43 protein-coding genes and 2 pseudogenes (2 of these 45 running past the window's edge) are annotated in these 57,671 nt (G+C 62.7%); 20 read left to right on the top strand and 25 right to left on the bottom strand.

The genetic code is table 11. The features are described 5' to 3' along the window. From K8U03_02100 to K8U03_02110, 3 genes and pseudogenes are all read right to left on the bottom strand, one after another. Window positions 1-527, bottom strand: partial view of a helicase gene (locus K8U03_02100; GenBank protein MCE9603676.1) — the start only. It extends 1,453 nt beyond the left edge of the window; only the first 527 of its 1,980 coding nucleotides appear in the window; its start codon is at window positions 525-527; the stop codon falls past the left edge of the window. Between the two features lie 236 nt (window positions 528-763). After that, window positions 764-1,873, bottom strand: a pseudogene (thiS, locus tag K8U03_02105) (sulfur carrier protein ThiS). A 135-nt stretch (window positions 1,874-2,008) separates the two neighbouring features. Continuing rightward, entirely contained in the window at window positions 2,009-2,515 is a 507-nt protein-coding gene (locus tag K8U03_02110; GenBank protein ID MCE9603677.1) for a hypothetical protein, read from the bottom strand. Window positions 2,516-2,827: 312 nt separating this feature from the next. On the opposite strand from K8U03_02110, the pseudogene K8U03_02115 reads away from it, so the two are divergent. Continuing rightward, window positions 2,828-3,863 (top strand): annotated as a pseudogene (locus K8U03_02115) (Gfo/Idh/MocA family oxidoreductase). 31 nt (window positions 3,864-3,894) lie between these two features. Here K8U03_02115 and K8U03_02120 read toward each other — a convergent pair. From K8U03_02120 to K8U03_02160, 9 genes are all read right to left on the bottom strand, one after another. Continuing rightward, window positions 3,895-4,413 (bottom strand): biopolymer transporter ExbD, encoded by a 519-nt coding sequence (locus K8U03_02120; GenBank protein ID MCE9603678.1) that lies wholly within the window; start codon window positions 4,411-4,413, stop codon window positions 3,895-3,897. Between the two features lie 100 nt (window positions 4,414-4,513). Further along, entirely contained in the window at window positions 4,514-5,011 is a 498-nt protein-coding gene (locus tag K8U03_02125) for a biopolymer transporter ExbD (GenBank protein MCE9603679.1), read from the bottom strand. A gap of 84 nt (window positions 5,012-5,095) precedes the next feature. Further along, a complete protein-coding gene (locus K8U03_02130) occupies window positions 5,096-5,539 on the bottom strand; it encodes a biopolymer transporter ExbD (GenBank protein MCE9603680.1) in 444 nt (147 codons plus the stop codon). A gap of 206 nt (window positions 5,540-5,745) precedes the next feature. Beyond that, complete coding sequence (locus tag K8U03_02135; GenBank protein MCE9603681.1) at window positions 5,746-6,654, bottom strand: MotA/TolQ/ExbB proton channel family protein; 909 nt, start codon at window positions 6,652-6,654, stop codon at window positions 5,746-5,748. 240 nt (window positions 6,655-6,894) lie between these two features. Then, a complete protein-coding gene (locus tag K8U03_02140) occupies window positions 6,895-7,971 on the bottom strand; it encodes a tetratricopeptide repeat protein (GenBank protein ID MCE9603682.1) in 1,077 nt (358 codons plus the stop codon). A 90-nt stretch (window positions 7,972-8,061) separates the two neighbouring features. Continuing rightward, entirely contained in the window at window positions 8,062-11,310 is a 3,249-nt protein-coding gene (locus K8U03_02145) for a hypothetical protein (protein ID MCE9603683.1), read from the bottom strand. 539 nt (window positions 11,311-11,849) lie between these two features. After that, window positions 11,850-12,959: a hypothetical protein gene (locus K8U03_02150; GenBank protein MCE9603684.1), complete on the bottom strand. Its 1,110-nt coding sequence runs from the start codon at window positions 12,957-12,959 to the stop codon at window positions 11,850-11,852. Window positions 12,960-12,998: 39 nt separating this feature from the next. Further along, window positions 12,999-15,233: a VWA domain-containing protein gene (locus K8U03_02155; protein MCE9603685.1), complete on the bottom strand. Its 2,235-nt coding sequence runs from the start codon at window positions 15,231-15,233 to the stop codon at window positions 12,999-13,001. Window positions 15,234-15,275: 42 nt separating this feature from the next. Then, window positions 15,276-15,782 carry an RNA polymerase sigma factor gene (locus K8U03_02160; GenBank protein ID MCE9603686.1) on the bottom strand — a complete coding sequence of 169 codons (507 nt, stop codon included), beginning with the start codon at window positions 15,780-15,782 and terminating at the stop codon, window positions 15,276-15,278. 350 nt (window positions 15,783-16,132) lie between these two features. On the opposite strand from K8U03_02160, the gene K8U03_02165 reads away from it, so the two are divergent. From K8U03_02165 to K8U03_02180, 4 genes are all read left to right on the top strand, one after another. After that, a complete protein-coding gene (locus tag K8U03_02165) occupies window positions 16,133-17,197 on the top strand; it encodes a hypothetical protein (GenBank protein MCE9603687.1) in 1,065 nt (354 codons plus the stop codon). Beyond that, the gene (locus K8U03_02170; GenBank protein MCE9603688.1) at window positions 17,194-18,894 is read left to right on the top strand and encodes a hypothetical protein; all 1,701 of its coding nucleotides are present in this window, start codon (window positions 17,194-17,196) and stop codon (window positions 18,892-18,894) included. Before K8U03_02165 ends, K8U03_02170 begins: the two co-directional genes overlap by 4 nt. Window positions 18,895-19,113: 219 nt before the next feature. After that, window positions 19,114-21,645: a redoxin domain-containing protein gene (locus K8U03_02175; protein ID MCE9603689.1), complete on the top strand. Its 2,532-nt coding sequence runs from the start codon at window positions 19,114-19,116 to the stop codon at window positions 21,643-21,645. A gap of 84 nt (window positions 21,646-21,729) precedes the next feature. Further along, window positions 21,730-23,412: a Type 1 glutamine amidotransferase-like domain-containing protein gene (locus K8U03_02180; GenBank protein MCE9603690.1), complete on the top strand. Its 1,683-nt coding sequence runs from the start codon at window positions 21,730-21,732 to the stop codon at window positions 23,410-23,412. A 665-nt stretch (window positions 23,413-24,077) separates the two neighbouring features. On the opposite strand, the gene K8U03_02185 is transcribed toward K8U03_02180, so the two are convergent. Next, window positions 24,078-26,003, bottom strand: a complete 1,926-nt coding sequence (locus tag K8U03_02185) for a sigma-54-dependent Fis family transcriptional regulator (protein ID MCE9603691.1) — start codon at window positions 26,001-26,003, stop codon at window positions 24,078-24,080. 205 nt (window positions 26,004-26,208) lie between these two features. Here K8U03_02185 and metG point away from each other — a divergent pair, with 205 nt between their 5' ends. After that, window positions 26,209-28,359, top strand: a complete 2,151-nt coding sequence (gene metG / locus K8U03_02190) for a methionine--tRNA ligase (protein MCE9603692.1) — start codon at window positions 26,209-26,211, stop codon at window positions 28,357-28,359. A 13-nt stretch (window positions 28,360-28,372) separates the two neighbouring features. On the opposite strand, the gene K8U03_02195 is transcribed toward metG, so the two are convergent. Both K8U03_02195 and K8U03_02200 read right to left on the bottom strand, forming a co-directional pair. Next, window positions 28,373-29,293 carry a peptidyl-alpha-hydroxyglycine alpha-amidating lyase family protein gene (locus tag K8U03_02195; protein ID MCE9603693.1) on the bottom strand — a complete coding sequence of 307 codons (921 nt, stop codon included), beginning with the start codon at window positions 29,291-29,293 and terminating at the stop codon, window positions 28,373-28,375. Window positions 29,294-29,319: 26 nt separating this feature from the next. Beyond that, entirely contained in the window at window positions 29,320-30,783 is a 1,464-nt protein-coding gene (locus K8U03_02200; GenBank protein ID MCE9603694.1) for a Gfo/Idh/MocA family oxidoreductase, read from the bottom strand. A gap of 217 nt (window positions 30,784-31,000) precedes the next feature. Here K8U03_02200 and K8U03_02205 point away from each other — a divergent pair, with 217 nt between their 5' ends. The 8 genes from K8U03_02205 to K8U03_02240 all read left to right on the top strand — a co-directional run bounded on the left by K8U03_02205 (window position 31,001) and on the right by K8U03_02240 (window position 39,614). Further along, a complete protein-coding gene (locus tag K8U03_02205; GenBank protein MCE9603695.1) occupies window positions 31,001-32,173 on the top strand; it encodes a Gfo/Idh/MocA family oxidoreductase in 1,173 nt (390 codons plus the stop codon). Continuing rightward, window positions 32,170-33,099: a sugar phosphate isomerase/epimerase gene (locus tag K8U03_02210; protein ID MCE9603696.1), complete on the top strand. Its 930-nt coding sequence runs from the start codon at window positions 32,170-32,172 to the stop codon at window positions 33,097-33,099. The genes K8U03_02205 and K8U03_02210 overlap by 4 nt, the downstream gene beginning before the upstream one ends. Continuing rightward, on the top strand, window positions 33,096-34,073 hold the full coding sequence (locus tag K8U03_02215) for an ROK family protein (protein MCE9603697.1): 978 nt from the start codon (window positions 33,096-33,098) through the stop codon (window positions 34,071-34,073). The genes K8U03_02210 and K8U03_02215 overlap by 4 nt, the downstream gene beginning before the upstream one ends. A gap of 63 nt (window positions 34,074-34,136) precedes the next feature. Then, window positions 34,137-34,919: a deoxyribose-phosphate aldolase gene (deoC, locus tag K8U03_02220; protein MCE9603698.1), complete on the top strand. Its 783-nt coding sequence runs from the start codon at window positions 34,137-34,139 to the stop codon at window positions 34,917-34,919. A 52-nt stretch (window positions 34,920-34,971) separates the two neighbouring features. Beyond that, window positions 34,972-35,373, top strand: coding sequence for a hypothetical protein (locus tag K8U03_02225; protein MCE9603699.1), 402 nt, complete (start codon window positions 34,972-34,974; stop codon window positions 35,371-35,373). A gap of 121 nt (window positions 35,374-35,494) precedes the next feature. Further along, window positions 35,495-37,360 carry a redoxin domain-containing protein gene (locus tag K8U03_02230; protein MCE9603700.1) on the top strand — a complete coding sequence of 622 codons (1,866 nt, stop codon included), beginning with the start codon at window positions 35,495-35,497 and terminating at the stop codon, window positions 37,358-37,360. Between the two features lie 261 nt (window positions 37,361-37,621). Next, window positions 37,622-37,954 carry a hypothetical protein gene (locus tag K8U03_02235; protein MCE9603701.1) on the top strand — a complete coding sequence of 111 codons (333 nt, stop codon included), beginning with the start codon at window positions 37,622-37,624 and terminating at the stop codon, window positions 37,952-37,954. A 142-nt stretch (window positions 37,955-38,096) separates the two neighbouring features. Beyond that, complete coding sequence (locus tag K8U03_02240) at window positions 38,097-39,614, top strand: sulfatase (protein MCE9603702.1); 1,518 nt, start codon at window positions 38,097-38,099, stop codon at window positions 39,612-39,614. 52 nt (window positions 39,615-39,666) lie between these two features. Here K8U03_02240 and K8U03_02245 read toward each other — a convergent pair whose 3' ends face one another. Together K8U03_02245 and K8U03_02250 are read right to left on the bottom strand one after the other, a co-directional pair. Beyond that, window positions 39,667-40,011, bottom strand: coding sequence for a hypothetical protein (locus K8U03_02245; GenBank protein MCE9603703.1), 345 nt, complete (start codon window positions 40,009-40,011; stop codon window positions 39,667-39,669). Between the two features lie 22 nt (window positions 40,012-40,033). Beyond that, window positions 40,034-41,101, bottom strand: coding sequence for a class I fructose-bisphosphate aldolase (locus tag K8U03_02250; GenBank protein MCE9603704.1), 1,068 nt, complete (start codon window positions 41,099-41,101; stop codon window positions 40,034-40,036). Window positions 41,102-41,237: 136 nt separating this feature from the next. Here K8U03_02250 and K8U03_02255 point away from each other — a divergent pair, with 136 nt between their 5' ends. Beyond that, window positions 41,238-42,509, top strand: a complete 1,272-nt coding sequence (locus tag K8U03_02255) for a hypothetical protein (protein ID MCE9603705.1) — start codon at window positions 41,238-41,240, stop codon at window positions 42,507-42,509. A gap of 36 nt (window positions 42,510-42,545) precedes the next feature. Here the strand turns inward: K8U03_02255 and chrA are convergent, their stop codons facing one another. After that, window positions 42,546-43,949 carry a chromate efflux transporter gene (gene chrA / locus K8U03_02260; GenBank protein ID MCE9603706.1) on the bottom strand — a complete coding sequence of 468 codons (1,404 nt, stop codon included), beginning with the start codon at window positions 43,947-43,949 and terminating at the stop codon, window positions 42,546-42,548. Window positions 43,950-44,195: 246 nt separating this feature from the next. Between chrA and K8U03_02265 the strand changes: the two genes are divergently transcribed. Continuing rightward, on the top strand, window positions 44,196-45,458 hold the full coding sequence (locus K8U03_02265) for a PDZ domain-containing protein (GenBank protein MCE9603707.1): 1,263 nt from the start codon (window positions 44,196-44,198) through the stop codon (window positions 45,456-45,458). 73 nt (window positions 45,459-45,531) lie between these two features. On the opposite strand, the gene K8U03_02270 is transcribed toward K8U03_02265, so the two are convergent. Next, window positions 45,532-46,485 (bottom strand): D-glycerate dehydrogenase, encoded by a 954-nt coding sequence (locus K8U03_02270; GenBank protein ID MCE9603708.1) that lies wholly within the window; start codon window positions 46,483-46,485, stop codon window positions 45,532-45,534. After that, window positions 46,482-47,945, bottom strand: coding sequence for a PQQ-binding-like beta-propeller repeat protein (locus tag K8U03_02275; GenBank protein MCE9603709.1), 1,464 nt, complete (start codon window positions 47,943-47,945; stop codon window positions 46,482-46,484). The genes K8U03_02270 and K8U03_02275 overlap by 4 nt, the downstream gene beginning before the upstream one ends. 277 nt (window positions 47,946-48,222) lie before the next feature. On the opposite strand from K8U03_02275, the gene K8U03_02280 reads away from it, so the two are divergent. Beyond that, complete coding sequence (locus tag K8U03_02280; GenBank protein MCE9603710.1) at window positions 48,223-48,654, top strand: OsmC family protein; 432 nt, start codon at window positions 48,223-48,225, stop codon at window positions 48,652-48,654. On the opposite strand, the gene K8U03_02285 is transcribed toward K8U03_02280, so the two are convergent. The 3 genes from K8U03_02285 to K8U03_02295 all read right to left on the bottom strand — a co-directional run bounded on the left by K8U03_02285 (window position 48,626) and on the right by K8U03_02295 (window position 50,812). After that, entirely contained in the window at window positions 48,626-49,132 is a 507-nt protein-coding gene (locus K8U03_02285; protein ID MCE9603711.1) for a gamma-glutamylcyclotransferase, read from the bottom strand. The two genes, K8U03_02280 and K8U03_02285, sit on opposite strands and share 29 nt — an antisense overlap. Window positions 49,133-49,152: 20 nt before the next feature. After that, complete coding sequence (locus K8U03_02290; protein MCE9603712.1) at window positions 49,153-49,962, bottom strand: transglutaminase family protein; 810 nt, start codon at window positions 49,960-49,962, stop codon at window positions 49,153-49,155. A 142-nt stretch (window positions 49,963-50,104) separates the two neighbouring features. Beyond that, the gene (locus tag K8U03_02295; protein ID MCE9603713.1) at window positions 50,105-50,812 is read right to left on the bottom strand and encodes a DUF1361 domain-containing protein; all 708 of its coding nucleotides are present in this window, start codon (window positions 50,810-50,812) and stop codon (window positions 50,105-50,107) included. Window positions 50,813-51,004: 192 nt separating this feature from the next. Here K8U03_02295 and K8U03_02300 point away from each other — a divergent pair, with 192 nt between their 5' ends. The 3 genes from K8U03_02300 (at window position 51,005) to K8U03_02310 (ending at window position 55,645) form a co-directional block, all read left to right on the top strand. Then, complete coding sequence (locus K8U03_02300) at window positions 51,005-52,996, top strand: DUF1592 domain-containing protein (GenBank protein MCE9603714.1); 1,992 nt, start codon at window positions 51,005-51,007, stop codon at window positions 52,994-52,996. A gap of 190 nt (window positions 52,997-53,186) precedes the next feature. Next, window positions 53,187-54,683, top strand: a complete 1,497-nt coding sequence (locus K8U03_02305; protein MCE9603715.1) for a DUF1552 domain-containing protein — start codon at window positions 53,187-53,189, stop codon at window positions 54,681-54,683. Between the two features lie 50 nt (window positions 54,684-54,733). Beyond that, on the top strand, window positions 54,734-55,645 hold the full coding sequence (locus K8U03_02310) for a hypothetical protein (GenBank protein ID MCE9603716.1): 912 nt from the start codon (window positions 54,734-54,736) through the stop codon (window positions 55,643-55,645). Between the two features lie 135 nt (window positions 55,646-55,780). Here K8U03_02310 and K8U03_02315 read toward each other — a convergent pair whose 3' ends face one another. Together K8U03_02315 and K8U03_02320 are read right to left on the bottom strand one after the other, a co-directional pair. Further along, a complete protein-coding gene (locus K8U03_02315) occupies window positions 55,781-56,884 on the bottom strand; it encodes a formylglycine-generating enzyme family protein (GenBank protein MCE9603717.1) in 1,104 nt (367 codons plus the stop codon). After that, window positions 56,877-57,671 carry the 3' portion of a DUF1552 domain-containing protein gene (locus K8U03_02320; protein ID MCE9603718.1) on the bottom strand. The gene runs 525 nt beyond the window's last position, so the window shows 795 of its 1,320 coding nt (coding positions 526-1,320); the start codon falls outside the window, past its right edge; its stop codon occupies window positions 56,877-56,879. The genes K8U03_02315 and K8U03_02320 overlap by 8 nt, the downstream gene beginning before the upstream one ends.

Here is a 57,671-nt window from a genome sequence, read left to right on the forward strand (position 1 = left end):
AAGCAGTTGTCGTACGTCGGGCAGCCGCGGCCCATGCAGTTGGTATGTTCGCTTTGAGCTTCGTCCCAGACTTGCGAGAGCGGTTTGAAATCGAGATCGGAAAGAGAGCCGTCGCCGGTGGCTTGCGACCAGGAGGAGAGAGCCCGAAGCTGGTCGAACTCGTTGTCGTCGTGAAAGAGCGAGCTCGCGCGCTTGATCGCGTTTTGCATCCGCCGCAGGCTCAGGTAGTTGCTCCGTCCTTTCACGAGCACGGCCGAGAACTCGAGCGGGATCACGGCATTCAAGAACGGAATGTCCTTCTCGATCAGCTGTTCTTGCAGGCTGATCGTATGCGTGCTGACGACGATGCGCCGGTGCCGCGGCTCGCCGTCGGAAGGCTCGTTGTTGGCTTCGCCGCCGCTCTGCTCTCCTTGTGCGACGGCGAGAATCGCCGGGACCAAGTAAGCGAAGCTCTTGCCGACGCCCGTGCCCGCTTCGACGACGAGATGCCGGCGCTTCGTGATCGCCCGCTCGACCGCTTCGGCCATCGCCGACTGCTCGGGCCGATGCTCGTAGTGCTTCAGTCGCGCGGCGATCCGGCCGTCGGGACCGAGAATGGAAGCAGGGGTGAGCATGAGGGGCGGTGGTCAGTGGTCGGTTGTCAGTGGTCAGAGAAGACAGTTAAAAACCGGAGCGACCGCTTACGACCCGGCGCCGGTGCCGTCGCGTCGCTTGCGGGTTCGCGAACGCTCGATGCCTTACCGAGTCTCCCCTCTCGGCGACGCTAGCGCGCTTTCGACGGCGCAATGATTCCTTCATCCGGGCTCGAGGCCGTGGCGTAAAGCTTCTTCGGGATCCGGCCGGCTTGCGCCGCCCAGCGGCCGGCTTCCGTCGCCGCTCGCATCGCGCGGGCCATCAGGTGCGGATCGCGGGCATGGGCCACGGCCGTGTTCAAGAGCACGCCGTCGACGCCGAGCTCCATCGCAAACGCCACGTCGCTCGCCGTGCCGACCCCCGCATCGACGATCACCGGATAGTCCGGATCGCCGTCCTTCAAGTATTCCAAGCAGATGCGAATGTTGTTGGCGTTGAGCACCCCTTGGCCGGAGCCGATCGGGCTGCCGGCCGGCATCACGCTCGTGGCGCCGGCTTGCTTCAAGCGTTTCGCGGTGATCGGATCGTCGGTCGTGTAGCAAAGGACTTGGAACCCTTCGGCGACGAGCCGCTCCGTGGCTTCGAGCGTCGCGATCGGGTCGGGCAGCAGCGTCTTCGTATCGCCGAGGACTTCCAGCTTCACCCAATCGGCGCCGGGGTTCTCGAGCCCGAGCAAGATCTCGCGCCCCATGCGGGCCGTGCGAATCGCGTCGTCGGCGGTGAAGCAGCCGGCGGTGTTCGGCAGGAGCGTATAACGCGCGAGGTCGATGTGATCGAGGATGTTGCGGCCTTGCGAGTCGATCAGGCGCTCGCGGCGCACGGCGACCGTGATGCAATCGGTGCCGGAGAGTTCGAGGCATTCGGCCATCACGGCGTAGCTGGAATACTTGCCGGTGCCGACGATGAGCCGACTCTTGAGCAGATGCGTGCCGATGCGCAGTCCGGCTTCGTGCGCGGCCGGTTGCGAAGAGGGGGGCGGAGTCGGAGCGATACTCATACTGTTTCCCTTGCCGATTGATGCGAGCGTCTAGCCGCCGCCGACCAGCGTGACGATTTCCAAGCGATCTCCCGCGGCGAGCCGACGCTCGGCGTGCCGCGCGCGCGGAACGAGCTCGAGGTTGACTTCGACGGCGCAGTGCCGCGGCTCGACCTTCAACTCGGCGAGCAGTTCGGCCACGGTCGTTTCCGCGGCGACCGCTTTCGTTTCGCCGTTGACGACGATCGTGCAACTCGCAGCCATGTCGTCCTTTCGTCAGGTCGGCCCGTGCGCCGAAGATAAAGAGCAATCGCCGCTAAAAAAAGAGCCTAGCGTCGGAGGCCGAATGCCGCCGACGCCAGGCATTTTACAGTCGTAAGCTTGCGCCGCCGAATGGGTTTAGCGAACGATCGGTTGGCGGAACGGGCCGACGAACAACGGCACGAACTCCAGCTCGATTCCGCCGTTGCTGTTGGTCAGCGCGCCGCGGTTGAACGGCAGCACGTAGCAAGCCATCCGGCCGCTATTCACTTCCGCGATATACACCACGCACTGGGCATACTGCATGCTCCCTTGCGGACGAACTTCCATATCGCCGGTCACCATGAGGAACTTCATGGCCTTCGAGGCGTCGAGCTCGAGGTGCTTGAGCACGTTGATCGCGTAGGTGAAACCGATCCCGCGCTTATACGGATTGACGACGGCACCCTTGAGGTCGCCGGTCAACATATCGAGAAAGAAGACTCCTTCGATCTCGGCATCGACGTGTCCGGTGGCGATGGCGTAGTTATCCTGACGATCGGTTGCCACGGCATGTAGCGGCGCGTGCGGCAAGAAGCCGCCGATGACCAATCCGACGATCAGCCCGGCGCTGATCCAAATCCACTTCCGGCTCGACATGAACATAAGAGGGGCTCCTGTCCTGACGTGAATGCGAAGGCAACGTCGTTCATGGTAACGTTTTTTTCGCAGGTGAACAGCTTCGGGCCGCGCGAAGTTCGCCCCACGGTCGGCGGCTCGGCGAAAGCTTTGCGCCGCGCACCGGGCGCCGACTTGAGTTCGCCCGCGAGCGTGCTAAAACAGTGCCGTCGCTCGACCGACATCGCCTCGACGCACGGTCGAGCGACCGAGCCCCTCAAACCGACCACCGCCCCGGACTTCAGCGCAGGAATACGAACCCTTATGGCGACCAACGGCAATTTGAATCGAAAACTTCGCATGGCTTTGGTCGGCGGCGGCCAGGGCTCGTTCATCGGGCGCGTCCATTGCACGGCCGCGGTGCTCGACAATCGCGCAGCGCTCGTCGCCGGGGCGCTGTCGAGCGATCCGGCCCGAGCCAAGGCTTCGGCCGAAGACTACGATATCGCCGCGGATCGCGCTTATGGGTCGTATCGCGAGCTGATCGAGAAGGAACTCAAGCTGCCGGCCGACAAGCGAATCGACTTCATCTCGGTGGCGACCCCCAATCATACGCATTTCGAGATCGCCAAGGCCGCGGTCGAATCCGTTGGTGCGGCAGATGCGCGAGATGATCCTCGGCGGCGAACTCGGCGAGATCAACGCGATTCGCTCGAACTATATTCAAGGCTGGCTCCGGACGCGGCTCGAAAGCGAATCGCAGAAGCAAGCCGCTTGGCGAACCGACCCGACCAAGAGCGGCGCGGCCGGCTGCTTCGGCGACATCGGCACGCACGCCTACAACTTGGCCCGCTACACGACCGGCCTGCTCCCCGACTCGATCAGCTGCCGGCTCAGCACCTTCGCCGAAGGACGCAAGCTCGACGACTACGGGCACGCCGTCATTCGCTTCGAGAACGGCGCCATGGGCACCGTGACCGCTTCGCAGATCAGCCACGGCCGCGAGAACGATCTGGCGATCGAGATCGACGGCACGAAGGGGGCCTTGCAGTGGCGGCAAGAAGAGCCGAACCAACTCGTCTTCCGCCGCAACGGCCATGCCCATCAGATCTACACCCGCGCCGGCGGCCCTTACATTCACGGGCTCGCCGCGGCATCGTCGCGATTGCCGTCGGGGCATCCGGAAGCCTTCTTCGAGGCGTTCGCCAACGTCTATCGCTTCGCTTACGACGCGATGGCCGATCGGGCCGGCGGAAACAAAGTCGAGCAGATCAACACGATCTACCCGAACGTCAACGACGGGGTCGAAGGGATGTACTTCATCCAACAATCGGTCGACAGCAGCAAGCAAAACGGCGCATGGCTCCCGCTGAAGCACGAACGGGCCCGCCGCTAGAACTCGCCGGAAGCAGTGTTTCGGGTGGCGTTTACTTGGCGCGAGGCGCGAAGCTCACTTGTTTGACGAGCCGGCGGTAGTTGCCGTCGGCGTCGGTGGTTGCGGAGACCGCTGCGACGGCGTCGAGCACGTATTCGTAACACAAGAGATCGTCGGCGTGGATGAGCACCGCAGGTTCCGCTTGGCCCGCCGCGTGGGCTTGCGCGACTCTCCGTGCGACGAACTCGCTCAGCCGGCGGAACGATGCGGCCGATGGTTTACCGCCGGCCTGCGCGTCGCTTGAAGCGCCGGCCTGCGCATCGCTCGCGTAACGTAATTCGGCGAGGTTGCCGGCCGGGTCGGCGCGGAGCCGAAGATCGATGACGTCGGGCCGTTCGTGAAGCGACGGTGTGCGGTCTGCGGCCGGGAGCTTCAGTCGGAAGTCGCCTTCGACCGCGGCGACTTTGAACGTCATCAAGAAGAACGCCATCAGTTGGAACACGATGTCGATCAGCGGCGTCATCTGGACGTCGACTTTTTCCGGCGCGGCTACGCTACGACGTTCGGCCATGAGACCCTCGCTGGATGCAGGAGGGGCCGCGCTCCGACGAAGAAGGTCGAAGCGAAACGGAAGAGCGGCCCGAGAGATAAGTCGGGCCGGGGGGCGGAAGTTATTCCGCGCGGGGGGCGAACTTCACCTTCTTGGCGAGCTGCTGGTAGTTGCCGGCGGCGTCGCTCGTCGCACTCACGGCTTCGACCGTGGCGATGATGTTTTCGTAGCGCAACAGATCGTCGGCGTCGATTTGAATTTCCGGCTCTTCTTGACCGGCGTTGCGGGCATGGCTCACTTTGATTTCGATGAACTCGCGGAGCTTGCGGAACGGCGAAGGGATCGCCTTGCCGTTGATCGGCGCGCCGGCGTCGATCCGCAGATCGGCGAGCTCGCCGTTGGCGGTCGAGCGGAGCCGAACCGTGATCATTTCCGTTTGCGTGTTGGCCGCGCCCGCGCTCCGCTCGGCCTTCGGGAGCTTCATGTTGAAGTCTCCTTCGGTCGTCGCGACTTTGAACGTCATCAAGAAGAACGCCATCAGCTGAAACACGATGTCGATCATCGGCGTCATCTGGATATCGACTTTTTCGGGAGCTTTGACGTCGCGACGTTGAGGCATGGAACGCTCGATCGGAAAGGAAAGAAATCAGCGGACGGACACGAACACAAGCACCCGAGACGCAAGCAATCGAGATGAACGTCGTCAGTCGTTGACGGAGGCGGCTCTAAACGCGAACTTCTCGAATTCGAGATCCTGACACATTTCCAGCATTTCGCGGACGTACTTCGTCGCGCAGTTGCGGTCGGCGCGGATGATCACCGTGGCGTCTTGCGCCTTTACCCCGCTCTTGAGCAGAAACGACTTCTTCACGTTCAAGCGCTTGCGGATGACGGGCAAGCTCGTGAAGCCGTCGCCCGAATAGAGCACTTGGCCGAACGAGTCCATCTGGAGAACGATCGGATCTTCCGGCGGCGACTCCGGCGGAATCGCCAGGCGGCTCGCGGGGAGCTTGATCTCTTGGTTCGCCGAGTCGTCGGAGAAGTTGATCAGAATCATGAAGAACGCGATCAACTGAAACGTCATGTCGATCATCGACGTCATGTCCCCTTCGGCCGAGACGTCGACACCGCTTTTGATCTTAGGCATGCTGCGATCCTCTAAGGCCGGCGCTAGACGCTGCGCGGCGAGACGAAACCGAACGGGGAAACAATCAACCGAGGAAACCGAATCGACCGAGGGCCGGGCATCGTCGTTCGCTCGGAACGACGACGCCTGCCGATAGCCTGAAGGCTAAAGAGGACAACTTCCGACTTACTTCTCCGCCTTCACTCGGCGGCTTACTTCTCGACGGCTTACTTCTTCACCGTCTGGAAGCGGCTCATGAGCCCTTCGGAAATCGCACCGACGTCGTACAAGAACCGCGCGAGGCGATTCTTATAGATGCCGAACATGCAGATGGCCGGAATAGCGAGCCAGAGCCCGACGATCGTCGTGATGAGAGCCGTCGAAATACCGCCGGCGAGGCTCGCCGGATCGGGCGTCGTACCGGATTGTTCGATGACGCGGAAAGACGCGATCATCCCGTCGACCGTGCCGAGCAGCCCGACCATCGGCGCGATCGAGCCGATGAGCGCGATGTAGCTGAGGCGGTGTTCGAGCTTCATGGCTTCGTCGCTACCGGCTTCGTTCATCGCTTCTTCGGCGGCATCGTAACCGGATTGCAGCTTCGACATGCCGGCGGCGAGCAACGCGCCGAGGAACGACTCGTCGGCCTTCGCCATTTCGTAGGCCCCTTGGTAGTTCTTCTCGTTGAGCGCGGCTTCGAAGTTCTGCGACAACGCTTCCGGCATGATCGCGCTGCGGCGCAAGGCCAAGCCGTTGAGAATGACGAGCGCCACGAACGTAAACGACAGAGCCAAGAAGATCACGGTGTACAGGATCCCGAGCGAACGGTAGTAGTACGCCAAGAGGGACTCGTTCTTGAGTTCTTCGATCTTCTTCTCCTTCGCGAGTTGCTCGGGCGTCTTACCGGCGGCCGACGAAGTCGACGGCGCAGCCGGAGCGGCCGGGGCGGCGGCTTCCGCGTCGGGAGCCGGAGCCGCTGCGGGAGCGGCGGCCGGAGCGGCTGCGGCATCGGGATCCGCGGCCGGAGCTTGAGCCGAGGCCGATTGCACGCTCAACCACGCGCCGCACACGGCGACCAACATCGCCGAAACGACTAACCGACATAACGACCAACGAGAAACGACGCGAACGAGCATGACGACGGCCTCCGCAATAAAGCGAATGTAGGGGATCGGAGCGGGGGGAAAATGATTCTGCGAACGGTTCGCTGCGAGCCCCGGCGGGGAGCGAAGACGAAGCGTCTTAAATGCCGAATGAAGGCGAAAAGTTCAGTCTAATTGCAGTTCTTCGTACTGTAAAGGAAGCGAAGCGAGGCAAACCGGGGTTTCCTGCCGCAGCGGGCGCTCGGGCCGATACAACCGGCCCGAGCCCAGGCCTTAGGCAGGCTTTTTCTTCGTCAACCAAGGGGTGCCGGGATAGAGCCGATTGAGCCGGGTGAGGCATTCTTGGCCCCGTTCGTTCTTCCCGATTTCGGTCCAGAGGTTCGAGAGGTTCCAGAGCGCTTCGGCATGGGCCGACGGCACGCTCGCGTAGAGGACATCGACGTGCAGGAAGGCCAGCAGGGCCGCCTTCTTGCCGTCCGGCTTGGCGTTGTAGCAGTTGCCGAGCGTCACGTAGGCCAAGGCCTGCAATTCCGATTCTTCCGGGTTCAGGTTCGCGATGACCGTTCCTTCGAGTTCCTTGATCGCTTCGTCGTACTGGCCGACCGCCGACTGGCATTGCGTGCGACCGAGCACCGCGGCGAAGCGTTGGCTTTCGGCCGAGCTCCCCTTTTGCGTCATCGGGTTGAACGGAATCTTCAACACTCCCTCGAACGCCGCTTGCGCTTGAGGGAAATTCTTCTGCGTCACCAGGGCTCGTCCGCGGGCCACGCCGGCGCGCATCTTCATGTCGTCGAACGGCGAGGCTTCCAACTCGGCGTAGCACTTCAAAGCGTCGTCGACTTTATTCAACGCGACGAGCAAGTCCCCCATCACTTCCTGACCTTGCAGATAGTGGTAGCTGTCCTTCTGGCCGTTGACGAACGTATACATCGCCGTGCCGGCGGCATCGACCTTACCGGCTCCGCGCAGCGCCATGCGGGCCTGAGCGAGCGCCGCGTAGAACTCGTAGTCTTGCTTGATTTCCTTGCGCGTGATCGTTTCCCGCTTGACCCTGCCGAGTTGCGTGAGGGCGCTTTGATCGCCGCCGTTCTTCAGGGCGCTACGCGCGAGGTTGATTTCCGTCGGCTCCCCCTCGAACTGAATCGAATCGATTTCGTTCGTGGGGACCTTCGTCAGAACTCCTTGTACGTCGATCGTCACTTCCGTCGCGTTCACGGTCTTCACCGCGCCGGCCACGCGCGGCACGTTGCCCATCTTGCGAATCGAATCGAGAGCCGAGGCATCGTCGACGAGGCCGAGACAGAACAGAGAGAAGCAGACCACCGAGGCCGCACAGCGAACGAACTTCATAACACGACTCCTAGCAAAACGTATGTTGATATTTTCGGTTGTGATCGAGAGTTTTATTTCCGGCGAACTCAAGGCGCTTCGCGCACCGCGCTATTGCGTGAGTGCCTTCGTCGCCTTGTCGTTCAGGTCCTTATACTTCGGCTTCCACTCGACGCCCCCCATGTCGGGATCGTAGTCTTTCGTGTTTTCGATCGAATACGTCACGCTGTTGAGCAGCTTCGAGCGTTCGGCCGGCGTGGCGGCTACGAGGGCGTTTTGGTAGTAGCACAACGCCATGTTGTAGCGGCCGACATGGAAGAGCCGGCGGTAAGCCGTGTGTTGCTGCTTCGCTTCCTCGAAAGCCGCTAGGTCTTTTTGGTACTTCGCTTTGACGTCGGCGGCGGCTGCATCCGCGGGGGCCTTCGGTGCCACCGGCGGTTGGAATTGCGGGATGCGCCGCATGGTGTCGGCGATGCGCTTCCAACCCCAGATGATGTTCTCTTTCGTTTTCGGATCCGGCCGCGAGCCTTCGATGGCCCGGGCGAACATCAGCGGCTCTTTGTTGTTGACGGCGCGAGCCACGAGCGTCTCGGCCGCTTCGACCTGGGCTTCCATCAGATTGCGGCGACCGAGCAGCACGTCGGCCAAGGCGTTGACCGATTCGACGTAGTTCGACGCGCGACGCATGGCGCGAGCCTTGCGCAGCTTGACGATGAGTTGCGCGTCGGAGTTCGCTTCGGTCAGAGGTGCGAGCTGGTCGTCGATCTCGCTGGAGCGTTTGAGCAAGTCGACGGCCGTCGTACGATCTTCGGCCGAGACTTCTTTTTGATCCAGCAGATCGCTGCCGAGCTTATACAAGTTCTCGGAGGCCCAATTCGCGTTCTGGAAGTACATCGTCTTCTTGTCGGTCGGCAATTGGTTGTATTGCTCGACCGCCGGGAGATACGCTTTTTTCACCTCGCCGAGGAAGAAGGCGAAACCCTTCGACGACTTCTTGATCCCCTCGATGTTCTTCGTCGAGCGATTTTGCTCGATCTGCTTTTCGAGCCGCAGCGCGAGGTTCAGATAGGTGCCCGCGAGTTGTTCCTTCGTGTCGCCGCCGGCTCCGGCTTTCGCCATCAACGCGTCGAGCTCCGGAGTCAGCTTTTGCGCTTCGTCCACTTTGTCGTTGAGGATGTAGGCCTGCAGCGCGAGCTTATACGCTTCGATCGGAATCGGGGCGACCGTCGCGGCGGGGTTCTTCGCCGCGTTGCGCACCAAGGTGAGCAAGCCCAGCTTCGGGTCTTCGAGAATCTCAAGCGCCTTGGCGTTTTGCCCCAGTGCGATGCGCGTCTCGCACAAGAAACGCAGCGCATCGGCATGCTGCACGGTGAGCTTCTCGACGGCGTCGAGCTTCGGGCGTTCCCGTTCGATCGCCTTTTCCAAGATCGCGTTGGTCTGCACGGCTAGGTTTTGCATATCGGCGGCCGGCATCTTCGTCGGCGCACCGTCGTCGATCCCCAGTTGCTCGCTGTAGAGCCCCCAGAGGGTACCGGCGGCTCGCATTTCCGCATCGGAACGGATCGCCGCGGTTTCTTGAATGCTCCCTAGAGCCAGCAAGATGTCGGGCAGGTTCTTTTCGTTGATCGCGATGGCGAGCAGGATATTCCAGGCGTCGTCGGCCTCTTTCTCTCCCTTCCAGCGCTTCGTGATCTCCGAAGCGATCGAGTACATCTTCTTCCGATCGAAGGCCGCATCGAATGGCTTCTTGTTTTCCAGCAACAACTGTTGGTTGTTTTGATATTCGTTGACGTAGCCGGCCAACGCGATTTGCGCCGCCGAACGGGCACCGCCGCTATTCGGGTAGAACTTCAACAAGAACTCGCCCATCACGGCCGGCTCGTACGTCTTCCCCTGCGTATACATGAGATAGCAGATGTAGTAGCGGACGATGTTGCGATCGTCGAAGCTCGTATTTTCGTCGGCCAGCGTAACGGCCTTCGCGAACATCGTCAGCGCGCCGTCGCGAGCCGTGTTAGCTTCCTTCTGCTTCGCCGCTTGGATCGCCGGATCGGTCGCCTTCTGCGCTTCAGCCACGGCGGCGGAGAACTTCGTCATCTCCTCCGTGCCGCGGTTTTGAGCTTCGAGAAACGTCCGGGGTTCGCGGTTCGGGTCGACGTTCGAGCCGATCTCTTTCAACAACGCGCGGGCCAAGTCTTGATACTCGCCCGTCGCACTCGCCACGACTTCCGCATAGTCGGCCGCATGGTCGAGGGCCCGTTGCTTCTTCGTCGCTTCTTCTCCCTTGGCACCGGCCGGAAACGTGCCGGACCACAACTTATTGGCGACCGCGCCGTAGTAGCGCACGGCGAGCCATTCGGGACGCGAGAGCTCTTCGTTGCTCGAGCCCCGGATGAATTCTTCGGCCTGGATGGCCGCGAGCTCGTACAGCTTTTCCGTTTCGGCGGTCCAGCATTGCAGCGACAAGTACAAGGCGCTGGCCTTATACGGACGGAGCGACTTGAGATCGTCGGGCTGGCCCAAGAGATCGTTGTACAGGCCGAGAGCGCGCTTCGTATCCTTCAACTCTTGGTAGCACTGGCCTTCTTGCAAGCGCGCTGCGAGGCCGGCGATGAGCGTGCGATAGTCTTTGTAGATCGAGCCGTATTTCTCGGCCGCCGTGAGGAGGGCTTTCTTCCATTCGGGCGATTGATCGACGAATGTGCGCGACTTCTCGTACAGCCCCTTGGCGTGGAACATGTGGGCCTGGATCAAGTCTCCTTTGGCCCGTTCGCGCAGAGCGACGCGCGGATCGTCCGGCGTCATGAATTTCGGAAACGTCTGTAAGAGCTTGGCGAACTTCTCTTCGGCTTGGAGGAAGACCTTTTCCGATTCGTCGAAGAACTTGCGGGCTTCTTCCATCAGCGCCGGTTTTTGCTTCTCGAACTCCGGTCGCACCGCTTGTTCGACTTTGGCCCGACCTCGCTCGACGAGCACGGCCCCCATTTGCGTCTCGGCGCCCGGAGCTTGCGGGTGCGACGGGTTCGCGGCGACGAACTCTTGGAACTTCGCCTTCGCGCCGTCGAGCAGCTTCTCGCGCACGACGTTGTCGCGCTCGCTGCGCGAAGCTTCGAGGTTCGTGCGCGCCGCTTCGAAGGGGATCATCTGTCGCTGCGTCTCGGTGAGCAGCGGGCTCTTGACCATCGCATCGAGATAGTCGATCGCGACGTCGTAGTAGCCCTTCTGCCGCAGCCCTTGGAGGAAGTTTTCGTATTCCTCGACGGCATAGAGCGTCGGCGCTTGCGTTAGGCCGAGCGCGAGAGCCACCGGAGCGCCGCGGAACATTCTCAAACCGAGCATTCTAAAACCGATTCGTTTCATCCGTATCTTCCTTCCGTAGCTTCCATTCCTCGTTGCCACGCAGTGGGCTCCGTTCGTGCTTCGACCGAAGCGACGAACAACACCGAGCGTGGCGAACGACGAGAGAACTATGTGAATGCTGGAACAGTTAATTCGGAACTAAAAGCAAGTCGTGAGCGTCGAACCTCTTCGATGACTCCTGCGTCGGATCGATGCGCTCGAAGGGCCGATGCCGTCCGAACGAAACGAGCTGCGAGGGTGTTACCGAACAGGGGTAGAATCGTGCAAGAAAAGGGAGCGGGCGGAAGCGGAATTTCAGACGAGTGAACACCGAGAAAGAACTTCGACGAGATGGGTCGCGTGCGACGCCGGAACAGCGGTCCCGAGCGGCGCGACGAGAATCACACATCAGCTTATAAGCCGTTTTTCACGTAATCAAGCAGGAGCCTTCGTAATTCATGATTTCGTCGCTAGGGGCCGCCGCACGCGGGCGACTTCGAGCTCGCCACGGCCGGCGCCGATGCGTCGGCCGCTTCAGGTTGCGGCAGTGTTCATTGCTGCTAGTTGCTTTTGCCGCCGGCCCCGTCGAGGTCGATCAGAAGTTGGTCGGCCGCGGCTTGGTAAGGGCCCGGCTTTTTCGTCAGCGGCTCGGCATGCGTCCGAGCTTTGACGAGCCACGCCCCCCGATCCGCCGGCGAAGGCTTCTTCTTTTTGTCCATCGCAGCCAACAAGTAGCCTCGGGCGGTGAAGTACCGCACGGCTTGCCACTCGGGCCACGACTCTTCTTCGTGCGGGAGGTGGGTTAAATATTCCTCCCCCTGAGAAAAAGCCAATTCGTACAGCTTTTCCTGTTCGGTCGTCCAGCATTCGAGCGACAAATACATCGCCGCGACCCGCATCCGATGCAGAGGCTTGATCTCGTCGGGCTGCGTTAACAGATCGTTATACAGCCCGAGAGCGCGGCGCGGCTCGCCGAGGTTCTTGTAGCACATCCCTTGCTTCAGGCGAGCCATGAGCCCGGCGATGAGCGTGCGATAGTCTTTGTAGATCTGCTCGTACCGATCGGCGGCGGCTTGATAGTTCTCGCGCGCTTCCGACGATTCCAGGGGGTACGTCCCGGCGAGTTCTTCGAGCACGCCGGCTTGATACATCAGCGCTTGCATCAGGTCTCCGCGCAACCGATCGCGGCGGCGCGTCTCGGCTTCCGACATCCCCTCCTTCGGAAACTTCGAGAACGACCGGAGCCGATTTTGAAACTGATCGATCACGGTCGTGAAGAGTTTCTCGGCGGCGCGAAACCGCTGCCGGGCAAGATCCAACAGCGCATCCCGATCGGCCGGAGCTTCCACTTGCCGAGCGTCCGAGGCATCGGCTTTGCCGGCGGTCGTTAGGACGACCCCCAACTGCATCTCGGCATACGGCGCATTGATGTGGGTCGGGTTCTCTTTCAGGAATTCTTCGAGCAGCGTTTGCGCTTTGAGCAACAGTTTCTCACGCTGCGCTGTTTCCAGCGCGGTCATCGAGGAATGCACCAGCGCTCGAGCTTCCGTCACGACTTGCGGCACGGCATCGGGAACGTTTCTCGATTCCGCGGTGTCGCCCGCTTCGCCGGCGGCGCGCAGCGCTACTAAGTCGAACACGCCGGTACCGCCGATTACGACGACGAGCATCGCAAACTTCCGAACGAAGCTTCCCACCAACTTGTGCATCTAACGAATTCCCCGTGTCGGAGCGCGTCGGGCCGGTAAGCGTTGCATCTGGAGAACCAGTTCGCGCCACGGAGCGGCTCCGCGCACGATTCCCGTTCTTTCCAAACGAACGGCCCATTGTAGCACCTCGTCCGGCGCGACGTTATCGCCCCACGGCGAGTTTCGCAGGCGGGCCGCGACGGCCGTGGCGATCGTCGCCAGTTGCAATTGCGGCGGGGATTTATCGAACGTTCCCCCGAGCATCGCGCGGGTGATTTTCTGGGTCGCCTCTTGCGCCGAGCCGTCCGCGGGGTCTTGCCAGCGCAGCACGGCGGTCGCCGCCAACGGATCTTTCCCCCCGTTGAATTGCACCTCATAGAGCAAGGTTCCCGTCTGACCGGCGTTCAGATCGATCTCGACGGGATGGGGGGCGAGCCCCGTCACGGCCGTCGGTTCGTGCCCGACCAAGCGATAGGCGACGACGGTTTGCGGGTTGAAGGTCACCGTGAGCGAGGCCCGTTTGGCGACCGTCTGGCTCCGGCCTCCGAGGGCTTCGAGCAAGGCGCTCCGCATCCGTTCGCCGGTGTCGGCCGCAAAGACCCGACCGCTTCGCCGCCGGACGAGCCCGTCCCAGGCCGTGGCCTCGGGCTCATTGCGCACGTCGATCAGATCGAAGCCGAGCTGCCGCGCAGCCGAAGTCTTGAGGAGTTGCTCGACGAGATAAATTCCGTCGGCGTTGGTCTCGTCCAAGGCGTCGCTCACGACGACGACGCGCCGCTCCATGTTCTTCGGCGGCTCTCGTCGTCCGGCGACGGCGATCGTCTGGAGAACTCCTTCCGCGAGGTTTCCTCCGCCGTCGGCGTGCAGCCAATCGACTGCCGCCAATAGTTGCTCGAGCTCGGCTCGGCCGGCATCTTCGACGACGACGGGATTCGCTCCCCCCAGCGCGACGAGCGTCAACCGATCCGTAGCGCTCAGGCTTTCGATGAGCGTCTTCAACGCCCGCTTCGCCATCGCCAGCTTGCCGCCGACGCGCATACTTTCGGTCACGTCGATGCCGATCGTCAGGTGCATCGGCTTGCGCGCCGCAGCCGGCAACTCGCGGGCCTGCACCGACAGTTGCAACAGCCGACTGATCCGTTCCGGGTCGGCCGGGTTCACCGGCATCGGGTTCGGAGTCGCCGGAGCTTGTGCCGCCGCACCGGTCGGGCTCCAAGGAGCGATGGCGCCGGCGACGTATAACCGCGCGGACTTATCGCTGGGTCGACCGTAGCCGAAGTCGACCGCTGCGAGGAAGTCTTCCGGTCGCGCTTGATCGAACGTCGGCCATTCGCCGGCGGCGAGCGCAGCGCGGACCGCTTCGTAGCCGGCCGTGTCGTGCGACAGCGGCACGATCGAAGTCGGGAACTCGCGCGTCGACACCGACGGGAAGATGCCGTAGTCGAGCAAGAACTTTCGGTCGCCGGCATTGAGCCGCGCATCGATCCCGCGCGGTTTGCGCAGGGCAGGGCGGGCCAAGTCGGGGAGCGTGTCCGCAGGGCGCGCGCCGCGCACATCGCCGGCGTCGGGCAAGGTCCCCATCGCCCAAGCGACCGATTGAAAGATATCGGCCCGACCCGAGCGGGCGGCCGAAAGTCGACGCCGATCGGCATCGCGAATCCGGGTGTATTCCGTTTCGATCGGCTCGGCGGCGGTCGCCGTCAGCGGGCTCGACGCAGCGATCGCAACGGGGGAAATATCCCGATATTCGTTCGGAGTCGCACGCTTCGGCACATGCAACTCTTCGACCCCTTGCTCTCGCGGCGAGACGTCGACCACGCTCGAAGCGATGAACGGAGCAGGGCCGAGCCGAGTGCCGAACAGGCTCCCGTAGTGGGCGACGAAGAGAGCCGCTTCCCAAGTAGCCAACAACAGAAACAGCGCCGCCATCGTGAGCATGCGCCGCACGGCGATCGGCCGGCGCGCGGCGATCGACCGCAAGCGATAGTGCAAGCCCCAAGGGATCGTCACGGCGCGCAGACGAGCGTCGAACGCAGCCTCGCCGGCTTGCGCTGCCGCAGTCGCCGCTTGCTCTTCGGCGACGACGGCCCCGAGCCGCGCGTGCAGCCCGCCCGGCACGGGCACGGCGAGCAGTTGCCGTTCGAGCGGGTCGACCTCATCGACGATGCTCGACAACCGCGCGTGCCACGCACGCGGCACGCGCACTTGGCGCAGCAGCGCGTCGAGTTGGTCGTCGGATCGAGGTTCGGCCGGCATGATAATTCGGTTTACTGAAGAATCGAGGTACGAAGGAAGCGGTTAAACGGAGTGCTTGTGCGCGGCTTGCAGCAACTCGCGCAAGCGGTTGCGGGCCCGACTGACGCGCGACAGAACCGTGCCGATCGGAATGCCCAGCAGGTCGGCGGTCTCTTGATGCGTCAGTTCGCCGACGACGACGAGGAGCAACGTCTCGCGCAAGTCGGCATGGAGTCGTTCGAGCGCATGTTGCATGTCGTCGGTGTATTGGTCGTCGATCGGATCGGCATCGTGAACGGCGAGCGTGTCCAGTTCGTCGCCGCCGGTTCGTTCGCCCGAGTCGCGACGTCGCCAGCGATCGACGGCCCGTCGGCGGAGGATCGACATCAGCCAGGCGCGGTCGCCACGGTCGGCTTCGTAGCGCTCGCGGCTTTTCCAGACCGAACGAAACGTTTCCTGCACGACATCCTCGGCGGCATGCGCGTCCCCCATCAGCCGATAGGCGGTGCGATACAATGCATCGCCGTGCTCGCCGATCAGCCGATTGAACTCCGCCTGTGCTAGTGCCAAGTCGCGATTCTCCGGTCGGTCGAGCCGTCGGGCTTGCGGAAGTCGGGCTCGAAGCGGGGGATGCGTGCGTCGATCGTATGGGGGCAGCGGGCTATTCGGGCCGGGGGGCGAAGTTTATTCCCCGCCGGACAATTCGCCCGCGGCGGGAATAAACCGGCCCGGCCTGCCGCGAACCGGCTCTTACCGTAAGCGCCCGCACGATTTAGGCGCCTGCCGTACCGTTTTCGCGTTTCCTCCTCCAGGTCGTCCTATAGAATAACACTGATTCCTCGCAAGATTGCCGGCCGAGTCGCAGTTTTGACAGGGAGCGTGTTCTTTCGCCCAAGGACTGTTTTCCCAAAGGGACCGTCGTGCTTAATTTCCGTACGAAAGAAGGCCGAGCCGCCAGCCGACCCACGAACTATCTCGGGCACAAGTTTCAACGCCCCTGGATCATCGGGTTGTTCGTGCTCGCCGGCGGGTTGTGGTTGGTGCGCGGCGGCGATCCGGCGAAGTTTTCCCGCATGTTCGGGCAACGGGGCGAGGTGCAGGTCGCCTTGGCCGACGGCAACTTCAAAGACAACGCCGTCGAAAAGCCGGCGGCCGTCGTGCGGCCGGGGGAAGTGAAAGCGGTCGGTCCGCGCCCGGAGAACCCGGTCGAAGGGAAGCGGCTGTTTCACAACGTCGACCCTAAGCTGTTCACTACGCTCGAAGACGACGCGGTGCATCGCTTCGAAGAACAGAAGAGTTTCTTCACGTTGTTGAAGACGCTCGAAGGGGCCGACGAGCGCGATATCGACTTAGCCTCGTCCGGTCGACGCAACTTCCGCCAACTCTTCGAGCAAACGGACGACTACCGCGGCGAGATCGTGACCGTGGCCGGTATCGTGCGGAGGATCGTGCCGCAGCCGGCGAACGAGAACCCGCAAGGAATTAAGAAGTTCTACGAGGTCTGGATCGAACCGACCGGCGGGCGGCTGCCGATCGCGATCGATTGCCTGGAGATGCCGCGAGATTATCCCGTCGGCGGCAACTCTGCCCAGTATGTCGAGGCGACCGGTTTCTATTACAAGCGCCTCGGCTACCCGGGCGAGCCGGATGCGCGCACGAAGAAAGAGGTGTTTCGCTCGGCGCCGCTGGTGTTGGCGAAGACTTTGCGCTGGACTCCGCAAGCCGCTCCGCAGGAGCAGATCGCGCAAGCCGGCGATGCCGCGATGGCCGATATCCCCGGCTTGCCGAAAGGGCTGCCGGTCAAATGGATGATGCCGCTGCTCGGCCTAGGAATCGTGTTGATGATCGTGTTGGCCGTCTGGTCGTTTCGTTTGTCGCGCAGTTCGGTCTTGGATCGCAACGGTCCGATCGTCGGCCGCGCACGTCGTGCCGCCGAAGCGGCTCAAGCTCCGCAGAATCTCAACAAGCTAAAGATCGACCCATGATTCGCCTTCATCGTTGGTTCTCTCGGTCGCAGATCGTCGTACGAAACAGTTCCGGCCCGGCACGGCTTAGCATGACGCTGCTTGGTGCGATGCTGGTCGTCGTGGCGTGTGATTCCTTACCGATCGCAAAGGGGCAGGAGCCCGCGAAGCCGGCCCCTACGGCTACCGCGCCGACTCCTTCAGCTACGGCTCCTGCAACGCCGGCCCCGTCGGCAACGAAGCCTGAAGCCGCGAAGCCCGAAGCGACGAAGCCGGCCGCTACGACCAATGAACCGGTGCCGACCGTCGAGTTGAAGCTTCCATCGCTCGGGGGCCCGATGGCGGCGCCGCCGAAAGCGAAAGAGCCGGCCGCCGACGACGAGCTTGGGCAATTGCTTTTCAGCACGGGCATCGACGACATTCTGCTCGGCAAATTCCTCGACGGCCGCCCACTCGCCGGGGTCGAACGGCAACCGCTCGTCGGGCTGTTTTCTTCGATCCGGCAATTCAAACCCGCGGACATCGAAGACCTGAAAGCGAAGGCGAAGCAGCCGAGCGCGTTCGCGGCCGGACCCGCGCGCGGCAAGCTGTGGGAACTCGAAGGACGTTTGAAATCGATCACGGTCGACGAATTCACCGACGCCGAAATCGAACGAGTCTATGCCGACGTCATCGCGCGCCTCAAAGAAGAGCCGCCGAAGCTGCCGGCCAACGATATCCGCCGCTTCTTCTATCGCTGCACGATCGAATTCGGCGAAGCCCATGCTCCGGTCACGGTCGTGGCGCTGCGCATGCCCGAGGCGTTGCTCGCGCTGCATCGCAATCTCGCGGAGCAGCCGTTGAAGGTCGGCGAGGTGCTTAAGGTCGACGAGCGCGTGACCGTCGCCGGGCTCTTCCTCAAGAGCCTCGGCGAGAAGCCGGGCGAGCAACCGCTCCTCGTGACGTATCGCCCGGCGTGGCATCCCGACACGCCGCTCGGCAAGCTCGGCATGGACTATGGTCTATTCGATGACGTCCGACTCACCGCTTCCGACTTAGCGAACGAGCGCGAATGCTTTTTTCAACTCATGGCCGCGATGAAGCGCGCGGAGTTCGGCGAACTGTTGGACCTCACGACGGAAAACTATTCCGTCGTGCCGTTGTTCAACAGCGCCAAGTCGATGCACGGCAAACTCACGGCGCTCACCGGCACCGCGCGGCGTGCCACGCTCGTTCGCGTCCCCTATCCGGATATCCATCGCCGCTTCGGGATCGACCACTACTACGAAGTCGCGATCTTCACGGCCGACTCGCGCGACAACCCGTTGATCTTCGATCTCTTGGAGCTTCCTCCCGGATTCCCCGAAGGAGACGATATCCATGTCGAGGTGCGCATTCCCGGCACCTTCCTCACCGGCTTCGTCTACGATCGCGATGCGACCGACAAAGAGCAATCGAAGGGGATCAAGCCGCTCGCGCAGAAAGCGCCGCTGCTGATCGGCAAGACCCTCTATCGCTATCAAGCGAAGGACGAGAAGGCCGGCTCGTTCGATTGGTACGTCAGTGGCCTGATCTTGCTCGGCGCTTTAGCGCTCGGGGCGGTCGGCTGGGCCACGATGCGCGGCGACCGCAAAACGCGCAAGATCATGGAGCACACGAATGCCCCACCGACGGGTACTTCGCTCAACGACCTCAAGGGCGACTTCCGCAACGGGCCCGACTTCAGCAACCTAGAGTGAGCCCCAGGAAAAGCGTCGCACGGCGGCACGACAAGCAACTGCACGACCGGCAGCGGCAAGGTCTGCCCAACCCGTACTTTTGCCTTTCCGCTCCTTCTCCGAAAACCATTTGACGCGACTCTTCGCGCGGTCGAAGATGTTGGATGCCTTCGGTTCGGCTGCCCACCTGCTTACCGCCCGCCCTATCCGCCGTCGCCCGTCGCGTCGCGAGGAGCCTCCATGCTGCGTCCGTCGTTCCCGTTTCTGTTTGCCTCGCTGACGGCTCTTTGCGCAGACTCATTCGGCGAAGCCGCCCGCAGCGCCGCTCCGCCCGTAGCGAAGGGGACTGCATCTAACGGAACAGCCTCGAGCGTCGCCGCACCCAAACCGAACCAGCCTACGCCGAGCGCGACGAAGCCCGCCGCTGCACCGAACAAAACTCCCGCACCAAATAAAACTCCGGCACCGAACGGCACCGCTGTACCGCCGACACCCGCCGCGCCCGACAAAGCCGCTCCGCAAGAGCCGGCTCCGCTCCTGCCCGGCCATTCCTACCACGGCGATGCCTTCGACGAAGGTCCGCGCCAGGCCGCGTACCTGATGGACGGCATGGGGAACGTCTCGTTTCCGATCACGACGAAAGATCCGCAAGCGCAGAAGTTCTTCAACCAAGGGATCGCCCAACTCCACGGCTTCTGGTATTTCGAGGCCGAGCGCTCGTTCCGCCAAGTCGCCGCGCTCGATCCCGATTGCGGGATGGCCTACTGGGGTATGGCGATGGCGAACATCAACACGCTGAAGCGGGCCGAGAAGTTCATCGCCGAAGCAGTCAAGCGCCGCGAGAAAGCAAGTCCGCGCGAACGAACGTGGATCGATGCCTGGAGCGCTTACTACAAGGCCGACCCGAAGCAAGACAAGCCCCGTCGGCAAGCGCTCATCCGCGCGCTCGAAGGGCTCGTGCAAGACTTCCCGGACGATGCCGAGGCCAAGGCGTTCCTCGTCCTCCAGATTTGGTACAACCGCGGGCCGATGCCGATCTCGAGCCATCAAGCGGTCGACGCGCTAATCGATCAGATCCTCGTGCTGAACCCCATGCATCCGGTGCATCACTACCGCATCCATCTGTGGGACGACGAGAAGGCGAGCCGCGCTTTGAAGTCGGCGGCTCTCGGCGGGCAAGCCACTCCCGGCATCGCCCACATGTGGCACATGCCGGGCCATACGTTCTCGAAGCTCGAGCGCTATGCCGATGCCGCGTGGCAACAAGAAGCCGCCTCGCGCACCGACCATGCCTACATGATGCGCGACTTCGTCTTGCCCGACCAAATTCACAACTACGCGCACAACCACGAATGGCTCATTCGCGATCTCAGCCTCTCCGGTCGCCCGCGCTACGGCGTCGAGCTGGCGAAGAACCTGAGCGAGATGCCCCGTCATCCGAAGTACAACACGATCGGCCGAGGGGGCTCGTCGCAGTATGGGCGGGCCCGCGTGATGGACGTGCTGCAGCGCTACGAACTTTGGACCGATCTCATTGCGCTGGCCGACACGCCGTATCTGGAAGCGACCGACGTCCCGCGCGAGCAAGTGAAGCGGCTCCGGACGTTGGGAGTCGCCGCGAACGAAACCGGCGACATCACGCGCGGCAAGAAATACGCCGCCGAGCTCGATGCTATGCTCGTCCGCGATCAAAAAGCGCAACAGGAAGCTGGCGACAAAGCCGAGGCCGCGGCGAAGCAAAAGAAAGAGCCGCAAGACAAGATCACGAAGGCCCGCAACGATGCGATGAACCCGCTCCGCGCACAAATCTCGCTGGTGGAAGCGGCGCTCGCCGACATGCGGGCCCATGCCGCGATCCGCGACGAGCGCTACCCCGACGCGATCGAGCAACTCAAGAAAGCCGGCACCACGGGGGGCGAGCTGCTCTCGCGCGTCAACCTCGCGGCAGGGAAGAAAGACGAAGCCGAGAAGCTGGCCCGCAGCGCAGCCGCTTCGGGCAAAGCCCAGGTCGTGCCGGAGGCGAATTTGGTTTACGTGTTATGGAAGTGCGGCAAAGCGGACGAGGCGAAGAAGCTGTTCGCCGAACTGCGCACGCTCGCCGGCAAGGCCGATCTCGACACGCCGCCGCTCGAACGCTTGAAGCCGCTGGCGGCGGAATTGAAATGGCCGGCCGATTGGCGCACCCCGGCGCCGCCCGGCAAGGACATCGGTGTGCGACCCGCGCTCGACTCGCTCGGGCCGATCCATTGGGAAGCGCCGGCCGCGCCGCAGTTCGCCCTGACGACGCTCGACGGGAAGTCGATCTCGCTCGAAAGCGTGCGGGGGCGGAACGTCGTGCTGTTGTTCTATCTCGGCACCGGTTGCCTCCACTGCACCGAGCAACTGAAAGCCTTTGCGGCGATCCATAAAGACTACGAAAGCGCAGGGATCGAAGTCGTCGCCGTCAGCACCGACACGCCGGCCGTGTTGCGTGCCGCGCAAACGGCGCTCAAGCCGGCCGAGCGCTATCCGTTCGCCCTCACGTCGAACGAAGACCTCGCGCTCTTCAAAAAGTATCGCGCCTACGACGACTTCGAAAAGCAACCGCTTCACGCCACGGTGTTCATCGACCGCGCCGGCGCGCTGCGCTGGCGCGATGCCGGAGCCGATCCGTTTATGGACGCGAAGTTCCTCTTGGAGGAAGCGAAGCGTCTGACGTCGTTCGCGTCTCCTACCAACGCGCCGAGCAAAGCCGCGCCGACGACCACGACCGCGGCCCGCGCCGCCGAGTAGCTCGACCCGCCGACGTTCTCACCGTTCTGAATGATCACTACCGAATTTATTAACACCGAATTTATTAACACTGAGACGCGCAGCATGCATGCCATCCGAGGTTCGTTTGCGGCCGTGGTGTTCGTGATCGGTTGCGCGACGCAGGTGCAGGCCGAGCTGCGCGTCGAGTCGCAAGCGGTCGCGGTGCCCGATCGCGCGGTGCCGAAATATCCGGCCGGTCCGATTCGCGGCACCCTCTTTCTCGGCCGGGGCTGCGGCGACTCGAAAGAAATCGTCGAAGCGTTTCTCGCCCTCGCCGGCGGTGAGAAGGCGAACATCGTCGTGCCGACCTTCGTCGACCCGGCCGGAGCCGCCGCGCATCCGAATGCCTGGTGGCGCAAACACGATTGGGCCAAGGTGCGGATTCTCACGGCCCGCAATCGGGCCGATGCCGAAAGCGCCGACTTCCTGGAAAAAATGCGCAAGGCGACCGGCGTTTGGTTCGACGACGATTCGGTGCGCGAGCTGATCGCGATCTACGGCGCGCCGCTGTTTCTGCAAGAGCTGAAGGCGCTGCTCGATCGCGACGGCGTCGTCGGCGGCGACTTGCGCGGCGCGCAAGCCTTGTCGCAGATCGTCGGCGTGCGGGATGCAGAGAAGACGAGTGCAGAAAAGACGCCGGCCGAGAAGACGAAGACCGGGATCGATATCGTCGGCGGCTTCGGCTTGCTGCCGAATTGCATCGTCGGAATCGGCGACGACGTCTCCGCCCGCAAAGCCGATCTCGCCGAGGTCATGAACCGATATCCGGGCCGTGTCGGTTTCGATCTCGACGACGACACGGCACTCGTCGTCCGCGGCCGGATGCTCGGCGCCGTCGGCACGGGAAGCGTGAATATCGTCCTCGCGGCGTCGACCGATCGGCCGGTGAATACGATTCGCCTCCGTCAACACATGCGCGACGACCTCACGGCGCTCACCCGCGCCGCGATCGCGCGCACGCAGCCGTCGTTCCCGTTGGAGAAGCCCGCGGCGCCGCTCGTGCCGAAAGGTTCGCTCTTGGTCGTCGGCGGGGGTGGGATGTCGGAAAGCTTGCGGAAGAAATTCGTCGAGCTCTCCGGTGGCGCCGACAAAGCCGTGATCGCCGTCATCCCGACGGCGAGCGAGAACCCGGCGGCCGACGAAGGGGATATCGGCTGGCTGATGAAGGCCGGCGCGAAGAAGGTCGTGATCGTGCATGCGCGCACGCGGGCCGAAGCGAACTCGCCGGAGTTGATCGCGAAGTTGCGCGAATGCGGCGGCGTCTGGTTCGGCGGCGGCCGGCAATGGCGGTTCGTCGATGCCTACGAAGGGACCGCCTGCTACGACGAGTTCCATGCCGTGCTCGCGCGCGGCGGAGCCATCGGCGGCAGTTCGGCCGGAGCCACGATCCAAGGGGAATATTTGGTACGCGGCAGCCCGATCGTCAACACGATCATGATGGCCGAGGGTTACGAGCGGGGCTTCAACTTCATGCCGGGCACGGCCATCGATCAGCACTTCACGCAGCGCAACCGGAAGCCCGACATGGAAGGGGTGAAGCGAACGTTTCCGCAATTGCTCGGCCTCGGGATCGACGAAGGAACCGCGATCGTCGTCCAAGGCTCGCAGTTCGAAGTGGTCGGCCAAAACGAAGTCTCGGTCTTCCCGCCATCGGCCAAACTCGCCGCCGACGCCGAACCGCCGGCCCCGCAAGTCCTCAAGCCCGGCGACATCTACGACCTGAAGAAATTCAAGCGCAAAGATTAGTCCGCACGGTTCGCTGGAAATCTTCTTTGGCCTAGTTCTTCGCGTTGAAATCCTGGCGCGCAAGTGCGATGTTCTGGTTCGTGACGGAGACAGGACTCCGACCTCTGCGAGGTTTCGACGCGTCGCTTCATTGCGACGACGAATCGCGATGGGAAGCTTTCGGTCGAGGCCGCGCCGCTTGTCGCCGCCGTCGGCCGGAAGGAATCGACTTAGCTGTCGGTCCCTCGCGACGCCGGTCGGCCGGGCGGCGTAATAACCGCGCGGCGTCTTCTTCTTCTCGCGAGCCAGTCTCGCGGAAGCCGGCCGGGTGCAATGCTCTGCGCAGAGAACGTTTGACAAGAAGCCCGACCGAACCCGGGCGACGACGCACGAACTTTTTTGAAGTCGCCAGTGAGGCGATCACGGCCGTGCTTTGAATTAAAGTAGCAGGCACGTTCCACGTGCCGTAGCCACGAGGTCCTCTCAAGCGCGAACCACGCTCGCAACGCAATCAGCCTCCGTTCAATAGCCCGGGATGTATATCCCGGGGAGCCGGCCTGTTCGTAGCGCTAAGCCATCCGTGGCGGACGGCACGTGGAACGTGCCTGCTACGTTAGCAACCGCGGGTATTCACCGCGCGGCTATCGATTCAACTGACCCCCGACCTCTGACCCCCGACCCCTCTCCTACGTCGGCATCCCGAGCTGTCGCATCTTCCGATACAAGTTCGAGCGATGCAGGCCGAGGCGTTCGGCCGCTTCGCTCATGTTGCCCCCCGTCCGATCGATCGAGCGTTTGATATAGGTCTTCTGAAATTCATCGGTCGCCTCCGCCAACGAGAGATCGTCGGGCACCGGCGGCGCCACTTCCCCCGCCGCGGCGAGGATAAATGCCAAATCTTCCGGTTCGATCCGATCGCTCGAACACAAGTAGGCGAGCCGTTCCATGGCGTTTCGCAGCTCGCGAATGTTGCCGGGCCAAGCATGCGCTTCGAGTCGCTTCTTCGCCGCTGCCGAAAGCGCCGGCAGCTTGCGTCGGGCCTTCTTGGCGAAGTCGTGCAGAAAGTGCTCGGCCAAGAGGGTGATGTCGCCGGGCCGATCGCGCAGCGCCGGCAAGTTGATCGAAACCACGTTGAGTCGAAAGAACAAATCTTGGCGAAACTTTTTGGCCCGCACCATTTCCGCGAGGTTCTGATTCGTCGCGGCGATGACGCGCGCATCGGTATGAATGCTCTTCGATCCGCCGACGCGGACGACCACCTTCTCTTCCAACACGCGGAGCAGTTTCGCTTGTCCGCCGAGGCTCAAGTCGCCGATTTCGTCGAGGAACAGCGTGCCGCCGTCGGCCAGCTCGAACTTGCCGGGCCGCGCCTCATGCGCATCGGTGAAGGCTCCTTTTTCATGACCGAACAGTTCGCTTTCCAGCAACGTCTCGGTGATCGCCGCGCAGTTGACGGCGATGAACGGCTGATCGCGGCGCGGGCTCAAGTAGTGGATCGTCCGCGCCACGACTTCCTTCCCGGTGCCGTTCTCGCCGAGGATCAACACCGCGAGCTCTGTATCGGCGACGCGGCCGGTCGTCGAACGGAGCGCTTCGATCGCCGGCGACTCGCCGACGATCTGCACGCCCGAGGCCGCTTCGTCGGCCAGGTGTCGGCGCGACTGCATGAGTCGCGCCCGCTCTTGCGTGTTCTCGAGCGCCGTGGCGGCATGCGCGGCGAACTCCGTCAGCGCGGTTTCGTCTTCTTCGGTGAAGTCTCCTTCGAGCTTGTTGATCACCTCGAACGCGCCGAGGATTTCTCCCCGCCGCGAAACGAGCGGCACGCAAATCAGCGTGCGGGTCTTGTAGCCGAGCTTCGCGTCGACGTCGCGCGCAATCTGCTCTTGGCCGAACCGCAGGTCGACGCGCCGCGGCTGCTTCATCCGAATCACTTCGCCGACGACTCCCTTGTCGTCCGGTATCCGCAGTTCGTTCCCTTCGACGCCGAGCGCCGGCCGGCCGATGAGGAGCTTATTGGGTTTGTCCCAGAGAAAGATGCTGGCCCGATCGGCTGCGAGCATCTTCGTCGCGGCCTCGGCCATCTGCACCAAGAGCGGCTCCATCTCCTGGGTCTGATTCCATTGCCCGGAGATCGTGAGGAGCGCTTCGAGACGGCGCCGGCGGCGATGTTCGCGACCGGCCGACCGGACCGAGCCGGCGGCTTGCGCGAACGAGGGCAGAACCTGTTCGACGGACCCTCGCATCCGTTCGGCCTGCGCCATGTCGGCGGCATGCACGATGAGGACTTCGCCGGCCGCGGCCCGGCGATCGACCGACGCGGCGATCCAGCCTTCGTTTTTCACCGGCGACTCGGAGTCGAGCGCATCGGCGAGGAACGCGGCGGTCAGCTCGCCCGAGGCCAGCGAGGCATTGCCGACCGAGGCGACGGTCGACCAACGGCCGTCGATGTTGCGCATGACCCCTGCAAAGTCGGCGGCGAGCCCGGAGGCGAGCGCTTGTAAAGCATTGTCCAAAAACGACTTATCGGACTCATGCGAGCGTAAGCCGAGTTCTAGGATCGTTTTGTTTAGAACCGCGAGAGATCCGGCGTTGTCTTTAGAGACGGAAGCCATGATTTAACGATCCGATCGAGTGGTTATGCCTGTCAAAGCGGTAATGTGTCCTAAATGAGACACAATTAAATGTATCATAAAATGGACACAATGGAAGTCGGATGGAATCGATTTTACGTCGTTCGTGTCTGCGGCTCGTTCGGTTTCGCACCCGAGGTCGCTCCGCTACAATCCTGTTTTGCCCCCATTTCGGCTCGAAAATCGTATGGCATCCCGTCGCATTCTCGTTACCGCTGCGCTCCCTTACGCCAACGGTCACATCCATATCGGCCACTTGGTCGAGTACATTCAGACCGACATTTGGGTCCGTTTCCAGCGCCTCATCGGCAATCGGGCCGTGTTCGTCTGTGCCGACGATACGCACGGCACCGCGATCATGCTGCGGGCCCGGCAAGAGAAGCGGAGCGAAGACGCGGTGATCGCCGATATGCGCGAGGCCCACATTAAGGACTTCGCCGGTTTCGACGTCGCGTTCGACAACTACGGCAGCACGCATTGCGACGAGAATCGCGCGCTGTGCGCCGAGTTTTGGAGTGCGTTCCGCAAGTCGGGCCTCGTCGACGAGCGAAACATCGACCAGTTGTACGATCCCATCGAGCAGACGTTTCTTGCCGATCGGTTCGTGAAAGGAAAGTGCCCGAAGTGTAAGTCGCCCGATCAATACGGCGACAACTGCGAGAAGTGCGGCGAGACGTATAGCGCGACGGAGTTGCTCGAGCCGTACAGCGTCTTCAGCGGCGCGAAGCCGGAGCTGCGTCCTTCGACCCATTGGTTCATCCGCACCGAAGACGAACATGCGTTCATCGACGAGTGGACGAAGCGGCCCGACAGTCTGCACAAAGACGTGGCCGATTGGCTCGCCTCGGCGTTTCTTTCCGGTCCGTTGCACGACTGGGACGTCTCGCGGCCGGCGAAATACTTCGGCTTCGAGATACCCGACGCGCCGGGCAACTATTGGTACGTCTGGTTCGATGCCCCGATCGGCTACATCGCGAGCACGGAGCAATGGTGCAAGCAGCAGACTGCGCAAGGAAAGAGTGAGCAGCTCGCCGATTGGTGGAAGAATAAGGATGTTGAGATCCACCACTTCATCGGCAAAGACATCACGCGGTTCCACACGTTGTTTTGGCCGGTGATGCTGAAGACCGCCGGTTATACGTTGCCGCACCGCGTCCATATCCACGGCTTCCTCACCGTCGACGGCGAGAAGATGTCGAAGGCGCGAGGCACGTTTATTCGTGCTGCTGCGTACCTCAATCATCTCGACCCGGCCTGGCTCCGCTACTACTATGCCTCGAAGCTCACGCCGAAGCTCGACAACCTCGACCTAAACCTCGACGAGTTCGTCGCCAAGGTGAATGGCGACTTGGTCGGCAAGATCGTGAACCTTGCGAGCCGCACGGCGCGGTTCGTCGAAACGGTCGGCTTGTCCCCCACGTATCCCGACGACGGCGGCTTGTTCACGGCGGCCGCGGCGGCAGGTGCCGAGATCGCCGAAGCGTATGAAGCGTGCGACTACAATCGCGCGATGCGCACGATCATGGCCTTGGCCGACAAGGCCAACGGCTACGTCAACGAGCAAGCTCCGTGGAAGGCGAAAGACGATCCGGCGCAAACCCGCCGCGTGCAAGACGTTTGCACGGTGTCGCTGAATCTCTATCGTCAGCTCGTCGTGTATTTGGAGCCCGTCTTGCCGCGGCTTGCCGCCGCGACGAGCGAACTATTGAACGATAAGCTCGAGAGCTGGCAACAATCGCAGCAGCCGCTCGTGGGCACGCCGCTCGGCAAATTCAAACATCTCATGAACCGCATCGACCCGAAACAGGTACAAGCCATGATCGAAGAAAGTAAGCACGAAGCCGAAGCCGCGAAAGCCTCGGCCGAACCGAAGACCACGGCCGCCGCTCCGGCTTCGGCCGGCGAAGCGGCCCCGCTGACGGGCAACGTCGTCGCTGCTTCGGCTAGCGACGCCGGATGGAACGACGGGCCGGAATCGCTCGCCGCCGAGCCGCTGGCGGCGACTTGCACGATCGACGACTTCGTGAAGGTCGACTTGCGCGTGGCGCGGATCGTCGCGGCGGAGCATGTGCCCGAGGCGAAGAAGTTGTTGCGACTCACGCTGAGCCTCGGCGGCGACGACAAACGCAACGTCTTCGCAGGCATCAAGAGCGCATACAAGCCGGAAGACCTCGTCGGCCGGCTCGTGATCTGCGTGGCGAACCTGCAACCGCGGCAAATGAAGTTCGGCTTGAGCGAAGGGATGGTCGCGGCGGCCGGCGGCGGCGGGCCGGAAGGAAAAGAAATCTTCCTGCTCTCGCCCGACAGCGGAGCGAAGCCGGGCATGCGCGTGCATTGATGCGCGCAGCGCGTCAGCGGCGGACGAACTTCTGCACGCGGCGGCCGTTGATTTCCGTGACGAAGAGATTCCCTGCGGCGTCGAAGGCGAGCATGTGCGGCATGTCGAATTCACCGGCGGCGCGGCCTTTGCGGCCGAAGCGTTCGACGACTCGGCCTGCTTCGTCGAGACGCAGGACTTCGTTCGCGCGACCATCGGCGACGTAGGTGCGGCCTTCGCGATCGAGTGCGAGCCCGTAGGGTGCGAAGCCGGACCAGACCTCGAGCAGCTTGCCGTCTTCGTCGAAAACCTGGATGCGATCGTTCTCGCGGTCGCCGACGAGCAGCCGACCTTTTCGATCGCGCACGATGGCATGTGGAATACGGAACTCACCGCGCTGCGAGCCGAGCGCGCCCCAAGTATGCAGCAGAGCACCGCTCGGTGAGAACTTCAGCACGCGGCTGTTGCCGTAACCATCGGCGACGTAGAACTCGCCGCGCGAGCCGAACGCCACATCGGTCGGCTTGTTGAATGCGTCGGCGCCGTCGCCGGCTTTCCCGGTGCCGAGCGATAAGAGGAGTTTGCCGTGACCGTCGAACTTCAGCACGCGATGATTCCCGATGTCGGTCAGCCAAACATCGTCGTTTGCGTCGATGCGCAGACCGTGGGCGCTGCCGATCGCACCGTCGCCCCAAGAGCGGACGATTTTTCCTGCGGCATCGCACACGATGACCGGATGCTCGCCGCGGTGGAAAAGAAAGATCTCGCCGCGGCTATCGATCGCCACGGCCGAGCAAGCGCCGAGCGTCCAACCTTCCGGAAGCTGCAAGAAAGGAACCGGCTGCCACGCAGCAGCTTCGGCGGCTCGCGCCGAGCCGACCTCGCAGAACAGCGCTACCGCACACGCAGCGAATATGCCGAGTGCGAAGCGCATCAGCCGGGAAACGGTTCGCATCTCGTTGCTGCCTCAAGGTAAAAAATTTACAGTTCGCTCTCGCTCGGCAAGGCGAACCCACGGCGATATTCGCGCTTCAACAGTGCATCGGCGGCCGAGTTGTCGACGAACTTCTCTTTCGCCGAGTCGATCTTGAGCGCCGTGCCGAGCGTGAGTTGCGTCTTCTCCGCATCGACGCCGTTGTCGCGCAGGTGCTCGAGCATCCGCCCGAACGTCGCGCGCGTTTCCGGGTCGAATTCCTTGCCGCCGAGATACGCTTCGATCTCCTTCGCCGCAACCGCTTGGCCGGTGCGATGCGAGATGTTCGCGACGTGGCAGAGTGCCGTCGATTGGTGTCCTTCGAGAATCTCGGCGTTCAAGTCGGTCGGCTTGCGGCTCCGGACCGCGCGCGTGAAGTTCGCGAAATGGTTCTCCCCTTTCCCTTCGAACTTCCGGACGAGGTTGCCGGCCGGATCGAAGAGAGTCGCATCGGCGATGAAACCTTCGGTGCCGTAGAGGACATAGCCGGATTTGAACTTCTCGCTGAACGGCTTCGACTTGAGCCCACGCACTTCCTGGATGATCGTCGTCGGGCCGTAGCGATGCACGGTCATCTGTGTGTTGGGGGTTTCGCCGGCATCTTCGTAGCCGAGGCGTCCGCCGATGCTCAGCGCGGAGTCGCCGATGCCGTCGAGCTTCAGGAGCCAGCGGCAAATGTCGACCATGTGGATGTTGTTGTTGCCGAGCTCGCCGTTGCCGGTGTCCCACACCCAATGCCAATCGTAGTGCAGCTTCGGCCGCGAGGGCTTCTCTACCAAGGCCGGGCCGAGCCAGAGGTTCATGTCGAGCTTCGGAGGAACTTCGCACGCGCCGCGCGGGCCGATCGAACCGCGTTGCCCGTAGATGATCGTGCGCGCGAGCTTCACGTCGCCGAGCTTCCCGGCTTGCACGTATTCATGCGCCGCTTTCAACGGACCGGAAGAGCGGTTTTGCGTTCCACCTTGGCAGATCCGGTTCAGCTTTCGCGCGGCCTGCACCATGCGTCGCCCTTCGACGACGTTATGGCAAACCGGCTTCTCGACATAGACATCCTTGCCGGCTTGCATCGCCCAGATGGCTCCCAGCGCATGCCAATGATTCGGAGCGGCGATCGAGACCGTATCGACGAGCTTGTCGTCGAAGATGCGGCGCAAGTCTTGCACGACTTGCGGCCGGTAACCCTGCTTTGCTTCGATCGCGGCGGCCAGTTCCTCGGCGAGCGCAAGATCGGGATCGCAAACATAGGCGAGCCGCACGCCCGACTGCCCGCCGAATTCCGCGGCATGCACTTTGCCCCGAATGCGGCAGCCGATCACGGCATGCTGCAACACATCGCTCGGAGAAGTTTTATCCGTCGCCGTTTTCGCGGCGGTCGTCTCGGGTGCGGCTTGCGCGCTCGAAGCGGCCGTGGCGGCAGCTGCGGCGGCAAACAAAGATTCTTCGAAAAAGCGACGGCGCGTGACGTGCGGCATGAATACCTCGAGGCGGGAGAGCAGGGCGGCAGGGAACGTATTCTGACCCATCTTCGCGGCGCGTACCACTCTTTTTCGCCGGCACAGTCGGGCCGGTTGACAATCGAACCGCAGACCGGCACAACGGAAGCAACACGACCGATCCGCTTCCGCTCCGACGGAATTCTCGTCGAGCGGCTTCCGAACAATCTTCCAAGCAACGCCCGAGCCAGCAACGATGAAACAACATACGGCGGTCGTCGTCGGGGCGGGGTTCATCGGGCCGGTGCATGTCGAAGCCTTGCGCCGCGCGGGGGTCCACGTCGCCGGCATCTTGGGCTCATCGCCGGAGAAGTCGCAAGCCGTCGCCGAGCGCTTGGGGTTGCCGCAGGGTTATCGCGACTTCGCCGCCGTGCTTGCCGATCGCGAAGTCGACGTCGTGCATCTCACGACCCCCAATCGCTTCCACTTCGAGCAAGCTTCGGCTGTGCTACGGGCCGGCAAACATGTGTTGTGCGAAAAGCCGTTGGCGATGAACTCGCGCGAGACCGCCGAGCTCGTCGCGCTCGCGCAGCAGAGTGGCCTCGCGGCGGGCGTGGCCTACAACATTCGCTTCTATCCCCTTTGCCACGAAGCGGCGGCCCGCATCTCGGGTCAGGTCGCCGGCAGCGGCACCGGGCGGGTGTTTCATGTGACCGGCAGCTACGTGCAAGACTGGTTGCTCAACGACACCGATTTCAACTGGCGGGTCCTTGCGGCCGACGGCGGCGAACTGCGTGCCGTGGCCGATATCGGCACCCACTGGCTCGACCTCGTGCAGTTCATCTTGCAGCAGAAGGTCGTCGCCGTCTGTGCCGATCTCCATACGGTTCACCCGGTTCGACAAGCCCCGCTCGGCAGCGTCGAAACATTCACCGGCGGCGGACAACCCCCGAGTGCGGTTCGTTCGGTTCCGATCACGACCGACGACTACGGCAGCATCCTGCTCCGCTTTGCCGACGGAGCTCGCGGCGTCGTATCGGTGTCGCAAGTCGCGGCGGGGCGCAAGAATTGTTTGCGCTTCGAGATCGCCTCGGCCGCAGAGTCGCTCGCGTGGGACAGTGAGCGTCCGAACGAACTGTGGATCGGCCGGCGTGATCGACCGAACGAGCTTTTGCTGCGCGATCCCGCGCTGCTGAGCGCCGCGGCGCGAGGCATCACCGATTATCCGGGCGGACACAACGAAGGGTTTCCCGATACGTTTAAGCAACTCTTCAAAGCTTTTTACGGCTACCTCGACGCGGGCGATTTCTCGTTGCCGCCGCCGTTTCCTACGTTCGCCGATGGGCATCACGAAGTCGTGTTGTGCGAGGCGGTGTTGCGCAGTCATCGCGAGCGCCGCTGGGTCGCCTTAGAGGAGATCGAGAAATGAAGCTGGGATTCGTCAGCGCGATTCTGCCGGAGCTCTCGCTGGAAGAAGTCATCGACTTCGCCGCGGCGACGGGCTTCGAGTGTGTCGAGGTGATGTGCTGGCCGCCGGGTAAGGCCGATCGGCGTTACGCCGGCATAACGCACATCGACGTCACCACGCTCGACGCCGCGCGCGCGAAATCGATTCGCGCTCTGTGTGCCGCGAAGCAAGTCGAAATCAGCGCGCTCGGCTATTATCCGAACGTCCTCTCGCCCGACACGGCGGAAGCCGGCCTCACGCGCCGCCATTTGGAGCAAGTGATCCGCGCCGCAGCGACACTGGGCTTGGATCGCGTGAACACGTTCGTCGGCCGCGACTGGACCCGTTCGGTCGAGCAAAACTGGCCGCTGTTTCTCGAGGTGTGGAAGCCGCTCATTCGCTTGGCCGAGGAATGCGGAGTGCGCATCGGCATCGAGAACTGCCCGATGTCGTTCACCGCCGACGAGTGGCCCGGCGGCAAGAACCTCGCCGTGTCGCCGGCGATCTGGCGCCGGATGTTCGCCGATATTCCGAGCCCGATGTTCGGCCTGAACTTCGATCCGTCGCACTTCATCTGGCAGCAGATGGACTACTTGGCGCCGCTCGCCGAGTTCGCCGAGCGATTATTTCACGTCCATGCGAAAGATGTCCGCGTCGATCGCCGCAAGTTGAACGACGTCGGCATCATGGCGACGCCGCTGGAGTATCACAGCCCGAAATTGCCGGGGCTCGGCGACGTTCAGTGGGGGCCGTTCTTCGCGGTGCTTGGCGAAGTCGGCTATCGTGGGCCGGTCTGCATCGAGGTCGAAGACCGAAGCTACGAGCATTCGCTCGCCGCGCGCAAGGCGGCGCTCCGGCAGTCGGCGACCTTCCTGCGCAACTTCATTCCGCAAGGCGGCTTGCCATGAAGCCGCTCTATGCGGGGATCGATCTCGGCGGGACGACGATCGGCGGAATCCTGGCCGACGCTTCCGGCCGGATCGTCGAGCAAGCGAGCATCACCACCGAGTCGCATGCCGGACCGGCGGCGGTGCTCGAGCGGATCGCGCAACTCGTCGAACGAATGATTCACGCCGCGAAGGTTCGAGTTTCGGCGCGCGTCGAAGCGGTCGGCATCGGTTGCCCGGGCCTGGTGGATGTAGCGCACGGCGTGACGAAATTCTTTCCGAATCTTCCCACGCAATGGCGCGACGTGCCGGTCGCCGAGATCCTCGCGAAGCGACTCGACTGTCCGGTCTCGTTACTCAACGATGTTCGCGCGGCCACGCTCGGAGAGCTGACGTTCGGCTATGGGCGGAACGTGAAGACGATGGCCTTCTTCTCGCTCGGCACCGGCGTCGGCGGCGGGCTCGTGATCGACGGCAAGCTCCGGCTCGGTCCGCTCGGCGCTGCCGGTGAGCTTGGGCATCAGACGATCGTGCCCGACGGTCCGCTCTGCGGCTGCGGCAATCGAGGTTGCTTGGAAGCGCTCGCGAGCGGCCCGGCGATCGCGGCCGAGGGAGTGCGCCTGATGCTCGGCGGTCAGGCCCCGAAGCTCTATGAGATGACGGCGGGCAACCCTTCGCTCGTCACGACCCGCACCCTTGCCGAAGCGGCCCAAGCGGGAGACGCCGGCGCGGCCGAAGCGATCTCGCGGGCGACGGAGTATCTCGGCATCGGCATCGCGAACGTCGTTTCGTGTCTGCACCCGCAACTGATCGTCGTCGGCGGCGGAGTGGCCGAAATGGGAGAGCTGCTGTTGGCTCCTTTGCGGCGCATCGTGCGCGAGCGGGTGCGGATGTTCCCGCCCGATGATGTGCGGATCGAGCGCTCGTTGCTGGGCGTCCATGCCGGCGCGCTCGGTGCGGTGGCGCTAGCGCTGCATGGTGCGGAAAACTTATAACGCCTCGTTCTTATTACTGCCGTTCACTTCCGACTTTTATTCCCCTCTCACGGATTCTTCAAGATGGAAATCACCTATCAAGACCTCGCCGGCATGATCGACCATTCGCTATTGCACCCGACGATGACCGATGCCGATCTTGAGGCGGGCTGCGCGGTCGCGGCGAAATACGAAGTCGCTTCGGTGTGCATTAAGCCGTATGCCGTGAAGCGGGCCGTCGAGCTGTTGCGCGGAACGAGCGTGAAAGTCGGCTGCGTGATCGGCTTCCCCCACGGCAGCAGCACGACCGAAGTGAAACGCTTCGAGACCGAAGCGGCTTGCCTCGACGGCGCGGTCGAGATCGATATGGTCATCAATATCGGCAAGGCGCTCGGCGGCGATTGGGACTATGTCGAGCGCGATGTGCGCGCCGTGTGCGACGAAGCTCATCGCCGGGGCGCGAAGGTGAAGGTGATCTTCGAGAACGATTATCTCACCAAAGGTGGCGCGGGCCTTTCGAGCGATGAGTTGAAGATCAAGCTCTGCGAGCTCTGCGACAGGGCCGGAGCCGATTGGGTGAAGACGTCGACCGGCTACGGCTTCGTCAAACAAGCCGACGGCAGCTACAACTACCAAGGGGCGACGGAACACGATCTGGCTTTGATGCGCGCCAACGTTTCCGAACGCGTGCAAGTGAAGGCGGCCGGCGGAGTGCGCGATCTCGACGGTTTGATTCGCGTCCGACAACTCGGCGGCACGCGCTGCGGCGCGACGGCGACGGCCGTAATGCTCGACGAATTTCGCCGTCGTGAAAAAGAAGGAAAGCCGGCTGCCGCCGGCGGCGCGATCGGCAAAGGTGGTTATTAACGACATACGGACGAAGGTTCTGTTAAATCGATTCAAACAAAGAGGTGGAATGATGAACGGCAATCGTCGCGTCTGGTGGTCGCTCGTGTTTGTCGCAACCGGTCTGGTTGCGGCCGCGATCGGGGGTTTTGCCTCGGTGTTGGCGCAGCAGGTTACGAAGGCACCGGCGGCGCCGGCGGTGAAAGGTCGCTTCGAGTTCGAGATCGTCGAGAGTTTCGATTCCAAATATCTCGGAGATACGCCGGGCCACATCGGACGCCACGGCGAGCTCGGCGACTTCCGCCCGCAAGCCGCTTTGGGCGATCCGGTGTTTCGCGGCGAAGAGAAGATCGGCACCGTCAGCAACCTGGTTTGGAGCCGAGGACACGGGAGCCTCGAGATCGAGTTCGATCCGGAGCCGCATGTGCGCATCGCGGTCGGCGAATTGGTGTGGCTGAAGCTCGGAGAAAAGTAAGTAACGTCGTGCGGGTCGTAGCGGTCGTGCGACCTGCGACTCTGCGACATCTGGCTGTGCGGATCGCGGGCTAGATTTGAGATAGGAATCTCTCTCGACCTCTCGCGCTCTTGCCGCCCGCATGTTCCGCTCCGCGACGCACTTTCGTTGGCTCGTAACCTTCTCGGCGATGCTGCTTGCGCACACGCACGCAAGCTCGTCGCTACTGAGTGCGGAGTTGGTTGCGGTAGCCGCACAGATCGAGCTTCGCGACACCAACGGGCAATTGCAAAAGTTCGAGGTCGGCGACGGGAAGCGATGGTTGGTCGTCGTGTTTCTCGGGGTCGAGTGTCCGCTGTCGAAGTTGTATGCCGAGCGGCTGAACGAGCTTGCAGCGGAGTTCGAGCCGCGCGGTGCGCGGTTTCTTGCGGTCGATTCCAATCCGCAAGATAGCCCGGCCGATCTGCGCGCGTTCGTGCGCACGCATTCACTCCGTATCCCGTTAGTGAAGGATTCGGCGCAGCGCGTTGCCGATCGCTTCGGCGCGGTCCGTAATCCGGAGGTGATCGTCGTCGACTCGCCAGGCGCGGTGCGCTATCGCGGCCGGATCGACGACCAATACCAAGTCGGCGTGCATCGTGGTGCGGCCATGTCGGGCGAGTTGCGCAGTGCGCTGGAAGAACTAGTGGCCGGCCGCAGCGTATCCGTGCCGGAGACGAAGAGCGTCGGCTGTTTGATCACGCGCCACGAGCCCGACCAAGCACGCGTCGAGGTGACGTACGCCGACCGGATCGCGCCGCTGTTGCATGCGAAGTGCGTTCGCTGTCATCGCCCGGGCGAAGCGGCGCCGATGTCGCTCGTCGACTACGACGAGGTCGTCGGTTGGGCTGCGATGATCGACGAAGTCGTGGCCGAGGATCGCATGCCGCCGTGGCACGCGGAGCGCGGCGTCGGGCACTTCGCGAACGACGCGAGCTTGACCTCCGAAGAGAAGCAACTGTTGCGACAATGGCTCGCCGCCGGTTGCCCGAAAGGGGATCTTCGCCGGCTCGCGCCGTTGCCGCCGCACGGGGTCGAGGGCTGGTCGATCGGTCGGCCCGATGCGGTCGTTGCGATTCCGCAACCGTTCACGATCCCCGCGACCGGCACGATCGAGTACCAATACTTCGACGTCGATCCGGGCTTCGCGGAAGATCGTTGGGTCGCGGCGGCCGAAGTCCGGCCGAGCAATCGCGCGGTCGTGCATCATTGCAACGTGTTCTTGCGTCCGCCCGGTTCGAGCGACGTCGTCGAACAAGGTTCGCTCGGGTCTTATTGCCTGACGGCGATGGCTGCGGGAACTCCGGCGATGCGCCTGCCCGACGGGATGGCGAAACGCATTCCGGCCGGTTGGCATTTGTTGTTCGTCGTGCATTACACGGCCGTCGGGAGCGAGCAGTTCGATCGGACGAGCCTCGGTTTGAAGTTCCTCGACCCGCGCGAAGTGACGCGCGAAGCGGCGACCCGGCTGATGGTCGACGAGCAGCTTTGCCTTCCGCCGCACACGGCCGATCATCGGGTCGAGCACACGGCCTTGATCGAGCGCGACATGCTCCTCTTGGCGATGTTTCCGCACATGCACTTGCGCGGAAAATCGTTTCGCTACGAGGCGACGTATCCGGACGGCAGCATGGAGACGCTGTTGAACGTGCCGCGATGGGACTTCCAATGGCAGCATCGCTACGAGCTCGCCGAGCCGAAGCGCTTGCCGGCCGGCACGACGCTCCGCTGCATCGCACACTACGACAACTCGTCCGCGAACTCGGCGAACCCCGATCCCGGCGCGACGGTGCGCACCGGTCCGCTGAGCGAAGATGAGATGTTCAACGGCTACTACGATCTTGCGCTTGCCGAAGCGGAGTATCCGACCGCGAGGAAAAACCGGCTGCATTTCGTAACAGTCGGGCTGGTGATTGCGCTGGTGACATTGCGGCGAAACCGCAAGCGAAGCGTGGCTGACGACGCTTAACGCCGAGCACTGTCGTCCGACCGATGAATCGTGTCGCTGAAATGACTGCGCCGCGCAACGATCGTAGGCTTTCGCCGACGTGATTCCGCGGGGAGTTCCGTGGCGTTTTCTCGCGGAATCGCGGGCTTTTCGTCTCGTTCGCCGATTCCGTTTCCCGTTCGGCACGCTACCTGCAAAGGTTCTGTTTCGTTCGACCGCCGACGACGCTCACGGAGCGCTCGCGGGAGCGGAAGACCGGATCGCAAGTTGCAGGAGCTTGTCATGAAACGCATCGTGTTGGGATTGACGTTGTTGTCTTCCTTCGTCGTCGGAGTTCGTCCGGCAGCCGCGCAAGATTATTACCAAGGGGGCTATCCCGTCGGCTATCCGGTTCAACAACAGCAAGGGAATCCGATCTTGAAGAAAGTCTTGATCGGCGGCGCGATCTTCGGCGTCGGCTATCTGGCCGGACGTCTAACCGCTCCGCAGCCGAACTACGGCTACGGCAACTATCCGCCGGTCGGCAATCAGTATCCGCCGAACTTCGGCAACCACGGCCATCACGGCCCACACCACCACGGCGCACCGCAACAAGCGTTCAATCGCCGCTGGTAAGCCGAACGGCGTTTCGATCGCGGCGGCCCTAGAACGTTGTGGAGTGCCGCGCGGCGAAAGCTTATGATGCTGCGAAATCGGCCGCGCTTCGGCCTCGTCGTTCCGACGATGAGAAGTGCGGCCCATCCATGCGGCAGCGACCATGCAACTCAGCAGACTCGTCTCTCTAAGCACGTTCGCCCTCGTGGTAACGAACGTGCTTTTTCTTGCGCCTCGAACCGAAGCCGCCGACGATAAGCCGTCCGGCAAGCGGTCGCCGAACTTCATCATCATCAACATCGATGATCTCGGCTATGCCGACATCGGCCCGTTCGGCGGCAAGGTGCCGACGCCGCATCTCGACCGGATGGCGCGCGAGGGGCTGAAGTTGACCTCGCACTATGCCGCGCCGGTCTGTTCCCCTTCGCGGGCGTCGCTGATGACCGGCTGCTATCCGAAGCGCGTGCTGCCGACGCCGCACGTGCTATTCCCCGTCGCGGCCGTCGGACTGAATCCCGACGAGGTGACGATCGCCGAAGTGCTGAAGAGCGCCGGCTACGACACGGCCTGCATCGGCAAGTGGCATCTCGGCGACCAACCGGAATTTCTGCCGACGCGGCAAGGGTTCGATAGCTACTTCGGCATCCCTTACTCGAACGATATGGGGCTCGCCGCGGAAGGCTCGAAGAGCAACCTCGGCGCGCCGCTGCCGAAAGAGCAGCCGAATGCAAAGACTAATGCCGCGAAAAATACGACCGTCGACGAGACCGGCCTGCGCGGCGACGCCCAGCCGCCGCTGCCGCTATTAGAAAACGAAAAGGTCTTCGCGCGCGTGAGGGCCGCCGAACAAGCGACGTTCACCGGTCGATACACCGAGCGAGCCGTGAAGTTCATAGGTGAGCATCGCGACCGGCCGTTCTTTTTGTATCTGCCGCACGGCGCGATTCACTTCCCGTTCTATCCTGCGCCGGAGTTCGTCGGCCGATCAAAAACAGAGCAGTCGAAATCGACGTTGCACGGCGATTGGATCATGGAGATCGACGCGAGCGTCGGCCGAGTGCTCGATGCGGTTCGCGAAGCCGGCTTGGAAGAGAACACGCTCGTCGTCTTCACGAGCGACAACGGCGGCCCGCAAGCGTCGAGCAACGTGCCGCTGCGCGGCAGCAAAGGCTCGACGCTCGAAGGAGGCATGCGGGTCTGCACGATCGCGTGGTGGCCGAAGCGGATCGCACCCGGCACGAGCAGCGCAGCGATCACGTCGATGATGGATCTGCTGCCGACGTTCGCGGCGCTGGCTGGAACGAAGCCGGCCGCGGAGCGGAAGATCGACGGCGTTGATATTCGCAGCGTGTTGCTGGGGCCGGCGGAAGCCGGCGCGAAGTCGGGCCGCGACGTGTTTCACTACTTCCGCGGACTCACGCTCGAAGCGGTGCGGCGCGGGCCGTGGAAACTGCACCTCGCGAAGCAGGAACTCTATCATCTCGGCGACGACATCGGCGAAGCGAAGAACGTGGCGAGCGCGCAGCCGGAGATCGTGAAGCAACTCAGCGAGTTGGCCGCTGCGATGGACGCCGACCTCGGCGCGACCGGCCTGGGACCGGGCGTGCGCCCGCTCGGACGTGTGACGAACCCTCTGCCGCTGATCGACCACGACGGGAAAATTCGGTCGGGGTTCGAATGAGTCGGGTATCTAGCAATCGTATTAGCCGGCGAATCCCGTCGATCTAGCCAAGTTATTTGCGGAATCTTTGTGCAACTCGTACTACCAGTTGAAATGCGAAGTAGTAAACCAAGAAGCAAAAAGGCCACCCCAGCAGTAACAAGCCGACGATGACGAGCCACTCACTTTTAAGAAGTAATAAAAGTACTTCGAATGTGCCGGCGAGAGGCACCATCAGCACGCCAAAGATTCCGAACAGCCCGAGCATCGCGGCGACCGGATGGAAGGAAACCTTCGGATCATACTTCGAACTTACCGCCGCCGCGTATCCTTTGTAACTGCAATAAAACAGCGACAGTACGAGGAAAACCAACCATTCGAGCGGACCGAATAAGACCATGTCGTCATGGAGCGGCATAAATATGCTATGGAAGTAAGAGTTACGCGATCGTCACTTCCTCGCTTAGGTAAACGTCTTGAATCGCGTGGAGAAGTTTTACTCCTTCTTCGCGCGGGCGTTGAAACGCTTTGCGGCCGGAGATCAGGCCCATGCCGCCGGCGCGTTTGTTGACGACGGCCGTAGCGACCGCTTCGGCGAAGTCGTTCTTCCCTGACGCGCCGCCGCTATTGATCAGGCCTGCTCGGCCCATGTAGCAGTTCGCGACTTGGTAGCGGCAGAGATCGATCGGGTGGTCGCTCGTCAACTCGGTATAGATCTTTTCATCGAGCTTGCCGTAGGCGGAGTTGCCGGTGTTGAGGGCTTTGAAGCCGCCGTTGTTTTCCGGCAGCTTCTGCTTAATGATGTCGGCTTGGATCGTGCAACCGAGATGATTCGCTTGGCCGGTCAGGTCGGCGGCGACGTGGAAATCTTTCTCCTTCGTCTTGAAGGCGTCGTTGCGCATGTAGCACCAGAGCACGGTCGCTAGGCCGAGCTCGTGGGCCATTGCAAAGGCTTGGCTTACTTCCACGATCTGCCGTCCGCTTTCGGCCGAGCCGAAGTAGATGGTCGCGCCGATCGCCGCGGCACCCATGTCGGCCGCTTCGCGAATCGTGCCGAACATGATTTGGTCGAACTTGTTCGGGAAGGTCAGCAGTTCGTTGTGGTTGATCTTCACGAGAAACGGAATCTTATGCGCGTACTTGCGCGCCGTGAAGCCGAGGACGCCGAACGTCGACGCCACGGCATTGCAGCCGCCGTCGATCGCGAGTCGGACGATATTCTCCGGGTCGAAGTAATCCGGGTTGCGCGCGAAGCTCGCGCCGGCCGAATGCTCGACTCCTTGATCGACCGGCAAGATCGAAAGATAGCCGGTGCCGCCGAGTCGGCCGTGCGCGAAGATCCGTTCGAGATTCACCAGCACGCGGTTGCTGCGATCGGACGGCGCGAAGACCCGATCGACGAAGTCATGGCCCGGCAGGTGCAGCCGTGCTTTGTCGATCTTGGGCTTGTCGAATCCGAGCAGGTGTTCCGCTTTGTCGCCGAGTGTTTGTGCGATGCCGGACGTCATGGCTTGGTTCTCCCGATGTCGAAATCGAATCCGAACGGCGCGGCCTAGTTGCGTAGGTGTCGACAGTCTACCCGACTGTTAAGATATGCGACACATATTCGGCACCGATAGCGACGGGAAAAAGAGGAGCAGTGATATGCCGCACGATCTGTTTTCGCGCCGAGATTTTCTCGCCGGCACGGCTGCCTTCGCCGCGGCGTCGCTCGATCTCGGCGCGGTTGCCTCTGCCGCGCGGGGCGCGGAGCCGCAGAAGCCGCTGCGCGTGGCCGCGATCAACTCGGTGTATTATTTCAAGTCGCATGCCTATCACATCGAGGGCCGGATTCTCGACGGCTACAGTCGCGAAGGGGTGCATCATCAACCGCAACTAAAGCTCGCGCGGATCTTCAACGACCAGTATCCCGACAACGACTTGAGCCGCGAGCTGTGCCGGACGCGCGGGATCGAGTTATCTAAGACGATTGCCGAAGCGCTCGGCGGCCCGGGCAAGCTCGATGTCGACGCCGTCTTGCTCATCTGCGAGCACGGCGACTATCCGCAGAACGAGCTTGGGCAACTGCTCTATCCGCGCTATGAGATGTTCGAGCAAATCGTCGACGTGTTTCGCAAGTCGGGCCGGAGCGTGCCCGTGTTTATCGACAAACATTTGTCGTTCGATCATCGCCTAGCGGCGAAGATGGTGGCGGCTTCTCGCGAGCTGAAGTTTCCGTTGATGGCCGGCTCGTCGCTGCCGGTCACTTGGCGCCGGCCTGAGCTCGAACCGGCGCTCGAGACGCCGTTTCGCGAAGGGTTGAGCATCTTCGGATTCGATCCGAAGCGGGTCGAGATTTATCTCTTTCACGCACTCGAAGCGCTGCAATGCATGTGGGAGCGGCGGCGCGGAGGCGAGACCGGGATCGCGAAGGTGCGCTGCTTCCAAGGGCCGGAAGTTTGGAAAGCGGGCGACGAGGGAGTCTGGTCGTGGAAGCTGCTCGAGGCGGCCTTGGCGCGCTGCCCGAGTCGGAACGTCGGGCCGGTGAAGGAGAACGTGAAGGACCCGTCGGCGTTGGTGATCGACTATCGCGACGGCACCCGCGCGACGGTGTTGAACCTCATGGAGCAAGTCTCCGATCTCGCATTCGCGGCGACGGTCGCAGGGCAAGCCGATCCGCTGAGCACTTGGTTCGTGCTCCCCGCGCCGCCGGGAGCGAAGTTCTTCGACCCGCTCACTTGGAACATCGAGCGGTTCTTCGCGACGGGAAAGCCGCCGTATCCGATCGAGCGAACGTTGCTCACCAGCACCGCGCTCGACCTCGGCCTGCAATCGTTACACGCCGGCGGCAAGACGATCGAAAGCGCAGCGCTGGATATACGCTACGCACCGCCGGCCGATAGCGGCTTCTTCCGCGGTCGGTATACGGATGCATGAACGGTGCCGCGAGTGGCATCTCAGTAGACGAAAACATCAGTGCCAAGCCGGCGGCACGAAGTAGTAGGCCGCAACTCCGAGCAACCCGCAGACAGCGAGCGTCGTCGCGAGGCCGCGCTTCCAGTAGAAGGTCATCAGCATCGCCAAGACCGCGATCGCGGCGATGGCGGCATGCAGCGAGCCGAAGTCCGGCAAGAGAAAGCGCGTGCCGTAGAAGCGCGTCGTCGAGACGGAGCCGAAGAGTGTGTGCAACGAGAACCACACGGCAAGGTTCAGAATCACGCCGACCACGGCGGCCGTGATCGTCGACAGGGCCGCGCTCAAGTTCTTGTTGCCGCGGAGTCGCTCGATGTAAGGTGCGCCGAGAAAGATCCAATAGAAGCAGGGCACGAAGGTGACCCAGGTCGTGAGGACGGCGCCGATGATGCCGGCCGTCAACGGAGCGAATGGTTCCGGATGCCTGTAAGCTCCTAAGAACCCGACGAACTCGACGACGATAATCAGCGGCCCGGGAGTGGTCTCCGCCATCCCGAGGCCGTCGAGCATCTCGCCGGGGCGGAGCCAACGGAAGTGCTCGACCGCTTGCTGCGCGACGTACGCCAATACGGAGTATGCACCGCCGAACGTGACCATCGCCGCTTGACTGAAGAACGTCGCTTCATGGTAGAAGACGGAACTCGGCCCGAGCAGCAAGCGCACGGCGACGATCGGTCCGAACCAGAGGGGAAGGCAGATGCCGGAAACGAAGGCCGCGCGGCGCCATGTCGGTGCGGGCACGATCGCGCGATCGGCGATGCGCGCCGGCCCCTGCGAATCGCCGGGGCTCTGCTTGCCGTGTCCTGAGATGACATGAAAGCGGTCGGGTGCGATCCGTCCGCCGAGATAACCGACGATTCCCGCCGCGATGATCACGAGCGGAAACGGAATCTCGAAGAAGAAGATGGCGATGAACGAAAGGGCCGCGATCGCGACCATCGTGCCGTTCTTAAGCACACGCTTGCCGATTCTCAGCACCGCCTCGACGACGATCGCCATGACGGCCGGCTTCAAACCAAAGAACAGAGCTTGCACCAACGGCGTTTGCTGAAAGGTCGCATAGACGATGCTGAGCAGCATAATCGCGAGAAAGCCGGGCAAGATGAAGAGCGTGCCGGCCAGCAATCCGCCGGCCGTGCGATGCATGAGCCAGCCGATGTACGTCGCCAGTTGCTGCGCCTCGGGCCCCGGAAGAAGCATGCAGTAGTTGAGCGCATGCAGAAAACGTTCTTCGCTGATCCACTTCTTCTCGTCGACGAGAATGCGATGCATCACCGCGATCTGCCCGGCCGGTCCGCCGAAGCTCAGCGCGGCAACGCGACACCACGTCGGCAGCGCTTCACGGAGGGAAACCGCTTGCGGTGGGCGCGCTTCGGCCGGTTCCACTTCGATGTCGTTCGTCAAAGAAGCATCCTTCCATCTAGGAGCGCGCTCATGCAGGTGTTCTGATATTCGTCGTGCCGACGAACCAAGCGCGTCGGCGCGATCAGGAATTTATCGGCGCGGTCGATCATGATTCGGGGGGCGAGTTCGTTATGTGGGTAATCCATAGATATCCGCCCGAATTATGCACAAATGTGGTTTTAGGTACATCTCTTGCTCCGTGCGACCTTCCGGTTCGACATTCATTTCATTCAGGAGGTTCACGTCATGTCATTCTTGTTTTCATCGAAACGATCGCGCAGTTTCGCAACGCTAGCAGGCGGCGCGTTGATTGCTTTCGGTTCGGTTTCGTTCGCACAAGTCGTAGAAGATAAGGCGCCGCTACCATCGGCCAAGGTCAAGGAAAGCGACACGGTGAAGGAGACGGTTCCTACGAACCCAGCTCCCACGACAGCGACTCAGAACGCCGCGAACCAAGCGACGAATGCCGCGCAAAACGCCGCCGCGAACGCGAAGGCCGCGGCCGACAACGCAGCCCAGGCAACCGGTCAAGCCGCCGATCGAGCTGCCGATCGCGCGAACAACGCCGCCGGCCGAGCCACGGGTCGAGCCGGCGCTGCGGCGAACAATGCCGCAGGCCGCGCCGCGAACACTGCCGATCGTGCCGCCGATCGCGCGAACAGTGCAGCTAACAATGCCGCTGACCGTGCGAACAACGCCGCCACGCAAGGCACGCGCACGTACTCGAACGCCCCGAACGGCGGCGCCGCCGCTCGCGTCAATGCCGGTGTAAACGCCGGTGTGAACGACGCCGCTGCGAACCCGAACTTCGGTCGGATCGCCACGCAGATCGGATTGAACTGGGCTGCCAATTCGGCCAACGCGCTGACCTTGTCGACGATCGCGCAGAATAGCGTCTTCACCAACGCCGGGTTCTTGCCGGGAGATCAATTCGTGTCGTTCGGCGGCACGCCTATCTCGTCGCAAGCTTCGTTCTATCAAAACCTAGGTTCGGTGCAGGCAGGTCAAAGGGTGCCGGTAGTCGTGCTCCGCAACGGTCAACAACAAACGTTGTACTGGACCCCGGATCAACGCTTCGTGCAGATGCAGCCGACGTTCCGAGAAGTTTCTTACGTCGATGTTCAACCGGCTGCCGTAGGCGGCAACACGCTCGGGATTCGCTTGGATGAAAGCGTGACCGATGCGGCGGTCGTGGCGACCGTGGCCGCCGGAAGTCCGGCCGCGAATGCCGGTGTGCGGCAAGGAGATCAGATCGTCGCGTTGAACGACCAAGAGGTCCATAGCCCGGCACAGTTCGAGTCGGCCGCAGCGCAGTTGCCGGTGAACAGTGCCGCACGAATCTCGGTGGCCCGCACGCTGGATCTACAAATCTCGCCGGTGCAACGAACGAGCGCCGTCGTACCGCAGGGCGGCCCGAGCAACGTGCAGCCGGCCGCTCCGATCGGCGTCGTCGATCCGGCGCGGCCGGTCGGTCCCGTCGGTCCGGTTCGCCGCTTTCGTGCGCGGTAAGGCGGTCATGAAGCAAAGGTGACGAAAGGGCGGAGCGCTTTATGTGCTCCGCCCTTTTCGTTACGCGAAGAACCTAAGCGCGGACTTCATGCACGAGCGGCTTACCCGCAAGTCCGGCGCGAAGATTGTCGACGGAAAGTTCGGCCATGCGACGGCGGGTTTCGAGCGTTGCGCTGCCGAGATGCGGCACGATCGTGACGTTGTCGAGCGCGAGCAACGGATGGCCGCGCGGCAGCGGTTCGGGGTCGGTGACGTCGAGGCCCGCTCCGGCGATGCGGTTCTCCGTGAGCGCTTCTGTCAGCGCGTCGGTATCGACGACCGGTCCGCGAGCGATGTTGATGAGCATCGCGGTCGGCTTCATTTGCGCGAAGGTGCTGCGGTTCATCAGGCCGCGCGTCTCGGCGGTCAGCGGACAGCAGAGCATCACGTAGTCGCTCGTTGCGAGGAGTCGGTCGAGGGTCGCGTACTGAACGCCGAGCGCTGTTTCCACGTCCGGTCGACGAGTCCGGTTGTGATACTGCACCTGCATGTCGAACCCGCGAGCGCGCTGGGCAACTTGCGCGCCGATGCGTCCCATGCCGACGATGCCGAGCGTCGAGGAATGGACTTCGCGGCCGAGCATGTAGCCGGGATCGTAGCGCGTAAACTCCGCCGACCGCGCGTAGCGATCGCCGACGACGATCCGCCGCGCCGCGGCCAAGAGGAGCGCGAAGCCCATGTCGGCCGTGGCGCCGTCGAGAATGCCGGGCGTGTTGCCGACCGGAATCTTCCGCTCGGCCGCGGCGCGAAGATCGATATGATCGACGCCGACGCCGTAGTTGCTCACGACGCGCGCGTTGGGGAAACGATCGAGCAACGCACCGTCGACGCGCGGGTGGCCGTACGTGTAGACGGCTGCGATGTCGTGGCGGACGACCGTGTCGTCGGCGAGCCAGGGCATCCACTCGACTTCACCGGCAAGCATTTCGAGAATGATCGGCGCGAGCGGGCCATCGGCCATCACGCGGGGAAGGCCGGCGCTACTCATGGCGATGTCTTAGCTCCCAAGCAATACACGGCTTGTTCGGTGCGGATGTAGATGCGATCGTCGGCGATCACCGGTGAGGCGACGGTCCGTTCGGCGAAATCATGCGTGCTGAGGATGTCCCATTTGCCGCCGGCTGCGAGTACGTTCAAGCTGCCGCGTTCGCTCAGCAGGTAAACTTTTCCGTCGCCGGCGATCGGCGAGGCCATGTAGTTGCCCGCGCCGGGCAAGCGGCCGGTTTTCAGCAGCTTACCGTTCGCGGCATCGAGGGTCGTAAGAATGCCGCCGTCTTTCACGAGGTAAACCACTTTGCGATACACGAGCGGACTCGGCACGTACGGCAATCCTTTTTGATACTGCCAAACGACTTCCATCTTCTTCACATCGGCCGAAGGTTCGCTCGCGCTCGTCGTCGGGCGGAAGACTTGGATCGAGTTCTTCGCGAGCTCGAACACGCGGGCATATTTTTTCCACTCCCCTTCATCGAGGCCGCGGTCTTGATTCAAGTCGATCCGGAAGAAGCGATCGAGCACTTCGGGATTGCTGACTTCGTCGCGCGCGAGTCGACCGTCGGCGTTCTTGTCCCATTGCTTCGTCGCCGATTCCCACGACTCCATGCCGATCCGCGCGTCGGTGTCGCCGCCGGGAGACCAAGTGGCGACGTACAGCATCTCGCCGTCGATCGCCGGTGTCGTGTTCACGATGCGGGCCATACCGTCCATCGACCAAAGTTGCCGACCGGTTTCGACATCGTACGCCACGAGTTGCAGCGCACCGGCGACGATCAATTGCCGTCGGCCGCCGAGCGTCCAGACGACGGGTGTCGCGTAGCTGCGCGTGAAGCCTTCGCGCGCGGTCTTCCAAATCGTGTCGCCCGTGGCGGGATCGACCGCCAAGAGGAAGCTGTCGCGATCGTGGTCTTCGTTGAGGATGAGCTTGCCGTCGACGAGGATCGGCGAGCTGCCCGAGCCGAACTCATCTTGAAACGGCCCCATCGGCTTCGACCATAAGAGCTTGCCGTCGAGGTCGTAGCAGAGCAGACCGTAGCTGCCGAAGAACGTGAAGACGCGGCGACCATCGCAAGCGGCCGTCGCTGCGGCAGGGCTGCCGGTCGGATGAAAGGTTTCGAGCTCGCGCGCCGGCGCGACTTGTCGCCAGCGCGGCTTGCCCGTGCGACGATCGAGCGCCACGGTCGCAAGCTCTTTATTCTCGAACGTCGTGAGAAAGATCGAGTCGCCGCAGACGCACGGCGTCGAGTGGCCCGGCGCGAGCGGTTGCCGCCAGAGAAGCGTGGAGTCGTCGAACTTCTCGACGAGCGGTTTGCTGTCGGCGGCGACTCCGGCATCGGCGCGGAAGTAAGCCGCGGGTTCGGCCGCTTGCGCGAAGCTTGCGGCAAACAGCACGATGATCCAACACGACGACCGACACGACCACGACGAAGTTGCGATACTCGGCGTTTTCATTTGCGCTGCACTCGGCGGGAAGACGGAAGGTAGGCAGAGCTTATGGTAACCCATCGGCATGGCGGCGTTAAGCTTTGAGTCTCGACGTACTGGAGCGAGCCCTGCCGATAGGGAAGTGTGCAGCAGGAGCGGCTCCGCTAGACTACGGCGAGCCGCGAACGGCAGCGTAGCTGCAGCGCGGGGCGACGTGAACTTATCAACGACGGTTTCAGCGCACGGAGCGAGAGCGGGTTCGAGCTCTCGGCCGTGCGCATCCATCTAACGGAGGACTTGGGCGATGAAGATCAAACGAAACGGCTCGGCGGTTTGGAAGGGTGGACTTAAGGACGGCAAAGGAGCTATCTCGACCGAGAGCGGCGCGCTGAGCGCTTATCCCTATGGTTTCGCCGCACGCTTCGAAGGGGTGAAGGGAACGAATCCCGAAGAGCTGCTCGGCGCGGCGCATGCGGGCTGTTTCACGATGGCCCTCTCGCTCATCTTGGGCGAAGCCAAGCTCACTGCCGACCAGATGGACACCTCGGCCCAAGTGACTTTGGAACAAGTCGAAGGGGGCTTCGCGATCACGGCCGTACATCTCACGCTCAAGGCGAAGATTCCGGGCTGCGATCAAGCCAACTTCGAAAAGCTCACCGGCATGGCGAAGGCCGGCTGTCCGGTATCGAAGTTGTTCAAGACTGAAATTACGCTCGACGCGACGTTGGTGGCCTAGGCTCGCGCGACGTTCCGGAAGCGGCGAGGGCGATGATCTCGTCGATATATGCTTCCGGCAAACCGTGTCGGCGTGCGCCGGTTGTGATTCGCAGCAAGTACTCGTCGCTCGGCCTGCCGATGTTCAACGCATCGGTAGGCCGGACGATGTACGCGACCGCCGCGAGAGTTTGGCCCGCGAGATCGGTCACTTCGATCGGCCTGCGCTCGTAGCCCTGTTCGTAAACATCGAGCTTTGCCAACTCCGCTTCGCTAGAGCGATAGACGACGCCGAGCACGCTCGAGGTTGAATCACTCGGCCCGAGCGCGAGGATATTGGCGTATGCCGGCTCGCCGGGCTTGAGATGTTGGAAGACCAAGCGATAGTGCGCCAAGCGGGCCACACGCGGAGGATGCTCGGCGCGGCCGATCGAACCGACGCGGGCGAGCATCTGATCGGTCAGAAGATTACTGCCGTAGGCGAAGTACCAGGCGTCCATAAAGACCTGCGTCGAGTACGTTACTTCACTTCTTCCGTCACGACCTTGAACGACTGAAGTTGATTGACGCCGAAGGTCGTCGTCATGGCGACATCGGCCGCATCGCGACCGCGAGCCATCAAGACGCGGCCGATGCGCGGCGTATTGTTGCGGGCATCGAAGGCGTACCATTGTCCGCCGAGGAACGCCTCGAACCAAGCGCTGAGATCCATCGGATAGGGTGCGAGAGGAACGCCGATGTCGCCGAGATAGCCCGTGCAGTAGCGGGCCGGGATGTTCAAGCAGCGGCAGAGCGTCACGGCGAGGTGCATGTAGTCGCGACAAACGCCGACGCGCTCGCGATAGGCTTCAAGCGCCGTGCGATTGGGTCGAGCGAGTTGATAGTCGAAACGAATATGCTTGTGCGCGAAGTCGCAAACCGCTTGCACGCGCGGCCAGCCGGCCGGAGTCTGCGAGAACTTGCTCCAAGCGAAGTCCTTCAATTCGCTATCGACTTCGCAATAGCGGCTCCCGAGCAGAAACGGCAGCACTTCGTAGGGCAAGTCCTGCACGTTGACTTGCGGCGCGTTCCACACCTGCAAGTCGGGGAGTCCGCTGTCTTCGACGATGGCGCTATTGCTGAAGCGAACACGGCCTGCCGGCACGACGGTGCGTCCGCAGCGATTGCCGTTGGTATCGAAAAACTGAAAGATCGGAACCGGCGGATCGACCTGGAGGTTCTCATGTTTGCGAATCGTCGGCGCTCGCAATGGATGCAGGCTCAGCATCAACATCATGGCGGTCGGTTCGGGAAACGTGAATTCGATTTCGCACCCGACTCGGATCAGCATGACTTCTCGCGATGTGTTGGATGAAAGATCCGCACGCCTCAGGCTAACACATTGCGTTGCCGCGCGGCGCAACAACGAGTCGGATTGCCGAAACAACCGTCAGCGGATTCCCGCGAGAATGTCGCACGCATAAGGGATGCCCTTACTCAGGCGGAAGCGTGCGCACCGGAATCTCCCACACCTGAACCTCTTCGCGCGACCAATGGGCCTGTCGAAGTTGCAGCACGAGATAGTAGACGGATGCCAGCAAGAGGGTGAACAGAACGGTGAAGCCGATCGGGCCCATGTGGGTTTCGTGCGTTCGGAAAGCAGTGGCGACGTCCGAGATCACCGTGCGCGGGTGCGTGATGAGGTCCCAAGTGTTGAGGCGAATGAAGCGACCGAGATAGACACCGAGCCCGCTGAGGCCGATGGCAAGCGCTGCGACGATGGTGCCCGCACGATGCGAGGTCCGTCGTGCGACGACGGTGTGAACGAGATAAAGCGAAATCGCGGCGAGGAAGAGCCCGCAGAGCGAGAACGAAGTCATCATCAACATGGCGTACCACAGTTCATCGACCCAACCGGGAAGATAACGCCAATCGGTGACGAGATACGGCGCGTTCGGAAAGAAGACGAACCAAGCGAGGAACGAAACTCGAAAGAGCCAGGGTGAGCTTGGGCGGCGTTGATGCGCCGCAACCGCCGCGAGCGCCGCGAAGTACGGCACCCAGGCGAGGAAGAGATTCAAGTGCAGGCGGGGGCCGGTCCAAGGGCCGATGAGTTGCCGCCAAGCGAGGTAGAGCGCCATCGCGACGATGCTGAGCGCCAAGAGCGGAAAAAAGAATCGCGAGCGAAGCCAGTGAGCCATTGCGATCGTCTCGTCGTAAGAATTCGCCGCTGCATCCACTTGCCGCTGCATCCACTTGCCGCGGCGCCGTCGCGCAGGTTGCGAGGCGGAAACCGGCGGACTATTCTCAAACGTTCGGGCTCTCTTGTCTACTCCGCCTGTTTTCGGCCGCCGAATGCATCACGGCCGGCATTCCACGATCGAGATTTCGCTATGCCTTGGGTTCGCCGCTACGTCGTCGTTCGTCTTTTGTGCTCAGCACTGATCGGGTTGCTCGCGGCTTGCGCGAGCGAGAGCGAAGCAGCCGAACAGGCGGCTAAGATGCCGGCCAAGCCGGTTGCCGTAAGCGTCGACGATCCCTTGGCCTATCGATCCACGGCGCTCGGGCTGTTGCAAAAGCATTGCTTCGCGTGCCACGGGCCCGACGTGCAAGAGATGGGTTTGAACTTCGCGAAGTTCGGCGACGTCGCTTCGATTCTCAACGCGCGCGAGACGTGGCGCAAAGTGCGCGAAGCACTCGAAGCCGGCGACATGCCGCCGCAACCGAAAGACTCCGGCTTCACGGCCGACGAGCGGAAGCAACTGCTCGCTTGGATTCACGACCGCGTCGAGACGATCGACCGCCGGAGCCCGATCTATCAAGATCCGGGCCCACCGCTGGTGCGGCAACTCACGCGCGCCGAATACAACAACACGCTCCGCGATCTGCTCGGCTTTCAGTTCGATGCGGCCGGCGCCGCCGGAATTCGCAGCGAAGAAATCGCCGAGGGATATGCGAACCTAGCCGGTGCGCAGGTCATCGATGAAGTGCTGCTCGACAAGTATTTCAAGGGGGCCGAAGAAGTCTTGAAGGCGCTGTTCGAGGAAGCGAATCGCCGAGTGGATCGGCAGAAGATCGTGTTCGCGCGGCCTGCCGAGGGCGTCACCGCCGTGGACGCCGCGCGCAAGGTATTGGAGCGGTTCGTGCGCCGCGCGTATCGTCGGCCGGTCGCAGCGGGCGAGATCGAGCGGCTGTTGTCGATCGTCGATCGAGCGCTGATCGCCGGGGATGAGTACGACGCTGCGATCCGCAAGGCGCTCAAGCCGGTTCTCGTCTCGCCGCACTTCCTGTTTCGCTTAGAGCGAGATCAAGGGGCCGCAGGTTCGCACGAAGCGTATCCGGTGACCGATCACGAACTCGCGGTGCGGCTCTCTTATTTCTTGTGGGCCTCGATGCCGGATGAAGCCCTCTCGGCCTTGGCTGACGCTGGAACTTTGAACAAGCCCGAGGTGCTCGACGCCGAGGTGAAGCGGATGCTGGCCGATCCGAAAGCCGTGGCGCTGACGGAACATTTCGGCATGCAATGGCTGCACATCAACGACCTGCGCCGCGCGCTGCCGAGCCGCAACAGCTTCCCGGCGTTTACGCAAACGCTCAAGCAAGCGATGGAGCAGGAGATGCGCGTGTTCTTCGACACGCTACGGAGCGAAGATCGGAGCATCTTAGACTTGCTCGATTCCGACTACACCTACGTCAACGAAGAGCTGGCGAAACATTACGTCCTTGCCGGCGTCACCGGCCCGAAGATGCAACTGGTGAAGCTCCGGCCGAGCGATCATCGAGGCGGGCTCTTGGGCATGGGAGGCGTGTTGGCGATGACGTCGCACACCGACCGCACGAAGCCGACGGCCCGCGGAAAGTGGGTCTTGGAGGTCGTGCTCGGCACTCCGCCATCGCCGCCGCCGGCGAACGTGAGCAACTTCAAGCCGGCGGTGAAGGGGAAGCCCGAGCCGAAAAACTTTCGCGACAAGCTCGCCGCGCATGCCGCCGATGCGACCTGCGCCGCGTGTCATAAGAAGATCGATCCGCTCGGCTTCGCGCTGGAGAACTACGACGCGATCGGCATGTGGCGCGACCAAGTCGGCGGCGCGCCGGTCGACAATGCCGGTCAGCTTACCGGCGGCGCGGAATTCCGCGGCGTCGACGGATTGAAGAAGATTTTGCGCACGCGGCAAAGTCAGTTCGTCCGCAATTTCGTAGTGCAACTCATGGTGTATGCACTCGGGCGAAACAGCGAATACCACGACGAGCTTGCCATCGCCGAACTGAGCGAAACCTTAGAGCGGGAAAAGTACCGTTTTTCCGCTCTCGTGCGGGGGATCGTCGGCAGCCGGCAGTTTCAATATCGGCAAAATTCGGATGGCGCGGCCGCGGCCGGCAAGTAAGCGGTTCGTAACTGGTTCGTAATCGCGGCGAAAGCTCTTCCCAGGGGCGGGAATTGGGAATAATGTAAGAGCTTCCCGCCTGTTTCGTCCGATAGGACGGCAAGGGGTCGTGAGCGACCCGCCTGCCTCGGCTTTGCCTACCCGCAGTTGCCTACCTTAAGTTCGGCCCGCCTCTCTGCTGGAGTTCTGCATGTCTCGATCCGATTCCGGACTCTCGCGTCGAACTTTTTTGCGCGGGGCCGGAGCGTGCGTGGCGTTGCCGTATTTGGAATCGCTCGCCGGTGCGGCAGCGGGCGCGAAGCCGGGCTCGACGAAAGCCGCGAAGCCGCCGCTGCGGATGGGCATCTTCACGGTCACCGGCGGGACGGTGCGCGAGTCGTGGGTGCCGACGGAAACCGGCGCGCTCGCCAAGCTCCCTTCGATTCTCCGCGCGCTCGAGCCGCATAAGAGCGAACTGCTCGTCCTCTCGAACCTCTCGCAGTCGGGCCGTTCGGAAGGGTTGAACGCACATCAACATTGCGCCTATATGCACCTTACCGGTGCCGACAAGGTGAGCTCGATTCACGGCAAGCCGACGACGAGCGTCGTGACCGCGGACAAGCAAACGCGCGTCGCCGAGTCGATCGACCAGCGGGCCGCGCGCTTGATGAAAGACAAAGCGCTGCTCTCGTCGATGGAGATCGGCTACACCGAAGGAGAGACGCAGTATTCCTACCGCGCCAACGGCAGCAGCGTGCCGTTTGAGAAAGACCCGCGGCAAGTCTTCGAGCGGATGTTCAAAGGGCGGACGCCGGTCGCGCCGAATTGGGCGCGCCGTATGGCGGCTCTCGAGCAGCCGAAGTCGAGCGTGAAGGCCGCCGATTCGTACGACAAGCAAGTCGTCGACTTAGTGTTGGACGACGCTCGCCGCTTGAACAAGAACCTCGGCGCCGCCGACAAGCACAAGCTCGGCGACTACCTCGCCGCGATCGACTCGATCGAGCAGCGAATCGCGCACATCCAAAACCGGATCGCACTCGAAGCGCTCGACATTCCGGATCCGGGCCCGTCGCGCGTGGAGATCCCGCAAGGGATGCCGGCTGATGCGAAAGCCGCGAATCGTTTGATTCAGTTGGTCGGCCGCAACCCGGCTGTCCACGGCGAATACATCAAGATGATGGGCGACTTGATGGTCTTGGCGTTCCAGACCGATACGACCCGCGTCTGCACGGTCGGCGCGGGAAGCGACGGCGCATTGTTCCCCGGCGTCGTCACGGTCGGCTACGAATACCACATGCACACGCTCGAGCATCAAGGCAACGCGTCGCGCGTCGAAGACGCCGATCCGGTGAGCCGCGAGGGTTGCCGACAAGTCCATGCGTGGTACACGGAGTTGTTCGCGCATGTCGTCGAGAAGATGCGCAACATCGACGAAGGAGGCTCGAGCCTGCTGGATAATTCGATGCTGCTCTACACGTCGTACATGGCCGACGGCGGACACGGCACCAAGGACTATCCGGTGCTGCTCGCGGGCCGCGCAGGGGGAGCCTTGCGAACCGGTCGGCATATCCAATATCAGAAGGAAACGCCGGTCGCGAACTTGTACGCCGAGATGCTGGCCCGCATGGGGGACACGAGCGGCGAGTTCGGCAACAGCAAGACCTCGACGAAGATGGCTTACGACGGCCTCTTGCCGGATCTGGTTTAAGACCGCGCGGCGTTCTCTTCTTCGCGACCCGATTCAAGATCGATACGAGCATGGCGGACGCGACTCCACTTTCCGGCCCGGTGTTTACGGCGGTCGGTGAAAACGGCTTGCGCATCTTTTCGCGCGATGGGCGCACGTGGGACCATTCGCAAAGCGGCCGCGAGGGAGAAGTGTTTTCGACGGCCTGTTTCGGCGGCGGCAAGTGCGTCGTCGGCGGGCGCTTCGGCGGTGAGAACATCTTCGCGGCGTCCACCGACGGTGCCCAGTGGCAGCCGGCGAAGCACAACGCGCAGTACGCCAACTACATCTCGTGCCTCGTCTACTTTCGCAACAAGTTCATCGCCAGCGGCGCCAACTTCGTGATCCCGTCGGACGATGGCATCACCTGGTTGAAGGAACACAAGATCGCGGAGTACAAGGTTTCCTACGGCCTCGGCGGCGTGCTGCGCCGGTTCGCGATCGGCGAAGTCGAGAAAGGGGAGACCGTGATCGTCGGCGTCGGCGACTTCGCGCGGTGCTCCGTCTCGCGCGACGGGCTCGAATGGAAGAACGCTCCGAATCCGAAAGCGGTCAATACGCTGATCGACGTCGCTTACGGCAACGGCTGCTTCGTCGGCGGCGGCATGCACGGCTTGCGGATGCGCAGCGTCGACGGGCTCGCGTGGACCGACCGAGTCGTCGGCGAAGAAGGGGAGCATCTCAACGCCGTCGTTTGGGACGGGAAACAGTTTGTCGGGATCGGCCAAGGGGCGACCTACTTCTCGCCCGACGGCCTTGCGTGGAAACGGGTGCCGAATACGAACGCTCCGACCACGGCGGCTTTCGGCGGCGGCGTTTACGTCGGTGCGTTGTGGCCGGGCCGGATCATGCGCTCGACCGACGCCGTGCGGTGGGAAGAAGTCGTGCGCCTGTCGGACCATGTGCTCGCGCTGGCGTTCGGCTCGCTCGGTCCGTCCAAGTAGCAGGCACGTTCCACGTGCCGTCCGCCACACCGGATGTCGAAGCGCCGAAACGGATCGAGCTGCTCGCCGAGAGTGTGGCGCGGTGCGGCATGCGCTGCCATGAAGCAAGCGGCTACGGCACGTGGAACGTGCCTGCTACTTTGGCGTGCCGGCTACTTCGCGCACGACGCGGAAGCCGGTGTAGCTGAACGCGTCGCCGGCTTCGGCGAACGAGCGGGTCGCCGAGCGGCAACTGATCGGGCTCACGTACCACGAGCCGCCGCGCACGCTGCGCCAATCGCCGTACTGATGCTGCGGCGTCGTGTCCGGTCCTTGCGGATCGACGACGAAGACCGGCTGCTTCATGCGCCGCAGCTCTTGCAAGTCTTTTTGTCGCGCCGCGTAGAGCCGATCTTGATACCGGTCGCGGCACCATTCCCAAACGTTGCCGTGCGTGTCGTAGAGCCCGAAGGGGTTAGGTTTGAACTTGCCGACGGGGGCCGTGAACGTGACGCCGTCCCCTTCTTCGGGCTTAAGGCGATCGGCCCTTTGGCGAGCGACGATGCCGGGGACTTCCTTTTCGAGAGCGCCGTCGCCGAGGTTGCCGTGGGCGTAGAGTAGGTTCGGGTCGTCGCCGCAGGAGTAGACGGTCGTCGTGCCGCCGCGGCAAGCGTATTCCCATTCCGCTTCGGTCGGCAGCCGATAGGATGCTCCTTCGCTCTTCGAGAGCCAAGCGCAAAACGCGTTCGCGTCGTTCCAACTCACGCAGACGACCGGATGCTCGTCGGTTTGCTCGAAGCCGGGGTTCTTCCACGACGCTTGCGGGTCGAGCGCGAAGCGATCGGGCTCGAGCTTCGCTTGCGGATGCAGCGTGAACGCTCCGCGGCCCGTTCGTTCGGCATCGGTCTTGTAGCCGGTCGCCGTGACGAATGCGCGGAACCGGCCGACCGTGACTTCGTGCGCGGCGATCGCGAACGGCTTCGTCAGCCGCGTCGGCAGAGCAGGGCGGTCGTCTTCGAAACCTTGGCCGACTTGAATGCTCGTCGGATGATTCAGGCTGACCTTGTTGTAGCTCTCTTCTCCCATCACGAAATCGGCGGCGGGTAGCTCGACGAGTTGCATGCCGAGGGAGTTGACGCTGGTCGGCAGGGGAACTTTCGGCGATGGTTCTGCGGCGGCCGCGAAACCGCAAGCGAATAACGATGCGACATAGATGCTTAAGCACTGCTTGAGGAATCGCAACAACACTTTCTTACGCACCGATCAGCTCCTTGATCGGGCCGGTGCTGTCTTGGAACTGCCCGACGACGGGAACTTGGATCCGATCGAGCATCGTGTGCCACACGGAAGCGAGCGGCGCGTTCTTCAACTTCAAATGTCCTTGATGCGTCATTCCTAGGCCTCGCCCGCCGGAGACGATCGTCGGAAGCTGGTCTTTGCTGTGGCCCATTCCCATGCCGCTCGAAAGACCGAGTACGGTGTGGTCGAGCAACGTGCCGTCTCCTTCCTTCACCGATTTCAGTCGGTTCAAGAAGTAGGCCCAATGCTGCATGTAGATCGTGTCGACCTTGGCGAGCTCTTCGAGGTTTTGCGGATCGTTGCCGTGGTGCGTCAACGAGTGATAATCTTTCGAGACGCCGAACTCGGGATACACGCCGCCGGCGAGCTCCTTGCGCACGACGTACGACACGATGCGCGACGAATCCGTTTGAAACGCGAGCGCGATCAGGTCGTACATGAGCTTGGCGTAGTCGTCGTAGAGGAAGTCGCCGTTTCCTTCCGGCTTGATCGATTTGCCGAAGTCGCCCATGCCGGCGGTGTCGGGAGCCGGCTTCGATTTATCCGACCAGGAGATGCGCCGTTCGAGTTGCTTCTCCAATTCGCGGATCGAGTTGAAGTATTGTTCGAGCTGTTGCTTATCGGCCGAGCCGACGCGCAAGTTCAACTGCTTCGCGTCTTCTTGCACGAGATCTAAGATGCTGCCGCGACGACGGAACTCGTGCTTGCGCTGTTCGTGTTCGGCGGCGTTGTCGGGCCGGAACAAGCG

Source organism: Planctomycetia bacterium, assembly GCA_021413845.1.
Lineage (GTDB): Bacteria > Planctomycetota > Planctomycetia > Pirellulales > PNKZ01 > PNKZ01.

Coding starts and splice junctions, on each gene's coding strand:
- K8U03_02110 (MCE9603677.1), bottom strand. CDS start 2,515: ATGTTCATGTCGAGCCGGAAGTGGATTTGGATCAGCGCCGGGCTGATC.
- K8U03_02120 (MCE9603678.1), bottom strand. CDS start 4,413: ATGGCCGAACGTCGTAGCGTAGCCGCGCCGGAAAAAGTCGACGTCCAG.
- K8U03_02125 (MCE9603679.1), bottom strand. CDS start 5,011: ATGCCTCAACGTCGCGACGTCAAAGCTCCCGAAAAAGTCGATATCCAG.
- K8U03_02130 (MCE9603680.1), bottom strand. CDS start 5,539: ATGCCTAAGATCAAAAGCGGTGTCGACGTCTCGGCCGAAGGGGACATG.
- K8U03_02135 (MCE9603681.1), bottom strand. CDS start 6,654: ATGCTCGTTCGCGTCGTTTCTCGTTGGTCGTTATGTCGGTTAGTCGTT.
- K8U03_02140 (MCE9603682.1), bottom strand. CDS start 7,971: ATGAAGTTCGTTCGCTGTGCGGCCTCGGTGGTCTGCTTCTCTCTGTTC.
- K8U03_02145 (MCE9603683.1), bottom strand. CDS start 11,310: ATGAAACGAATCGGTTTTAGAATGCTCGGTTTGAGAATGTTCCGCGGC.
- K8U03_02150 (MCE9603684.1), bottom strand. CDS start 12,959: ATGCTCGTCGTCGTAATCGGCGGTACCGGCGTGTTCGACTTAGTAGCG.
- K8U03_02155 (MCE9603685.1), bottom strand. CDS start 15,233: ATGCCGGCCGAACCTCGATCCGACGACCAACTCGACGCGCTGCTGCGC.
- K8U03_02170 (MCE9603688.1), top strand. CDS start 17,194: ATGATTCGCCTTCATCGTTGGTTCTCTCGGTCGCAGATCGTCGTACGA.
- K8U03_02175 (MCE9603689.1), top strand. CDS start 19,114: ATGCTGCGTCCGTCGTTCCCGTTTCTGTTTGCCTCGCTGACGGCTCTT.
- K8U03_02180 (MCE9603690.1), top strand. CDS start 21,730: ATGCATGCCATCCGAGGTTCGTTTGCGGCCGTGGTGTTCGTGATCGGT.
- K8U03_02185 (MCE9603691.1), bottom strand. CDS start 26,003: ATGGCTTCCGTCTCTAAAGACAACGCCGGATCTCTCGCGGTTCTAAAC.
- metG (MCE9603692.1), top strand. CDS start 26,209: ATGGCATCCCGTCGCATTCTCGTTACCGCTGCGCTCCCTTACGCCAAC.
- K8U03_02195 (MCE9603693.1), bottom strand. CDS start 29,293: ATGCGAACCGTTTCCCGGCTGATGCGCTTCGCACTCGGCATATTCGCT.
- K8U03_02200 (MCE9603694.1), bottom strand. CDS start 30,783: ATGCCGCACGTCACGCGCCGTCGCTTTTTCGAAGAATCTTTGTTTGCC.
- K8U03_02205 (MCE9603695.1), top strand. CDS start 31,001: ATGAAACAACATACGGCGGTCGTCGTCGGGGCGGGGTTCATCGGGCCG.
- K8U03_02210 (MCE9603696.1), top strand. CDS start 32,170: ATGAAGCTGGGATTCGTCAGCGCGATTCTGCCGGAGCTCTCGCTGGAA.
- K8U03_02215 (MCE9603697.1), top strand. CDS start 33,096: ATGAAGCCGCTCTATGCGGGGATCGATCTCGGCGGGACGACGATCGGC.
- deoC (MCE9603698.1), top strand. CDS start 34,137: ATGGAAATCACCTATCAAGACCTCGCCGGCATGATCGACCATTCGCTA.
- K8U03_02225 (MCE9603699.1), top strand. CDS start 34,972: ATGAACGGCAATCGTCGCGTCTGGTGGTCGCTCGTGTTTGTCGCAACC.
- K8U03_02230 (MCE9603700.1), top strand. CDS start 35,495: ATGTTCCGCTCCGCGACGCACTTTCGTTGGCTCGTAACCTTCTCGGCG.
- K8U03_02235 (MCE9603701.1), top strand. CDS start 37,622: ATGAAACGCATCGTGTTGGGATTGACGTTGTTGTCTTCCTTCGTCGTC.
- K8U03_02240 (MCE9603702.1), top strand. CDS start 38,097: ATGCAACTCAGCAGACTCGTCTCTCTAAGCACGTTCGCCCTCGTGGTA.
- K8U03_02245 (MCE9603703.1), bottom strand. CDS start 40,011: ATGCCGCTCCATGACGACATGGTCTTATTCGGTCCGCTCGAATGGTTG.
- K8U03_02250 (MCE9603704.1), bottom strand. CDS start 41,101: ATGACGTCCGGCATCGCACAAACACTCGGCGACAAAGCGGAACACCTG.
- K8U03_02255 (MCE9603705.1), top strand. CDS start 41,238: ATGCCGCACGATCTGTTTTCGCGCCGAGATTTTCTCGCCGGCACGGCT.
- K8U03_02265 (MCE9603707.1), top strand. CDS start 44,196: ATGTCATTCTTGTTTTCATCGAAACGATCGCGCAGTTTCGCAACGCTA.
- K8U03_02270 (MCE9603708.1), bottom strand. CDS start 46,485: ATGAGTAGCGCCGGCCTTCCCCGCGTGATGGCCGATGGCCCGCTCGCG.
- K8U03_02275 (MCE9603709.1), bottom strand. CDS start 47,945: ATGAAAACGCCGAGTATCGCAACTTCGTCGTGGTCGTGTCGGTCGTCG.
- K8U03_02280 (MCE9603710.1), top strand. CDS start 48,223: ATGAAGATCAAACGAAACGGCTCGGCGGTTTGGAAGGGTGGACTTAAG.
- K8U03_02285 (MCE9603711.1), bottom strand. CDS start 49,132: ATGGACGCCTGGTACTTCGCCTACGGCAGTAATCTTCTGACCGATCAG.
- K8U03_02290 (MCE9603712.1), bottom strand. CDS start 49,962: ATGCTGATCCGAGTCGGGTGCGAAATCGAATTCACGTTTCCCGAACCG.
- K8U03_02295 (MCE9603713.1), bottom strand. CDS start 50,812: ATGGCTCACTGGCTTCGCTCGCGATTCTTTTTTCCGCTCTTGGCGCTC.
- K8U03_02300 (MCE9603714.1), top strand. CDS start 51,005: ATGCCTTGGGTTCGCCGCTACGTCGTCGTTCGTCTTTTGTGCTCAGCA.
- K8U03_02305 (MCE9603715.1), top strand. CDS start 53,187: ATGTCTCGATCCGATTCCGGACTCTCGCGTCGAACTTTTTTGCGCGGG.
- K8U03_02310 (MCE9603716.1), top strand. CDS start 54,734: ATGGCGGACGCGACTCCACTTTCCGGCCCGGTGTTTACGGCGGTCGGT.